Below are 56794 nucleotides of genomic sequence, written 5' to 3'. Positions count from 1 at the left end.
TGCGCCGCGATGGCACGCAGCATGCGCACGCTGTCGCCGTCGAAGGGGCTGACGGCTTCGTCCAGGGACGACTGCTTGACGATCACCACGCCGGACGGTTTGTCGATGAACAGGTATTGGCCATGGATGCCACCGGCCATGAGCGCCTGGCTGTGGTCGTTGAAGACATACCACTGGCTGCGGTAAGACGCGCCAGGGGTCCAGCTCGAAAAGTCGGCGCAGGCGGCATAGATCGCGGGGTCGGCGCCAGCGGCGATACCGGCGAGCGCCTCGGCCGAAAGCAGTTGTCGCCCCTCCTGGCAGCCATCGTTGGCCAGCAGGCGGCCGAAGCGCGCCATGTCACGCAAGGTCGCGCTGAACCCGGCACCGGCCACGCTGCGGCCCCAGGGGTCCGCCAGGAAGTAGCCGTCACGTTCGCAGCCCAACTGGCTCCACACCTCCTGCAGCAACTGATGACAGGCTTTGCCAGACGCCCGTTCCATGACCCAGGCCAGCGCCTCGGTGGTGGCCGTCACGTAATGGAAAAAACCGCCGTGATTGCCACGCTTTCTCAATGACGGCAAGTACTGGTACAGGGATTCGAACGTCGTGTATTGCGCCGGCGCCGGCTGGAAACCGCAGGCGTAGCCGTATTGGGAACTCTCTGAATCCGGGTCCTCATAGACCTCGCTGTAATCGACGGCCACGGCCATGTCGAACAGCTGGCGTACGGTCGCATCGCCGAACGCGCTGCCCGTCAGTTCCGGTACGTAATGGGCGGCCGTCAGCGTCGGGTCCAACAAGCCTTCGCAAACCAGTTGCTCGCCCAGGGCACCGATCAGCGACTTGGTCACCGAAAACATGATGTGCCGGTCCTGGGGGCTCTGGCCATTGAAGTAGCGCTCGAACAGCACGGTGTCGTCCTTAAGGACCAGGAACCCATCGGTCTGGCTGGCGATCAGGTGGTCGATCACGCTGATGCTCAAGCCACACTCGCTGTCGAAGTGCAGCTCATCCAGCGGCTGGAGCGCCTGCTTGAACGCGCTGACCGGCCCGGCGCCGGCTCGCACATCGATGGAAGGACGCAAGCGCGCCAGGTTGCGGAAACCCCATTGGCTGTACGGCGGGCTCATCCAGTTGTGCCAGGTGACGCGGCGATGGGGTTCGGCGGGAAAGCCTTGCATGAGCGAAGGCGCCAGGCGTGCGTCGGAGGGCGATTCATGAGTCTCGACGTAGAGACTGGCCAGTGAAGGCACGGTGTTCTGATTCATTGGGTTGCCCCTGCGAAATGACTCTGCGTGAAAGCAGATGCAGGAGAATAATTACTCGATGTAATTTTTTAGTCAATAAAACTTTTTACCGACATTGCTGGCCGATCTGAATCCCGTGACCAGCCGTACCCGTGGGGACAGGCCTTGCTCTTAACGTCGGCTAAGTCCTAAGCAAATAACTTAAAGTTATTTATTATCATTTTTTTAGATCATTTAGATTAAGTCTTAAGCCCAATGGCTTCCTGCGGTGATGCCATCAAGGAGCGTTGGCGCTCACCCACCTTCCGTCACGGCAATCTCATTAACGGGCCACCGTCATGCAGCTTCTAACGCTACCTCCCTCCCCCGGCCTGGCCACCTCGATTCGTGCCACGGCCCAGGTCTTCGAAGACCCCACCTCCCGCGCCTTGCTGGAACACCTGCAACAAGTAGCGCCCAGTGATGCCAGCGTATTGATCATCGGCCAGACCGGCACCGGCAAGGAACTGGTGGCGCGCCATGTGCACAACCTCAGCGCCCGTCGCCACAAGCCGTTCGTTGCGGTCAACTGTGGGGCGTTTTCCGAGACTCTGGTGGAGGCCGAGCTGTTCGGCCATGAAAAAGGCGCTTTTACCGGCGCGTTGACGGCCAAGGCCGGCTGGTTCGAGGAAGCCGATGGCGGCACCTTGTTCCTCGATGAAATCGGTGATTTGCCGCTGCCGATCCAGGTCAAGTTGCTCCGGGTATTGCAGGAGCGCGAAGTGGTTCGACTGGGCTCGCGCAAGAGCATCAAGATCGATGTGCGTGTATTGGCGGCCACCAACGTACAGCTGGAAAAAGCCATCAATGCCGGGCACTTTCGCGAAGACCTCTATTACCGCCTGAACGTGGTCAGCCTGGCGCTCAAGCCGCTGCGCGAACGTCCCGGCGACATCCTGCCGTTGATACGCCACTTCATCGCGCAGTACAGCCACAGGCTCGGTCACGGCGAGGTGACGCTGGATGCTCACGCGCAACGCAAGTTGCTCGACTATTCCTGGCCGGGGAACATCCGCGAACTGGAAAACGTCATTCATCACACGCTGCTGATCTGCCGCAACAAAGTGATTGGTGTGCAGGACCTGCACCTGTCGAACTTTCGTATCGAGCGCCAGGACTCACCGCAAGCAGCCCCTCAAAGCGCAGAGACGCTCTTGCAGAAAGCCTTCGAAAAACTGCTCGAGCAGGAGCATGGCGATGTGTATGAAAAGGTCGAGGCCGAGTTGTTACGCACCGCCTACCGATATGCCAATTGCAATCAGGTCCATACCGCCAGCCTGCTGGGTCTGAGTCGCAACGTCACCCGCACGTTGCTGATCAGGATTGGCGAACTGGTGGTCAACAAACGCCGTCCCACGCTCAGTACGCGGGACGGCCAGGTGGTCAATCTTTCAACCTGATCGCGCCCCGACGCTCACGGGCTCCTCAGCCCTCGCCCCGGCCCGCGCGCCCAGGTAGAAATCCTGGAGATCGCTGCGGGCCGCCAGTTGTTCGGCGCTGCCTTCGCTGACCACCCGACCGCTTTCCAACACGTAGCCATGGTGGGCGTAACGCAGGGCGACATTAATGTTCTGTTCGGCGATCAAGAAACTCACACCATCACGCTGATTGAGTTGCCGGACGATCTCGAAGATTTCCTCGACGATCTGCGGCGCCAACCCCATCGACGGTTCGTCCAGCAAGACCAGTTGCGGCCTGGCCATTAGCGCGCGGCCTATCGCGATCATCTGTTGCTCGCCGCCCGAGGTGTAGCCGGCCAGGCTTTTGCGCCGCAGTTTCAGCCGGGGGAAATGGCCATAGACCAGTTCCAGGTCAGCCAGCAACTGGCGTCGCGGCACCTGGCGCGCCAGGGCGCCGGCCAGAAGGTTTTCCTCCACGGTCAACTGGGCAAAGCAATGCCGACCTTCCAGCACTTGCACCAGGCCGCTCGCCGCCAAGGTGTGAGGCGCGCTGCAGGTCACGTCGCGCCCCTGGTAGACAATCCGCCCCCGCACCACCTCGCCCCGTTCGGCGCGCACCAGGTTGGAGGCCGCCTTCAGCGTGGTGCTTTTACCCGCGCCGTTGGCGCCCAGCAGCACCACGACCTGCCCTTTTTTCACCTCCAGCGACACACTGCGCACCGCCAGGATGGTCTGTTCGTAGAACACTTCAATATCGTCGATCTGCAGGATCGGCACGTTCGTCGCCATGCTGTTTCGCCTTTTCAGACAGCGACCGGACGCGTGCGCCCGGTTGCCGCGATGCCTCAGGATTCCTTGCTGCAATCACGCGGGGTAATGCCTTTTTCCCGCGCGTACTGATGCGAAGACGCTTCGATGATCGGCCGCAACAGGGCGCGGTCGGCCTGCACCCAGTCACTGATCAGCTTCCACTGGGTACCGTCCCATTGCTGGAAGCGCACCGCACCGCCGCCTTCATGGTCCGAGCACGACAATTGCAACGGCTGCACCAGGCCCAACGCCCCCAGTTCCTTGAGCCGGGCGTCGTCGAGCTTGAGGTTCTCGAAGCCCCAACGCACCTGCTCACCCGTCAGGGGTTGTTGACCGAATTTCTGCTGGGCAATGCGCAGCGCCTCTACGTTGAGGATGCCGTTGACCACGCCGAGGTTGTAGTACACGGTGCCGAACCGCTTGGGATCGGCCAGGTCGCCATGGCCGGCGTCGACCACCTGCTGCTTGATGCCCTGCAACACCGGGAAGTCGGTGCCTGAAGGGTGCGTGGTGATGGCGATGAAGCCCTTGGCCGCGGCACCGGCCGGCGCGGCGTCATCTTCGGAGTTGCTCCAGATGTTGCCGATGATGTGGTCGGCCGGGAAACCGACTTTCTGCGCGGTTTTCAGCGCCACCGGGTTCATCACCCCCCAACCGCGCAGGATCACCCAATCGGGTTTTTCCCGGCGGATATTCAGCCACTGCGACTGCTGTTCGTTGCCGGGGTGCGGCACCTCCAGCAAGGTCAGCGCAAAACCGTACTTGTCGGCCAGGGTTTGCAGGACCTCATTGGTTTCCTTGCCATAGGGCGAACCGTGATACAGGGTGACGATCTTCAAGCCCTTGAGCTTGTCCAGCCCGCCGGCGCGCTGGCCGATGTAATTGATGATCGCCGAGACCTCGGAATACGGGTTCAACTGCAATGGGAAAACGTAGGGGAACACGCTGCCATCGGTGGAATCCGTGCGCCCATGGTTGATGGTGATCAGCGGCAGTTTGTCGGCTGTCGAGCGCTCCAGCGTGGCGTAGGCGATGCCCACCGACAGCGGATTGGTGGCAGCCGCCGGCGCGCCGTTCAAGCCTTTCTTCAGGCGTTCGTAGCACTCCACGCCTTTCTCCACCACGTATTCGGTCTCGCACTCACTCCAGGTCAGCTTGACACCGTTCACGCCGCCATTGGCGTTGACGTACTTGAGGTAGTCGATGAAGCCGCCAAAAAAACCGGTGCCGCCGGCTGCATAAGGGCCGACGCGATAGCTTTGCAGCGGGAAGTATTGCTCGTTGTCCGCCTGGACGGTGAACGCCGCGGCGGTGAGGCTCAGGGCCAGTGCCAGGCTGCTGGCGAATGATCGTTTGAACATCGAATTTTCCTTGTTATGAAGCCATGGATAAGCCACCAAAATGGAACTGCAAACCCGCGTTGTGCGGTTCGCTCAGTAGCGCAACGGCCACAGTCGTGCGCGCTGGCGAAATCTCTGCCAGAGGCGCGCAAGGCCCTCTGGCTCCTTGATCAGGAACAGGATGATCAGGGCGCCGAATATCATCTTCTGCAGGTTCTCCACCTGGCCGGCGTCCACCAGCCCGCCGGGCAGCAGCGACACCAGGTTCGAAAGCAATACCGGAAACAGCACGATGAAAGCCGCGCCGAGGAAGTTGCCCAGCAGGCTGCCGAGGCCGCCGATAATGATGATGAACAGGATCTGGAACGACCGGTTCAGATCGAAGCCGTGGGGCTCCACGGTGCCCAGGTAAGCAAAGGCCCACAGGGCTCCGGCCACGCCGAGGAAAAACCCACTGATGGCGAACGCCAGCAGCTTGGTCTTCGCCAAGGGAATACCGATGATCGCAGCGGCGGTGTCCATATCGCGCACCGCCATCCAGTTGCGCCCCAACTCGCTGCGCACCAGGTTCTTGCCCAGCCAGAACAGCGCTACCACCACGCTCAGGGTCAACAGATAGCGGCCGGCCGGCGCGTCGAGGTTCACCCCGAATACCTCCAGGCGCGGCGCACTGATCACGCCCGAGGCACTGTTGTTGGAAAACCAGCTGAACCGGGTCAGCGCCCAGGTCACGAAGAACTGCGCCGCCAGGGTCGAGACCAACAGGTAGAAGCCTTTGATGCGCAGGCTCGGCAGACCGAACAGCACCGCCACCAGTGCCGCCATCAGCCCGCCCAGGGCGATGCTGACCAACAGCGGTAAGCCGGCGACCCGTATTTCAAGGTTGTAGGTGGCGAAGGCTCCCACCGCCATGAACGCCGCTGAACCGAGGGACAGTTGTCCGGCATAACCGGTGAGCAAATTGAGCCCCAACCCGGCCAAGGACAGTACCAGGAACGGAATCAGGATCGCGCTGAACCAATAGTCGTTGCCCAGCCAGGGCACCACGACGAAGGCAAACAGCAGCAACGCGACCAGGCCGTGACGGTCCTGGCGCAGGGCGAAGACCCGACGGTCCTGGGCATAGCGGGTGCTGAACTGACCTGCTTCTCGATAAAACATGAGTATTTCCCCCTAAACCCGTTCGATGGCCCGTTCGCCAAACAACCCCGCCGGACGCACCAGCAGAAACAACAGCGCCAGCACGTAGGGAAACCAGTTTTCGATGCCACTGCCGATGAAGGGCCCGAGATAAACCTCCGCCAGCTTCTCCGAAGCCCCGATGATCAGGCCACCGACAATCGCGCCGCTGATGGAGGTGAACCCACCGATGATCAATACCGGCAAGGCCTTGAGCACCACCAGCGAAAGCGAGAACTGCACGCCCAGGCGAGCGCCCCAGAGCAGGCCGGCGACCAGCCCGACAAACCCCGCCACCGCCCACACCACCACCCAGACCCGCTGCAAACGAATGCCCACGGCCAACGCCGCCAGCGGGTCATCGGCCACCGCCCGCAACGACAATCCGAGCCGGGTCTTGTTGAACAGCCAGGACAACAGCAGCACCAGGAACGCCGCGGTCACTGCGGCAAAAATGTCGAACTGCGACAACAACATCCCGCCCAATTCCAGCGGCTCATCGCTGATACCCAGTTCCAGGCCATGCACCTGGGCGCCCCAGAGTGCCTGGGCGAAACCTTCGATGACGTAGGACAGCCCAAGGGTGGCCATGAACAGCGTGATCGGCGAACGGTTGACCAAGGGCCGCAGCACCACCCGCTCCACCGCCACGGCGATCAGCATCATGGCTGCCAGGCTGATGACGAACGCCAGCCAGAACGGCACACCACGCTCCACCAGGCTGACGAAGGTCAGCGCCGAGAAAAGCACCATCGCGCCCTGGGCAAAATTGAACACCACGGAAGCCTTGTAGATCAGCACGAAACCGATGGCCACCAAGGCGTACATCACCCCCGCCAACGACCCACCAATCAATACTTCAAAGAAAAATTCCATCGCCGCTCCCATTCTGCGGACGCAACTTGCCTGCCCTCCCTGACGGGAAGGTGTCGAATGTCCGGTTCAGTGGCGAGTACCCAGGTAGGCCGAAATGACCTCGGGGTTCTGCCGTACTTCTTCAGGCGAGCCGTCGCCGACCTTGCGACCGTAATCGAGCACCACCACGTGATCGCTGATGTCCATGACCACGCCGATATCGTGCTCGATCAACACCACCGTCGTGCCCAGCTCGCGGTTGATGTCGACGATAAAGCGGCTCATCTGCTGCTTCTCGTCGGCGTTCATCCCGGCCATGGGCTCGTCCAGCAGCAACAGCCGAGGCTCCGCCGCCAGCGCGCGGGCCAGCTCCACCCGTTTCTGCAAGCCATAGGGCAGCGTGCCCACCAGGACGTCGCGCCAAGGCTGCAAATGCAGGAACGCGATGACACGCTCGGCCGCTTCGCGCTGACGGTCATCCTCGGCCCGGGCGCGACCGATGCGCAGTGCCTGTTCGATCCAAGTACTGCGGCGCTTGAGGTTGCGTCCGGTGAGCACGTTGTCGAGCACGCTCATGCCCTTGAACAGCGCGATGTTCTGGAATGTCCGGGCAATGCCGCGAACCGCCACGTCGTGGGGGCGCATCCGGCGCCGCTCTTGTCGATCAAAACGGATGTGCCCGTCCTGGGCCTGGTACACGCCGCTGATGACGTTCAGCAGCGAACTCTTGCCGGCGCCGTTGGGGCCGATCAAGGCGCAGATCTCACCGGCGGCGACGCGAAAGCTGATGTCCGTGACCGCTTTGACGCCTTTGAATGACAGCGAAATATGGTCCAGCTCCAGCAAATGCGTGATGGCCGTCTGGGTCATGGGGCGTCTCCTCTCAGGCCAGTTGCGACTGGAGACCCGTCCAGTCATCGGTGGTGTGCTGCATCAGGTTCGGCGGCGCTTGCCAGTGAGCCCCGTCGTCCCACTGGCGAACCTCGATACCCAATGCCTGGAAAAATGCCTGGGTTTCGGGCGGCAAGGCATCGCCCACCAGCAGCGGCGCGCGGGTCCGGGAAAACCCCAGCACGTCGCGCAACGGCCGGCGAACCAGCCAGTTCCCCAGATGCCGTTGCAGCAGCCCCGGCTGCGCTGCCAACGCCCAGTCCACCAGCCGGCGCGACCCACTGCCCGGCTCCGGCAAACGCTCCAGCGCATAGCGGTGCAAACGCTCGTAGGTTTCCCGCGTCCCGGCCACCAGCGTCGGGCCCAGCTCGCGACGGTCGCGATCACGGGTCGCCAGGTTCTCAGGGAAGTTCAGGCGAAAACCGGCCATCAACCAAGGCGCCAGCAGATAGCGAGCTTGCCCGCCCGAGGCGAACGCCCGTGCGGCCAGCGCCTCTTCCTGCCGGCCCAGCCCTTCGCGCACCAACAACCGCTGCCCCTCCTGCAACAGTTCGGCGTGGCTGACGCGTTGCTCCTCCATCGCCCGTCCACTTCCGCGATAAAAGACAAAGGCCGTTTGCAGTGCTTGCCCTTGCGAGGCCAGGTCAACGATTGGCCGCTCGGCAGCCAACGCGGCGTAATCCAGCGCTTGCGCAAATGGCAGCGAATCCGACAGGCCACGCTTGTCGAGGTAGACCCACACCCCCACGGCCACCTGCGCCGCACGCAGACGCAGCATCTCTTCCACGCCTTCGACCAGGACGAAACCCGGCTGCAGCGTGGCGAGCCGTTGCGCCTGTTCGGCCGCCGTCTCCAGCGGGTCGAACAGACTCGCCACGCCGCCCAGCCATTGCGCAGCCAATGCGGCAAGCAGTGCCTGCGGCCTGGGTCGACTGATGATCGTCAGGGTCGCGCCCGCCGCAAAACCGCGGGCTTGCAGAGCACTGGCGAAACGGCGCACCTCGTCGGCCACGTGCGCCCAGGTCCGCTCCTGCCAGACACCCAGATGCTTGTGGCGTAGCGCGACGTCCGTGCCATGCTCCAGCGCCTGGCGCTGCAACCACTGGGGCAAGCTGGCCGGGACCGGCTCAAGGGTGTCGGTGAACGTGCCCATGCTGCCTCCCGCGCCTAAGCGACCGCCGCCGTTTTGGCTGCCGCTTTGCGTTGCTCCAGCTCACGCACCAGCGGCAGCACCTTACGACCGAAATACTCGACTTCTTCCTGGAAGTGCAGGAAACCGGCGAGCACCAGATCCACACCCACCGCCTTGAGCGCGACGATGCGTTCGGCGATCTGCTGCGGCGTGCCGATCAGGTTGGTCTTGAAGCCATCGTTGTATTGCACCAGATCCTCGAAGCTGGACTTGGCCCAGTTGCCCTCGCCTTCCGGGCTGGACTTGCCGGCCTGCTTCGCCGCATCGCCAAAGGCATTGACGGCCTCGGGATCGGCCTGGTCAATGATCTGGGCGAGGACCGCACGCGCCTCTTCTTCGGTGTCGCGGGCAATGACGAAGGCGTTAACGCCGACCTTGACCTTGTGGTTGTTGGCCGCGGCTTTCGCCTGAAGGTCATCGATCTGCGCCTTGACGCCGTCCACGGTATTGCCGTTGGTGAAATACCAGTCCGATACCCGGGCGGCCATGTCCCGAGCCGCACGTGAGCTGCCGCCCTGGAAGATCTCCGGATGCTGCTGCAGTGGTTTTGGCTTGAGGGTGTAGTCGTGGAAGCGGTAGAAATCACCGCGCAAGGTGAAGTTGTCGGTGGTCCAGATGCCCTTGAGCGCAGTGATGAATTCTTCGGAACGGCGATAGCGCTCATCGTGCTCCAGCCACGGCTCGCCAATGGCGGTGAACTCGCCCTTGAACCAGCCCGACACGATGTTGACCGCCACACGGCCGCCGGTCAGGTGGTCGATGGTTGCGATCTGCTTGGCCAACACCGACGGCGTCCACGGCCCCGGCAGTACCGCGGCGATGACTTTCAGGCGCGTGGTGGCGGCCAGCAAGGCATGACTGAACGCGACGGACTCGTGCTGGTATTCAGCACCGTAGCCGGCGGTAAAGCGCACTTGGGACAGGGCGTAGTCGAAGCCGGCCGCTTCAGCGATCTGGGCCAGCTTGCGGTTGTAGTCGATGCCCCAGTCGGTGCGTTGTTCGATTTTGCTGACCACCAGACCGCCACTGACGTTGGGCACCCAGTAGGCAAATTTGATCGTGTCCTGGCTCATTGCATGTACTCCACGGCTCGTTTTGAAAGGAAAAATGGATCAGGCAGCACTGGCGTCATGCCGGGCGCCCGGGACCAGGCTCAGCAACGCCGACTCGACGGCTCGCTCGATACGCTCCAGCACCTGTGCACTGGAGATCCGGTATTGGCTGAAATCGGTTTCGCTGGCATAGACCCCTACTGGCAGGCTGAGGGCCTGGAAGAAGCCGAACAGGGGTCGCAATTGGTGATCGATCATCAAGGCATGGCGATCCGAGCCACCTGTCGCGGCCAACAGCACCGGTACGTTCTTGAGGGCTTCGTGATGAACGAAATCGAACAGGTGCTTGAACAGGCCGGTGTACGAGGCGCGGTACACCGGGCTGGCGGCGATCAGCAGATCGGCCGATTCAATGGCGTGCAGATCCTCCTGCACGGCAACCGGCAACGCCTCGCGACGCAACACCCCGGCGAACTGTGGACCGACCTTGGCCAATTCGATCAAGCGCACCTCAATCGGCAGTTGCTGCCCGAGCCGATCCACCAACGCCTGGAGCAGTGCCAGGGTGCGTGACGGGTGCTGCACGCTGCCTGACACCGCCACCACTTTGAATTGCTTGCTCATCGCTTACCCCATGCCTGGAGACGCCACCTCAGCGTCTGCACAAGGTGTAGAGCAGCAACCGTGCCATTTAAATATCTTCTTATTAATCAATGAATTACGTGACACTCCTAATCACCGCACTGTCGCCCGACGGACAAGCTGTTGGCCCACTGTTGCCTGGCCAACACCTGGCCTGTCGATGCCGTCGCGGCAACTGTTGCCCGGCACACAGTTGTGCAACAGATTGTCCGTGGCCAGGACAGCACTTGCGCCGATGAACGCCGTATGAGCCCCGTATTTACGGGCGTTGGGCCTTGGGCATGGACTGTGCAATGGCCTTTGGCACCGGCAGATTTTTCCCCTGCCCGCCGACTCGCCACCAACAAGGAATATCAACATGACCGCACAGCAACACCACCTGCCGCCGATCCTTTCCACGGGCACCGACTATGAGCCCCTGGCCGAACGCTTCCGGCCGATCTTTGCACGCATCCAGGCCGGCGCCCTGGAACGCGAGCAGACGCGCAGCCTGCCCTTTGAACAGGTGAAGTGGCTGAAGGAAGCAGGCTTTGGCGCCGTCCGCGTACCGGTCGAATATGGCGGTGCCGGGGCTTCGTTGCCGCAACTGCTGCAATTGCTGATCGAACTGGCTGAAGCCGACTCCAACCTGCCCCAGGCCTTGCGCGGGCACTTCGCATTCGTCGAGGACCGCCTCAACGCCCACGCCAGTAGCCCGCAGGACGCCTGGTTCAAGCGCTTTGTCGAGGGTGAGCTGGTGGGCAATGCCTGGACGGAAGTCGGCGCGGTGAAAATCGGCGAAGTCGGCACCCGGGTTTCCCGCCAGGGTGATCAGTGGGTCGTCAACGGCACCAAGTACTACAGCACCGGCAGTATCTTCGCCGACTGGATCGACGTGTATGCCCAGCGCGACGACAACGGCACCGACGTGATTGCCGCCGTCCGCGTGCACCAGCCGGGCGTCAAGCAAAACGACGACTGGGACGGCTTCGGCCAACGCACCACCGGCAGCGGAACGTCGCTGTTCGAGAATGCGTTGGTCGAGACGGAAAATCTCATCGACTTCTCTACCCGCTTCAAATACCAGACCGCGTTTTATCAACTGGTGCTGCTGGCCGTGCTGACCGGCGCCGGCCGCGCGGCGGTCCATGACATCACCGAGCAAGTGCGCAAACGCACGCGGGTCTTCAGCACCGGCAATGCCAGCGAAGTGAGCCAGGACGTGCAAGTGCAACAAGTGGTCGGCAGGGCATCGGCCCAGGTCTATGCCGCCGAAGCCACCACCCTGCGCGCCGCGAGCGCCTCCCAACGCGCTTACGAAAGTCGCTTCAGCCAGGACGCCGAGATTGAGCACACCGCCAACATCGCCGCCGAACTGGAGTCGGCCCAGGCCCAGGTAGTGATTTCCGACCTGGTGTTACGCGCCACCAGCGACCTGTTCAATGCCCTCGGAGCTTCGGCCACCAGCACCAGCAAGGCCCTCGACCGTCACTGGCGCAATGCCCGCACCGCGGCCTCGCACAATCCGCTGATCTACAAGGAGCGCATCATCGGTGATTGGGAAATCAACGGTACGGAACCGCCGTATGTCTGGCAGATTGGCGGGGGCTCGAAGCAGCTTTGAGCAGGCTTGCTCGCGATGGCGGTGGTTCAGCTACATGGATGTCGGGCTGGCTGGCCTCATCGCGAGCAAGCTCGCTCCCACAGGGGTTCTGGGTTGAACATGGGTTTCGTGTCCACTGGCGATCGAGTGTAGGAGCGAGCTGGCTCGCGATGGCGCGGTTCAGCTACATGGATGTCGGGCTGGCTGGCCTCATCGCGAGCAAGCTCGCTCCCACAGGGGGGCTGGGTTGAACATGGGTTTCGTGTCCACTGGAGATCGAGTGTGGGAGCGAGCTTGCTCGCGATAGCGGCGGTTCAGCTACATGGATGTCGGGCTGGCAGGCCTCATCGCGAGCAAGCTCGCTCCCACAGGGGGGCTGGGTTGAACATGGGTTTCGTGTCCACTGGCGATCGAGTGTGGGAGCGAGCTTGCTCGCGATAGCGGCGGTTCAGCTACATGGATGTTGGGCTGGCTGGCCTCATCGCGAGCAAGCCCGCTCCCACAGGGGTTCTGGGTTGAACATGGGTTTCGTGTCCACTGGAGATCGAGTGTGGGAGCGAGCTTGCTCGCGATGGCGGCGGCGCAGTTGCATGGATGCCTGTTCCTTACGCCACACGTTCGACGTAGTGAGATGCCAATTGCCTACCTCTCCACAAAGCCGACAGGAACTCATCCCAGACGATCAAAACACTGGCATCATGCCTTTTTCCTTGCACTCATGGAGTGACTGTGACGAATCTAAGTGCCGCCCCTGAGTTTGCACCCGCCTCCACTTTATCGCCCTACCGCTTCTTTCCCCGGCTCGGGATGTTGGTGCTGGCCACTGTGGTCGTCTTCCTGGCCGCGATACCCGAGGTCCTTTTCGTACCCGCGGACATGCAGGCCTATCTGATGTTCACGACCACCTCGGGGATCACCGCGCTCATCCTCCTCGGCCTCTTCGCCTTGCAATACCGCGCCGATTCGCGCCTGCAGTGGCGCGGTCATGCCATTGGCAAACCCCTGCGGTGGGGGGCGGTCGGCATTGTCGGGACCTACTTGCTTTTCGGGGTTGCCGTCTTTGTGCTCGGGTTGCCCCGTGAGGTGTTCATGGCCGAGCTTCTGGACGGGCTCAACCGTTGGCAGGCAGCGATCAAGATTGCCTCGCTGATCGTGCTGCCGCCCATCGCCGAAGAGCTGTTCTTCCGCCATTACATGTTCCGGCTGTTTCCCTACGAGAACAGCCGTGCCTGGACATGGATCGCGATCATCGTGACGTCGGCCGTCTTCGCCGGCATGCACATCCAATACGGAAATTGGATGACGATCATGCTGATCTTCGCCTGTGGAGGCGTGTTCGCCATCGCCAGGGTGGTCAGCGGTGGGCTGCTGGTGCCGGTGCTCCTGCATTCGCTGACCGAGATTGTCGCGCTGAGCGCTGACCAGTCTTTCTCGCTGATGGGGCTTTACGGTTGAGCCAGCAGTCCAGGCTAGCGGCCATGAACATTCACGCAGCATCCCTCGGACTGCTTGCCTTGACGCTCCCCTTCCTGTGCGAGCCCGTCCAGGCCTCGACGTGGCAGATCTGCCAGATGGAGCTGCGCATCGTCGAGGTCCTGAAACAGCCCTACCCGCAACTTCAGGCGCAGATCGTGAAGGTCAGGCCGAAATCCGCCTCGGTGGAGTGTCCCGCACAAGGCTCACTGTTGACCTTCACCCCGGAAACCCCGGACTACCAAGCCACGCTCCCCCGCCGGCAATGGCCCGGCAAAGGGCAGTCGGTACGGGTGGACTACCGCTACCTGGATGGTGTCTGTAAAGGCGACGGTAACTCGTATGCATGTCGTATCAAGCACTACCCCCTGATGGGTCAGTAGTCGGGCAACTGGAGAAGGCGGCACTTCTCGAACCCGTGAAGTCACTGATGGCCTCATCGCGAGCAAGCTCGCTCCCACCAAAGAGACTTGCGCAACTCTCTGTGGGAGCGAGCTTGCTCGCGATGACGTCGGCACATCCAACCTCGATGCAGCTCAAGCCAACAGCGCACTGATCCACCGGACCTGCCGGACAATGTCTTGCTGCTTCTCTTCGGGCACGGCTTGCCGCGCCTTGGCGAAGCTGGCGAGGGTCTTTTGTTTCTGGCGCAGCAGGCGTTGCCACTTGGCCAGGAAGGTCGGGGTTCGCGCTTGCATCTGCAGCGGGCCGAAGTACAGTTCCTCGGCGGTGTACGTCACTGGCCCGGCGCGCTCGGCGACGATGATCTCGTAGTAGAAGCGGTTTTCCCGCAGCACTTCCTCGCAAAGGATGCGGTAGCCGTTTTCCATCAGCCATTGGCGCAGCGGTTGTTCGCCACCGTTGGGTTGCAGAATCAGCCGCTCGTGCCCGCTCAGCCGTGCCTGGCCGCTGTCCAGGATATCGCGGATCGTCTCGCCGCCCATGCCGCAGAGGCTGATCGCCGTGATCCCGTCTTCCGGCTCGATTGCCGCCAGGCCATTGGCCAGGCGCACACTGATGCGCTGCGCCAGGCCATTCTCGCCCACGGTGCGTTCGGCGGCGCGCAACGGCGTCAACGCTACCTCGCCGGCCACCGCCGTCGCAATGACGCCACGGCGCAACAAGGCCACCGGCAGGTACGCGTGATCCGAGCCGATATCGGCCAGGTGTGCCCCCGCCGGCATATGCGCCGCCACGCGCTCCAGGCGCATGGACAATGTCTGTTCGTTCAACTGCAGTTCCCTGGGTTAATCGTAGAACGGCTCGACCGCCGTCCGACTGCCGACAAAGAAGCTATCCGCGACCAACCGCAGTGGCTGCAGGTCCATGTCGCTGGCCTTGTCGTTGATCAATTGCTGAAAATGTCGATACACCGCGGCGTACTCGCCCTCCTCGGAGACGGCCTGGCGCACGCCGTCGATGCTCAACAGCGCACCGCCGTTGTCCAGGCGCAGGACACCTTCAGCGCAGCGAATCTCGATGCTCCAGAGCTCGTCATGGCCATGGTCGAAATCGAATTCCGCCCGGATATCGAGGTGGCGCGCGTCGGCCATCTTGATGCTGGCGGCAATCGGCGACTGGCAGTTGTCCGGCACACGCAACTCGGCGGACTCCACGAACAACGGCAGCGCCAACAGATGAGTCGCAATCGACAACGCGTTGATGCCGGGATCGAAGACCCCCAGGCCGCCGGGTTGCCAGATCCATGCCTGGCCGGGGTGCCACTTGCGCACGTCTTCTTTCCAATCGATCTGCACGCTGTGCAAGGTGCGACTGGCCAGCCAGTCACGGGCGGCTGCGATGCCTGGGGCGTAACGGGAATGCCAGGCGAACAGGCCGCTGACACCTTGCTCGCGAACCTGCTCCACCAAGGCCATGGCTTCACCCAACGTGGCGCACGGCGGCTTTTCCACCAGAACGTGCTTACCGGCCGCCAGCGCCTGTTGCACCAGGGCGAATCGACCTTGCGGCGGTGTGCAAAACGCAATCGCATCGACGTGCGGGCCGTTTTCGAGCAGCTCGCCCAGGGATCGGAAGTTCTCCACCCCGGCGCAGGGCTGCCCTTGCGTAGCGACCGCCACCAGTTGGAACGCGGGGTTGGCGAGGATGGCTGGAACGTGTTGATCCTGGGCAATCTTGCCGTAGCCCACCAGGCCGAGACGAATTGGTTGCATCGATGACTCCTGATTTTTTGTACTTGTGATCGGGCAGCAAACTAGACGCAAATCGCCTGGCGGACAATGGGGGCCGCGCAGTATCTACTCGATTGCCCTGCCCTGCGCCGCAAAGGCATCAGCTACACCGCTGTTCACGGACGCTCGTCACGACGTTGGTCACCCGGCCGTAGAAGGGCTCCAGCCGCTCACGTGGCGCATCGTGCTCCACCACCAGGGCGGCGACCTCCTCACAAGAAACCACCTGATAATGAGCAACGCTGGACAGCTTTTCATTGGTCACCGCGGTAATCACTTGCCCACTCGCCGCCACCACTGCGCGCTTGAACTCTGCGTCCTCCAGGCCGAATGCCGTGACCCCATTGTCTGGATCGATGGCGCAGGCACCGAGAAAACACACGTCAAAACTGAAGTGGCGCAGTTGCTCCACCGCCGTCAGCCCGATCACACCACCGGCGATTGGATTCAAGCGCCCCCCCAGGAGAATGACTTCGGCACGGGGCAGTTTCATCAGTTGAACCGCAATCAACGGCGAATTGGTGGAGAGGGTCAACTGAAGGCGCGGATCGATGGCGCCAGCAATCGCCAGGTTGGTCGACCCGGCATCGATGAACACATGCTGGCCCGCGCGCAGCAAGGCCGCGGCCGCTTGGCCGAGGCTGCCCTTGCGTGCCGGGTCTTTACGCACGCGTACATCCAGCGACCCTTCGGCAGCCGGCACAAGTATTGCGCCGCCATAAACACGCTTGCATAACCCCGCCGCTGCCAATACCCCCAGGTCACGCCGGATCGAGTGTTCGGACACATTGAATTCGCTGGCCAGGTCAGCCGCGATCACCCGGCCATACCGGGCGAGACGCTGGCTGATCAATTGCTGGCGTTCGCCGGGGAACGCTTCGTGGGGAGAAGTCATGAGATACAACCTGCATAAACGAGCACTAATGATCATTAACGAGCAGATAGTGCCGGTTATGCAGCGAAGCGTCAAACCCGCTCATTCCAGCGAGCGCCTGCACGATAAACGGTCAAGCGTTCCCTGGAACATTCGTGCCCATGCCCACTGGCAGGAAGGGTCGAATTTCTTCGATCTCCTCGGCACTGAGGCGCAACTGCGCGCCGGCAATCAGCCCATCGACCTGCCCGCGACGACGGGCTCCGACGATGGCACCGGTCACCACCGGCTTGCGCAGTACCCAAGCGATGGCGACTGCCGCCGCACTGACCCCGTGCCGTTCGCCAATACCGGCCAAGACCTCGACCAGCGCCAGGTTCGCGCTCAAGCGAGGCTCCTGGAAGTCGGCGCTTCGCGCCTTGCGCCAATCGTCGTCGGGCAACTGGGCGATGCGTTCGCGCGTCATGCTGCCGGAAAGCAGCCCCGATTGGAGAGTGGAATAGGCCAAGACACCCATTCCCGCCTGCTCGCAAAATGGCAGGACGTCTTGCTCGATGTCCCGCATCAAGGCGGAATAAGGCGGCTGGAGTGAAACGATCTCGGTCACCGCCTGGGCCCGCTTGAGTTGCGCGACATCGAAATTGGAGACGCCGATGGCGCGAATTTTCCCCTGTTCGCGGGCGGTGGCCAACGCCGAAAGCGCCTTCTCGAGCCCTTCACTGCTGCCGTCGGTAGGAAAGGCCGGCCAGTGGATCTGATAAAGATCGATGGTTTCGACTTGCAGTCGGCGCAAGCTTGCCTCGACCTCGGCGAGCAACGATCGAGGCGCCAGCGAGTGTGAGATCGCCTTGGTGACCGGGTCCCAGACCAGACTGCCCTTGGTGAACACCAACGGACGCTGCGAAGCCGGCAGCCGACGCAACAGCTGCCCGACCAGTTGCTCGGCATGGCCCAGACCATAAACCGCCGCCGTATCGATCCAGTTCACCCCGCTTTCAACGGCATATTCAAGAGCACCGAGGCTGTCCTCGTCGTCCTGTGCTCCCCAGCTGTATTCCCAGCCGGTGCCAGCAATGGCCCAGGTTCCCAGGCCAATGGGTGAAATCAGCAAGTCCGATGATCCAAGACGATTCTTTTGCATAGCGAGTTCTCCACAGATGATGTGGGCAGTATCCGCGAGGGATCTCATGACGATAAGATGGGTAATCGTATTTGAACTACTGAACTGTATTCATGAGTCAGCACCTCGATCTTTCCGAACTGGATGCCTTTGCCGCCGTCGCTCGCCATCGCAGCTTTCGCAAGGCCGCCGACGAGCGTGGCGTTTCGGCCTCGGCATTGAGCCACGCCATGCGAGCCCTGGAAGCACGCCTGGGTGTCAGGCTGCTCAACCGCACCACGCGCAGCGTTACCCCGACCGAGGCCGGCCACCAGCTATTGGCAACACTGGCCCCTACCCTGCAGCAGGTTGCCGATGCCTTGGCCCAATTGACCTCGCTGCAGGATGTGCCCGCCGGCAAGCTTCGCCTCAATGTGGCGCGTCCGGCGGCGCGTGCGGTATTTGCGAAGGTGCTCGCGCCGTTCGTGGCCAGGTATCCACGCATTCAACTGGACCTGGTCAGCGATGATGGCTTGACCGATATCGTCAACGGCGGCTTTGACGCCGGCGTGCGCTTTGGCGAAAGCCTGGCCGGCGACATGATCGCCGTCCCTGTCGGCCCCCCTCAATCGTTCGTGACCGTAGCCGCGCCAACCTACCTGGCCACGAAGGGAATCGCCCAGGCTCCACGGGACTTGCTCGACCATGCCTGCATCGCCCGGCGTTTTCCCAGCGGCAAACTCTACGCTTGGGAGTATCAGGCAGAGGGACAACCGATCCGTTTGTCCGTCACCGGCCCGCTCATTCTTGAAGACGATGTGCTGATGATCCAGGCGGCGAAAGACGGCGCCGGGATTGCCTACGTCTACGAAGAACTGGCGCGCGACGACCTCCGCAATGGGCATCTCACGGAACTGCTCGCGCAATGGAAAGCGCCGCCAAGCCGGTTTTTTCTCTATTACCCCAGCCGACGCCATGTGCCACCGGCCCTGAAAGCGCTCATCGAGTTCATCCGGGCGGACGATTGGCTAACCTGAAGCCGGCAGGCAAAAAGGGCCAGTTGGGGCCAGTCCATCGTTGACATACTCAACGATGGTCAGAGCGCTTTTTGATGGGTTCGTCATGCTCCCGACTCCCGATCAAAAGGCTTGGGTTGATTGATCGCTTCGGCTAAGCGGCAGCGATCAGCGCGCCTTGTTGGCGCAGATGCGTTTGGAAACGATCGGCATAGTCTTCGACAACGGCATCCCTTACGCTGGCGCGCGCCGCAAGCGCCTCACGCCAAGCCGAAATGCGCGGAAGGCCGTCGAACATCTGGTGTGCGACAGCTGCGTCGATACTCTCGAAGTAACGGAAAAGCGGGGCATAAACCGCATCAACCATTCCAAAGGCCGAGCCATTGAAGAACGGCCCCGCGCCTATTTCTGACTCCAGTTTGCCGAGCCGTTCGCGAAATGCGGTGCGCTTGGCATCTGCGGTCGCCGAGTCACGAGCGTGGAGAAACTGCCAGGCTTCAGCTTGAGTCTGCGACGCGAACTCGATCCACGCGCGATTCCGCGCGCGAGCTAACGCATCAATGGGGTACATCGGCGCGCCACCTTGGGTTTCGTCGAGGTACTCGCAGATGACCATGCTTTCGAATAGGCTCGCGTCTTGCGCATTGTCCTGGCGCACCTTGAGCACCGGGACCTTGCCGGTTGGCGAAATTGCCAGGAACCAGTCTGGCTTGGCTGATAAATCGACATCTATCCGATCGAATTGGATGCCCTTTTCAAGAAGCACAATCGCGGCGCGCTGTACGAATGGGCATAGTGGGTGGCTTATTAGCGTAAGAGCGTTCATTGCTTTTAGTGGCTCTGGAGGGTTTATCAAGCGGAAACAGCGGCAGAGGTTTCCCGCGTACCGCTGTTTGCACAGTCTGGATTGGACTCGTTCGTCGCCAAGTGCTGAGGCGGACGTTCAGTACCTGATTAACCCAGCCCAGGCAATGTTGCATTCGCGCAATGCTTGAGCTGCGCGCTTAGCCATTCAGCAGGCGGCCGCCGTCAAGGACGATTTCAGAGCCGACCGTCCAGCGCGACTCGTCGGATGCCAGATACAGCACTGCTTTGGCCACCTCGTCGGAGGTACCGAAGCGCCCAAGCGGAATGGTTGCCGCGATCTCTTTGTTAAGCTGCTCGCGATAAGCTTCCGCAATACCGAGCTTGTCGTAAAGCGGAGTCTCGACGGGGCCAGGGCTCACTGCGTTGACACGGATGCCACGGCCCAGCAATTCGGTCGAGAGCGTCTTCGACATGTTCAGCAATGCGGCCTTCGTTGCGGCATACACGGACGAGCGATCCGCGCCTGCATGCGCGCTTACGGAAGTTGTCAACACTACGCAAGCAGGATTTGCGAAGACCGGCAACAGCGCCTGCATCAGGAAGTACGGCCCTTTGACGTTGATGTCGAAAGAACGGTCGAACATATCTTCCGTCCATTCCTCAATGGGCAGCCAGACGGATACGCCGGCATTGAGGAAGGCAACGTCGAGTTGGCCATAGTGTTCCTTGATGACTTGTGCCAGCTCCTTTTGTGCTGCAACGCTGGCCGAGTCGGCGCGCAGCACCGGCACTTCCGGGCCCAGTTCGGCCTGGGCCTTTGCAATCGAATCGGGGTTGACACCCGTTACGATCACGCGAGCACCCTCTGCCAGGAACTGCTTTGCCGTTTCCAGCCCGATGCCACTGGTGCCGCCAGTGATGAGAGTACGTTTACCTTGCAAGCGCGACATTTGAATTCTCCGGTGAATGACGACCACCGCGGTCGACGTGGAGAAATATGCGCTTATGCCCTGTAGCGGATAAGACTGCTTATTCGTATATGATTCATGCAAATCAGGCATGAATCGAGGTGGAGAAGTGGACCGATTTCTTTTGATGACGTGCTTCGCGCGTGCTGTAGAAACGGGGAGCTTTTCGGCGGCAGGACGCGATCTAGGGCTGGGGCAGCCCAATGTAAGCCGCTATGTAGCGGCTCTGGAGGATCATTTGCAGACGCGCTTGCTCCACCGGTCTACGCGCAAGCTATCCTTGACGCCGGAGGGCGAACGCTACTATGCAGACATCCGGCGCATTCTGGATGCGGTGGATGAATCCGAGTCGTCCTTCAGGAACAACGTCGAGCCATCGGGCCTCTTGCGCGTAGCCTGTCCGACAGCTCTCGCACACGCGTTTGTGCTGCCGCATGTGCCGGCCTTTTTGGAACGCTACCCTCAATTGAACTTGGATCTCCAACTCAACGATCGATACGTAGACCTGGTCAATGAAGGCACCGAACTCGCCATTCGCATAGGACATCTGGAGGACAGCACCTTGCGCGCCCGGCGTCTTGGTTGGTACGACCGGGTCTTCGTCGCCAGCAAGGACTACTTGGCTAAACGCGGAGTTCCGCAGATCCCGGATGATCTACGCGACCACGATTGCATTATCTACACCTTACTGTCGTCCGGGGCGACCTGGCGATTCCGGGACGCGGACATTCCGATTGCCGGCAGGCTCAGGGTCAACTCGCCCGACGCTGTGAGTGCGGCGGTCGTGGCAGGCCTGGGTGTGGCGCATGGACCTGCGTGGCTCTTTGAGGATGGGCTGAACAGCGGGAGATTACAGTTCATTCTCACCGACCATGCGGCTCCTCCTGTCCCCGTGCAAATGGTTTATGTCGCCAATAGACTGCTCCCCACGCGGGCTATCGTGTTCATGGATTTTATGGCTGAGGTGTTTTCAAAGATTCCAGCCTTGAACGGCAGCACCCCTGTGCCGACTCTATAAGACAAGACGACAAAACGTGCTCCCTGACGCTCTTGCCTAAGGCTGCGCTGACCGGGCCGAAATACCGGCTGGAGTCATCGTCAAACAAAAAAAAGCCCCGCGACCGAGGACGGTGCGGGGCAAGGGAATTGGTTGGTTGCGGCCAACCAAAGGAGCACGGTGAAGAATGTTTACGGGCCGGTCAGATGCATTCCTGTGCGGCGCGTTCGAAACTCGAAGGCAGAAGGTTGGAGGCCAACAAGTGCCGCTCGTAGATGAATACCTTGCCGCCGTCGCCAACCTTGTAGGCTTCCAGCACGTTGTCCGCCGACACTTTGCTCGGCACCACGATGCGGTAGCTGCGCTGGGTCTGCGAGACCACCGGGTTCAAGGCATTGCCCTGCAGCTTCGGTACGACGCATTCGGCGTATTGGGCCGGCGTCTTGCTGGTCTGCAAGGTCAGGGTCGGATCGTTCGGTGCCGAGGCACAACCGGCCAGCAACCATGGGGAAAACGCCAGGGGAAGAAAAAATAAACGGCGCATGGGTTGGGGTCCTGAAAATAAAATACGGGCTGCGTGTTCGATGGCGCTGATTTTCCAACGATTGCCGGCAAAGCAGAACTTGCATTTCGTAATGGTCACTATTACTGCTAGCAATAGTTGCAAGCCGAGAAAGATTGATGAGGCCTATCCATGAGAACGTTTGATCTGATTCGCGACGCGGTATTGCCCGACTTCCGTGAGCGGGTGGCTGACTACCTGATCCAGTACGAAAGCGTGCTGTTGAGCAACACAGAACCCGACCCGGAGCTCAAGCGGGCCACGGCCCATCAACTGCGCGGTTATCTGCGCGGGTTGAACACCACTCGGGTATTGGGCATGGCGGATTGGGAGGAGCTGGATCGGCGGGTGGTGGACACCTGGCTTCAGTGACCGGCCGGACGTGCGGGAATGTGTTCGATTCAGGGTGTCGAGGGCGATTGCTCCCGCCGGGCTGGGCTGCGATCTCTCGCCGGCTGCGGCCCGACACTGGCTTGCGCCCTGTCCACCAGCCGTTGCACCCAGGCGGCGTCCTGGTCATTGACCACTCCATAGCGGTTCGGCGGTAAAAACTTCCAGTGATGGGCGGCCTCCTCCAGACGCTTGAGTTCATCGGCAGACATCCAGTACGGCGTATCCACCAATGGCATCGGCGTACCGTCGAAACGCCGGCCCAACTGCAGGTTCGTGCCGGGGGCGAAAGCAATCGCCAGTTGCTGCTGGGGTTGCAGCAGCTTGTCCGATGCAGGCATTTGCCCTACCCGTGCGTAGCTGAAGTTGCCCGGATATTGCTCCTTGAGCACCAGCCAATGCCCCGCTGCGGTCCGGGCCAGGATCCATTGCGACACGCCGCTGTCTTGCACGCATTTCAGCTTGCCGTCGGTCCATTGCATGAGGGTGTTGCAGTCCGGATCATAGTCGTTGGACCACAGGCTGATGCCGCGGATGAGGGTGTGGTGTTCGAGTTCGACCAGCCCTTGATCGGGCATCGATTGCCAATAACGCTTGGTCGGGTCGCGCTTATCGCGCAAGTAGTTATGCAGGACCCAGGCAGCCATGAATAGCAAGGTGACGAGCACAAGCCAGCCAAGGGAATCCCCCACGATCCGGTCAAGGTCGACGCCTGGGGCGGATAATCCCTGATAGACCAACAGCCCCAGTAAAAACGCGATGCCCGGCAACACCGGGCCCAGGCACAACGGCGGCACCAGCACCATGATCCAGCTGAAGCGATGCATGGTCGCACGCTCACGCGCCCAGGCCTGCTCCTGCGCCAGCATCGGCGCCCGCTCCCGTGGGCCGATGTCAGGATCGGGCGTCTGGAAACGCATGTACAGGGTGTAGGTGTCATCGTTCATGGATCGTCTCTGGTTGGGGCGCGCGGTAGGAGCTGTCGAGCGGAGCGAGGCTGCGATCTTTTCCCAGCCACTTGAGTCTCAAGCGAAAGATCAAAAGATCGCAGGCTTCGCCAGCGCCTACAGAGCCCAGCGGGAGCAAGCTCACTCGCTTCGGTGGTGGGTCAGTGAGTTCCAGCATTGGCCCCCTGCTGATACTCCCGAGGCGTGCAGCCGAATTCGCGGCGAAACACCGTGTGCAGGTATTGCGCCGATTTGAAGCCGCAATTCTGGGCGATATCGGCAATCGGTGCGTCGGTGTTTTCCAGCCCGTTGGCGGCGGCGGTCAGTTTGAAGCGCAGGATTTCATCGTGAACGCTGCAGCCCCGTTCCTTGCGAAAATGCGCTTCCAGCGATGAGCGCGAAATCCCTACATAAGCCGCCACCTGGGCCGTCTTGATGCCCTGGCAGGCGTATTGGCGGATGAAGAGCAGTGCCTGCATGACATAAGGGTTGCCCAACGGTTGATGCAGGCTCGACACCTGCACATTGATGGCATCCGGTGGGATCAGAATCTGCGTGCCCGTGGACGGCATGCCGTGCAGCATTTGGTGGAGCAAGCGTGCGGCGGTCCGGCCCATGGTCTCGGTGCCCTGGATCACCGAGCTCAACGGCACCCGCGTCAGGCTGCGGGTCAGCGGGTCGTTGTCGATGCCGATCAACGCCACTTGCTCCGGCACGGCGATCCCGGCGGTCAGGCAGGCTTGCAGCAGTTGTCGGGCGCGGGCGTCGCTGACGGCGATGATGCCGATGGGCTTGGGCAGGCTTTGCAGCCAGGCGATCTGCTGTTCGACGGCGCTGTCCCAGAGCGGTGCGCTGGTGCCCATACCGCGATAGACCTCAGCCTGCAGGCCGTCGCGCTGCACCAGCCGGCGAAAGGCTTTCTCCCGCTCCTGGGCCCAGCGATTGGCTTGTGCTTCAGGCAGGCTGAAACAGGCGAAGCGGGTCAGCCCGGCCTCGATCAGGTGCTCGTAGGCCAACCTCATCAACGCGTCATTGTCGGTGGCGACATAGGGAATGCCCTTCGGGTAGGCGCGTTCATCCTGATAGGAACCGCCCACCGCCACCACCGGCAGCTTGATCCCGGCCAGCGCCTCGCCGATCAGCGGGTCATCAAAGTCGGCAATGATCCCGTCGCCCTGCCAACGCTCGATGCCTTTCAGGCGGCAGAGAAAATCCTCCTCGAGAAACAAGTCCCAGGACGCACGCGTGCTGCTCAAGTAGTTGCCGATACCGCTGATGATGCCGCGGTCGTAGATCTTGCTGCCATTGAACAACAGCGCGATGCGGTGAACGGGCGGGACGGTTTTCATTGGTTTAACCCTGTGCCGGTGGACACAGACTAGGCGCGCGGCCGACGAATCTCAATACTCAAAATCGAACTGCCCGTTGGTGATTTTCATAATCAGCAGCCACGGGGCCGGCGTTAGTATCGAGACACCGCCAAGAATAAAAAGGAAACTCGCACATGCCGTACTTCCCCGGTGTCGACAAGATTCGCTACGAGGGCCCCGCCAGCGATTCGCCGCTTGCCTTCCGTCACTACGACGCCAACAAACTGGTGCTCGGCAAACCCATGCGCGAACACCTGCGCATGGCGGTCTGCTATTGGCATACCTTCGTCTGGCCGGGGTCGGATGTGTTCGGCTCCGGCACGTTCAAGCGCCCGTGGCAGCACGCCGGGGATCCGATGGAAGTGGCCATCGGCAAGGCCGAAGCGGCCTTCGAGTTCTTTTCCAAGCTGGGCATCGACTATTACTGTTTCCACGACACCGATGTCGCCCCGGAAGGTAGCTCGCTCAAGGAGTACCGCAACCACTTCGCCCAGATGATCGACCACCTGGAACGCCATCAGGAGCAGACCGGGATCAAGTTGCTGTGGGGCACCGCCAACTGCTTCAGCAACCCGCGCTTTGCCGCAGGCGCCGCCAGCAACCCCGATCCGGAAGTGTTCGCCTGCGCCGCCGCCCAAGTGTTCAGCGCCATGAACGCCACCCAACGCCTCAAAGGCTCCAACTACGTATTGTGGGGCGGTCGCGAAGGCTACGAAACCCTGCTCAATACCGATTTGAAACACGAGCGCGAGCAACTGGGCCGGTTCATGCGCATGGTGGTGGAGCACAAGCACAAGATCGGCTTCAAAGGCGACCTGCTGATCGAACCCAAGCCCCAGGAGCCGACCAAGCACCAGTACGATTACGACAGCGCCACGGTGTTCGGCTTCCTGCAGCAGTTCGGCCTTGAAAACGAGATCAAGGTCAACATCGAAGCCAACCACGCCACCCTCGCCGGGCACAGCTTCCACCACGAGATCGCCACAGCCGTCTCCCTGGGGATCTTCGGCAGCATCGACGCCAACCGCGGCGATCCGCAAAACGGCTGGGACACCGACCAGTTCCCCAACAGCGTCGAAGAAATGACCCTGGCCACCTACGAAATCCTCAAGGCTGGCGGGTTCGGCAATGGTGGGTTCAACTTCGATTCCAAGGTCCGGCGCCAGAGCTTGGACGAGATCGACCTGTTCCACGGCCATGTCGCCGCCATGGACGTCCTCGCCCTCGCCCTGGAGCGCGCGGCAGCCATGGTACAGAACGATCAGCTGCAACAGTTCAAGGACCAGCGCTACGCAGGCTGGCAGCAACCGTTTGGCAAGGCGGTGCTGGCCGGCGACTTCAGCCTGGAATCGCTGGCCGAGCACGCCTTTACCAACGAGCTCAATCCCCAGGCGGTCAGCGGTCGCCAGGAAATGCTCGAGAACGTGGTCAACCGGTTTATCTACCCCTGACAAATGTGGCGAGGGGATTTATCCCCGCTGGGCTGCGAAGCAGCCCTCCGGAAGAACGAACTGATTTGTCTGCCCCACCAAAGAGGCCGTTACATTCTCGCGACAAATCTGTGCCCACGGCGCCTCGCAACGCTCTACAGTTCTACCCGGTATCACGCTCATCGTCAGGCAGTGTCTTTCAAACAACAATAAAAGGACGCACTACATGAAAACATTCAAACGTACCCTGCTCGCCGGCGCCCTCGCCCTGCTCTCGCTTCCGGTCATGGCCGATGCGGCCCATCCGAAAATCGGTTTCTCCATCGATGACCTGCGCCTGGAACGCTGGTCGCGGGACCGTGACTATTTCGTCGCGGCGGCGGAAAAACTCGACGCCAAGGTCTTCGTCCAGTCCGCCGATGCCAACGAGCAGAAGCAGATCTCCCAGATCGAAAACCTGATCTCCCGTGGCGTCGATGTAATCGTCATCGTGCCGTTCAACGCCACCGTGCTGACCAACGCCGTCGCCGAAGCCAAGAAGGCCGGGATCAAGGTCGTGTCCTACGATCGACTGATCCTCAATGCCGATATCGACGCCTACATTTCCTTCGATAACGAAAAGGTCGGCGAGATGCAGGCCAGTGGCGTGCTGAAAGCCGCGCCCAAGGGTAATTATTTCCTGCTCGGTGGCGCGCCCACGGACAACAACGCCAAGGTCTTGCGCGAAGGCCAGATGAAGGTGCTGCAACCGGCCATCGACAAGGGTGATATCAAGATTGTCGGCCAGCAGTGGGTGAAGGAATGGAACCCCACCGAAGCCTTGAGCATCGTGGAAAACGCCCTGACCCGGAACAACAACAAGATCGATGGCATCGTCGCCTCCAACGACGCCACCGCCGGCGGCGCCATCCAGGCCCTGGCCGCACAGAAACTGGCCGGCAAGGTGCCGATCTCGGGCCAGGACGCCGACCTCGCGGCGGTCAAGCGGGTGATCGATGGCACCCAGACCATGACCGTCTACAAGCCGCTGAAGCTGATCGCCTCGGAAGCCGCCAAGCTTTCGGTGCAACTGGCGCGTAACGAGAAACCGGCCTTCAGCTCGCAATATGACAATGGCAGCAAGAAAGTCGACACCATCCTGCTCACCCCTACGCCGTTGACCAAGGACAACATCGACCTGCTGGAAAAGGACGGGTTCTATACCAAGGCGCAGATCGCCGGGCAGTGATCTGGGCGCACGTCCTGGGTTAAGCAAAGTCCCTGTGGGAGCGAGCTTGCTCGCGATGGCGGCAGCCCATCCAATATGGATGCAAGCTGAAACACCGCTATCGCGAGCAAGCTCGCTCCCACAGGGGGCTGATCGACTTCAGGGTTCCTGCGTATGTGTGAGCCCATTCTCATGAGTCATGCCATGTCCGATTACCTGCTGCAAATGAACGGCATCGTCAAAACCTTTGGCGGTGTCAAAGCCCTGAACGGCATCGACATCAAGGTCAGGCCCGGGGAGTGCGTCGGCCTGTGCGGTGAAAACGGCGCGGGCAAATCCACGTTGATGAAAGTGTTGTCGGCGGTCTACCCCTACGGCACCTGGGAAGGCGAGATCATTTGGGCCGGCCAGCCGCTCAAGGCGCAGTCCATCAGCGAAACCGAAGCCGCCGGGATCGTCATCATTCACCAGGAACTGACCCTCGTCCCCGACCTGTCAGTGGCGGAAAACATCTTCATGGGCCACGAGCTGACACTGCCCGGCGGACGCATGAACTACCCGGCGATGATCCACCGTGCCGAAGCCCTGATGCGTGAACTCAAGGTCCCGGACATGAACGTGTCGCTGCCGGTTTCCCAGTACGGCGGCGGCTACCAGCAATTGGTGGAGATCGCCAAGGCACTGAACAAGCAAGCACGGCTGCTGATCCTCGACGAGCCCTCCTCCGCCCTGACCCGCTCGGAAATCGAAGTGCTGCTGGACATCATCCGCGACCTCAAGGCCAAGGGCGTTGCCTGCGTGTACATCTCCCACAAGCTCGATGAAGTGGCCGCCGTGTGCGACACCATTTCGGTGATCCGCGACGGCAAACACATCGCCACCACCGCCATGACCGACATGGACATCCCGAAGATCATCACCCAGATGGTCGGACGGGAAATGAGCAACCTCTACCCCACCGAACCCCATGACATCGGCGAGGTGATTTTCGAAGCGCGCCACGTCACCTGCTACGACGTCGACAACCCCAAGCGCAAACGGGTCGACGATATTTCCTTCGTCCTCAAGCGCGGGGAAATCCTTGGCATCGCCGGGCTGGTCGGCGCCGGTCGTACGGAACTGGTCTCGGCGCTGTTCGGCGCCTACCCCGGTCGCTACGAGGGCGAAGTCTGGCTGGAAGGCAAGCAGATCGACACGCGCACGCCCCTCAAGTCGATCCGCGCCGGCCTGTGCATGGTCCCCGAAGACCGCAAGCGCCAAGGCATCATCCCGGACCTGGGCGTAGGCCAGAACATCACCCTGGCGGTGCTGGACAACTATTCGAAAATGACCCGCATCGACGCCGAAGCCGAACTGGGCAGCATCGACAAGGAAATCGCGCGCATGCACCTCAAGACCGCGAGCCCGTTCCTGCCGATCACCAGCCTCTCCGGCGGCAACCAGCAAAAAGCCGTGCTGGCGAAGATGCTGCTGACCAAACCCCGCGTGCTGATCCTCGACGAACCGACCCGCGGCGTGGATGTCGGTGCCAAGTATGAGATCTACAAATTGATGGGCGCGCTGGCGGCCGAGGGCGTGTCGATCATCATGGTTTCGTCGGAGCTGGCCGAAGTGCTGGGAGTCTCTGACCGCGTCCTGGTAATCGGCGACGGCCAGTTGCGCGGCGACTTCATCAACCACGAACTCACCCAGGAACAAGTGCTCGCCGCCGCACTCAGCCATCCCGACGGCCATAACAATAATGATCGGAAGTCCGCGTAGATGAATCAGGTCAAACAGCTGTTTTCCCGCTACAAAATGCTCGCCCTGGTGATCGCCGTGGCGATCATCTGGCTGTTCTTCAGTTGGCAGACCGACGGCGGGTTCGTGACCCCGCGCAACCTCTCCAACCTGCTGCGGCAGATGTCCATCACCGGGATTCTTGCCTGCGGCATGGTGCTGGTGATCATCAGCGGTGAGATCGACCTGTCGGTGGGCTCGCTACTTGGACTGCTGGGGGGCCTGGCGGCGATCCTCGATGTGGTTTATCACATCCCGCTGCTGGCGAACTTGAGCCTGGTGGCCCTGTGCGGTTTGGTGATTGGCTTGGGCAACGGCTACATGACCGCCTACCTGCGCATTCCGTCGTTCATTGTCGGACTGGGTGGCATGCTCGCGTTTCGCGGCATCCTGCTGGGAGTGACCGGCGGCACCACCATCGCCCCGGTGTCACCGGAACTGGTCTACGTCGGCCAAGGTTATTTGCCGCACACGGTCGGGACCGGGCTTGGCATCCTGCTGTTCGCCCTGACCCTGTTCCTGACCTGGAAACAGCGGCGCAACCGCGCCCTCCATGGCCTGGCGGCCCACTCATTGGTGCGTGACGTATTGCGCGTGGTGGTGATCGGCGCGGTGCTGGCCGGGTTCGTCTATACCCTCAACAGCTACGACGGCATCCCGGTACCGGTGCTGCTCCTGCTGATCCTACTGGGGGTGTTCAGCTACGTCACCAGCCAGACCGTGTTTGGCCGACGCGTCTACTCGGTGGGCAGCAACATGGAAGCCACGCGCCTGTCCGGCATCAACGTGCAGGCAGTGAAACTGTGGATCTTCGGCATCATGGGCGTGATGTGCGCCCTCGCCGGCGTGGTCAACACCGCACGCCTGGCCGCCGGCTCACCCTCGGCCGGCAACATGGGCGAACTCGACGCCATCGCCGCCTGCTTCATTGGCGGCACCTCCATGCGCGGCGGTTCCGGCACCGTCTACGGCGCCCTCCTCGGCGCGCTGGTGATCACCAGCCTGGACAACGGCATGTCGATGCTCGATGTCGACAGTTATTGGCAGATGATCGTCAAAGGCAGCATTCTGGTGCTGGCGGTGTGGGTGGATGTGAGTACGCGGACGGGGCGGCGTTGAGGGGGCCTTCATTTTCTGGCAAACGCCATTTAATGCGCCGCAGTCTCAACCGCTTTCGGATCAGCGACCTCAATCCAGCCCTTGCGCAAGTAATCCTGCGCGACAATCTTGCGGATCATGAAACAGTAAACGAAATGCAGCAGCGCCGTAGCCCCAGCCATCCATTGCGGTCCCGCCACAAGCCCGATCGCCACGATGCCGAGCCAGATCGACAAGTGTCGCCAGAGCCCTGCGAAAAACAGATAGATCACGCCCAAGAACAGAATCGCCAACACCTGGAACGCGTCCACCTCTTCAACTTGATCACTGTCCGGGCTCTTGAAATAGCGTGCCATGTACCACTCCTTCGTTAGAAACTTCCGTTTTCAAGTTGCTGTACCCACCCAGCGTCAAGCACGGCCAGCGGGCTACACTAGCTGCGCGCGGGCCATGCCGACAACTAAAAGCAATACAGGGATCACCAGTGATTAAATCAGCGCAAGAACTGACGGTACGGCAACTTTCAGAGCTTCCGCCAGGAATCCTGCAGCTGGAAGCAGAGTCAGTTACAGAAGGTTTTAGGTTTCTTACTCGCTTGATCAGCGATTGGAAAAACGGGGCCAATCGATTCGATCAACCAGGGGAGTGCTTTCTAGGCGTCTTCCGCCACGGGCATCTGATTGCCGTTGGCGGACTTTCATATGATCCCTATGCAGGTCCGGGTGTCGGAAGATTACGCAGGGTATATGTCAGGCGGGCCTCAAGGCGCCTGGAGGTGGGTAGATTCCTGGTGGAACATCTCTTGAAACATGCAGCGCCACGATTCCGAGCCGTGCGCCTCTCTACAGACACCCTGGAGGGCGCAACATTTTACCTTCGCTGTGGATTCGAACCGATACAGGATGACTTCGCCACTCATGTGAAGTTATTTGAACGGACGATGAAGCCAGCGCCTTACCTCTGATGATCGGCCTCATCCACGATGTTTAACGTCATGATAAAAATCGAGAGTCTAGCGAGGTCGGACGAAACATGCTCATCGAACCTTTCGTTATCAACATCCCGGAACACGCCCTGGAAGACCTGCGGCACCGTCTGAAGTACACCCGGTTACCAGAACCGCTGGCCGGGCAAGGTTGGCGCGAAGGCATGGACACGGAGGTGCTGCGGGAACTGCTCGCCTATTGGTCGGACACGTTCGATTGGCGCGCCCAGGAAACAGCGCTGAACCGCCTGCCGCAATTTGTCGCCGACATCGGTGGGCAAAGGGTGCACTTCATTCATCAACGGGGCGTCGGGCCGAGTCCGAGACCGTTGATCCTTACCCATGGCTGGCCCGGCTCGTTCATCGAAATGCAGCGCATCATCCCGCTGCTGACGGACCCGGCCAGCCATGGGGGTGATCCTGCGGACGCCTTCGATGTGGTGGTGCCGTCGCTGCCCGGCTACACCTTTTCCGCACCGTTCCGGCAATCCGGCATGGGGCCCTATGAAGTGGCGGGCTTGTGGAGTGAATTGATGAGCGGGCTGGGTTATGAACGATTCGGCGTCCAGGGCGGGGACATCGGCGCGGGTGTGTCGACGTGGTTGGGCGTGCGTTTTCCCGAGCGGGTCACGGGCATTCACCTCAACTATATTCCGGGTTCCTATCGCCCTCCCCTTGGCGAAAACGAGCCAGCGCCGACCGAGGCAGAAACGGTCTTCCTGCAACGCGCGGCGGCATTTGCCGATGCCGAAGGCGCCTATGGGCACATTCAGCGAACCAAACCGCAGAGCCTGGCGGTGGGCCTGAATGACTCCCCGGCTGGGCTATTGGCGTGGATGGGGGAAAAGATCCTGTCCTGGTGTGATGACAGCCCCGCTATTGACCGAGAATGGTTGCTGACCAATGTGACGCTGTACTGGCTGACGCACTGTATCGGCTCGTCGTTTCGCCAATACGTGGAGGGCAGCAAGCGGCCGTTGCAGTTCAACAGCGGGGAGCGTTTGAAGCCGCCAGTTGGGGTGGCGCTGTTTCCTAGGGAACTGCCCATGCCACCCAGGAGCTGGGTGGAACGCTGCTGCGTGGTGAAACGCTGGACCGAGATGCCTCAGGGTGGTCACTTTGCCGCGTTGGAACAGCCGGAGTTGTTAGCGGAGGATATCAGGGCGTTTTTTCGGGATTACCGCTGAATCTCGCCATAGAGATCAGGTGCAGGATGTGTCTAGCATGATATGGCGCTGAGCCAATGTGGGAGGCCAATGTGGGAGCGAGCTTGCTCGCGATGGCGGCGGCACAGTCAATATCCTTGCAGGCTGAAATACCGCTTCGCGAGCAAGCTCGCTCCCACAGGAGACTTGAGTCAGCAGGGAAGCGGGTTATAGGGGCGTTTTGTAGCGTGGCCAATAGCGATCCGAAAATCTCGTAGGAATTTACACCCTGTGGCGAGGGAGCTTGCTCCCGCTGGGCTGCGAAACGGCCCCAAACCGGCCGCCGCGTTTCGCCAGACAGACCGCCGGCACTGGTTTTACGGCGGCTGCGCCACCGAGCGGGAGCAAGCTCCCTCGCCACGGAGGACGGGGGCGTCCTACAGGCCGGTTGTGGGTACCGGGATCGACTTCTATAGTTGGGTTCGTCGCTGGCTTTGGTCAGTGGCTGGGTTTCGCAGCCCGACAGATACGGTAGCAACCAAGCATCATAAAAGTGACAATGAGCGCCTTTGGCGTTCGACGTCATTTTATGGTGGCTGTGTGTGGGAGATCTTCGGGTCTGCCGGGTTCCTTCGTATCCTCGGTCTGCGAACCCACGCGCAGCTACCACCCATTCGTTTCGCAGCGGATCGAAGTAGCTTTTTCTTGATACGAAGAATGAGTAACTATTGCCATGAATCAACGCGATCAACGCTTCACACCTCTTACCCAAACCGCCACCACCCACCCCGTCCTACTGATCGACACCCACGCCCCACTGCCCGAACTCCATGCCTGTGCCGGCGAACGCCTGCACGCCACGCTCGACTACCTCACCTTGGTGGCCTGCGGCAGCCTGCGTGACTCGGCAGCGAGCGACATCAACACCCTCACCAATGTCGCCCGGATCCTGGTGCAGGATGTCGCGGATGTGTTCGGCGTGATCGAGCGCCGCGGGCTCGAAGGCTGAACCATTGTGGGAGCGGGCTTGCTCGCGAAAGCGGAGTGCCAGTCAACTTAACTGCTGAATGTTAAACCGTCTTCGCGAGCAAGCTCGCTCCCACAGGGGAATGGCGTTAGCCCGAGAATTTCTCAGGCGTTTACCTTCCGTGGCGAGGGAGCTTGCTCCCGCTGGGTTGCGTAGCGACCCCAAGCTGACTGAATGGGATCGATCTGATGCACCGAGGTGCCGGGTTTTAGGGCTGCTGCTCAGCCCAGCGGGAGCAAGCTCCCTCGCCACAGCTGTTAACCGCCCTCACCCAAACAGAGCTCATCTAGCCCAGTTGTCGGCGCACGGCCAGTTCCACGCCGCGGATTTCCGCCAGGCCCTTGAGGCGGCCGATCAGTGAGTAGCCGGGATTGCTCTTGCGGTGCTGATCGTCCAGCAGTTGATGCCCATGGTCTGGACGCAGCGGCAAGCGCGGGCCGCCTTCGCGTTCACGTCGGCGCTCTTCAGCCACCAAGGCGCCGATGACCCCGACCATGTCGACGTCGCCGTCCAGGTGATGGGCTTCATGGAAGCTGCGTGGGTCGGTTTCCCGGCGGGTTGAACGCAGGTGAGTGAAGTAGATGAACGGCGCAAAGTGCTTGGCCATCGCCACCAGGTCGTTGTCTTCGCGCACACCATAGGAACCCGTGCAGAACGTCAGGCCATTGGCCGGGCTTGGCGCGGCATCCAGCAGCCATCGGGCGTCTTCGGCGGTGGACAGGATGCGTGGCAAGCCGAGCAGTGCCCGGGGCGGGTCGTCCGGGTGGATTGCCATGCGCACACCCACCGCCTCGGCAACCGGGATCACCGCACGTAGAAAATACCCCAGGTGTTCGCGCAACTTGGCCTCGTCGATGTCGGCGTAGGTGCGCAGCAAGTCACGGAAGTTGTCCAGGCTGTAGTGTTCCTCCGCACCGGGCAAGCCCGCAATCAGGGTATTGACCAGGGTTTCGCGCCGGGCCGGCGTCAGTTGTTCGAAGTAGGCCTTGGCCTGCTGGATGTCCTCGACGCTGTATTCAGCCTGCGCGCCCGGGCGCTGAAGGATGAACAGGTCGAAGGCGGCGAACGCGGTTTGATCGAAACGCAAGGCCCAGCCGCCATCCGCCAGTTCGAAAGACAAATCGGTTCGGGTCCAGTCCAGCACCGGCATGAAGTTGTAGCAGACGATATCGATACCGCAGCTCGCCAGGTTGCGCACACTTTGCTGGTAGTTGGCGATGTACTCGTCACGCCGCCCGCAACCGCGCTTGATGTCTTCATGCACCGGAATGCTTTCCACCACCGACCAGCTCAGGCCGGCCGCTTCGATCATCTGCTTGCGCGCCGCGATGGCATCTACCGGCCATACTTCACCATTGGGAATTTCGTGCAACGCGGTAACGATACCGGTCGCACCGGTCTGGCGGATGTCCGCCAGGGAGATCGGGTCTTTGGGGCCGAACCAACGCCATGTCTGTTCCATGTTCTTCTCCTTGTGATCAGTTGGGTGCGGCAAAAGTGGGTAAAAGGCTGCCGATACCGTCGCGGACCAAGGCGTCATAGGCGCCTTGCACTGCATCGCGAAACGCCGCGCGAGTCGACAACTCAGCGGGGAAGACTTCATCCATATCCAGAAAAGCCTTCACCAGCGACGAGCCTTCGAATCGTCCCGCAAGATCGGCGAAGGTGGCGCTCAACGGGTCATCGATCAACTGCGCCGAATCGGCGGACAACGGCTGCGTGCAGTAGCGAATCCAGGCGGCGATGCCCAATGCGATGCAGGCGATGCCACGTCCCTGGTCAAGCAGTTGCTGCGCACCCAGCAACCAGCGTTGCGGCAGTTTCTGCGAACCGTCCATGGCGATCTGGCGCAGGCGATGTTGCAGGCTGTCATTGGCAAACCGTGCCTTTAGATCGTGGGCATAGACCGCAAGGTCGATACCCGCAGGCATGTCCAGCGTGGGCGCTGCCTCGTCGGCCATGTAACGCCCGATCAGGTGCAGCAGGTTCACGTCACTGACGGCCTCGAACACCGTTTCGTGACCGACCAGCAGTCCCACATAGGCCAGCAACGAATGGCTGCCATTGAGCATGCGCAACTTCATTGTTTCGAACGGGCGCACGTCGTCGACCATCTGCACCCCTTCCACTTCCCAGTCCGGACGGCCAAGGGGGAAGTGATCCTCGATCACCCACTGGCTGAAGCTTTCACAGACCACTGCCGCCGGGTCGTGACAGTCCAGTTGCTCCAGCCGGCGGAAGGACTCACCGTCCATCGCAGGCACAATGCGGTCGACCATGCAGCTGGGGAATGCCACCTGTTGCTCGACCCACTGTGCCAGTGCCTTATCCTGCAACGCCGCCAATGCGCTGACCGCCTGGCGGGTGCGCTGGCCGTTGTCGGGCATGTTGTCACAGCACAACACAGTGAAGGCCGGAATACCCGCAGCGCGGCGCCGGCGCAGGGCTTCAAGGACGATGCCGGGGGCCGAGCGCGGCGCTTGCGGATGAGCGAGGTCATGGGCAATCGCCGGGTCTTCGCTGCGCAGTTGCCCCGAAGACGGACTCAGGCAATAACCCTTTTCAGTGACCGTGAGCGTGACGATCCGCGTTTGCGGCGCGGCCATGCAGTGCAACAGTTGCTCCAGGTCGGAACCGCCCTCGCCCACATACAAGGCCTGGCGCAGCACCCCGATCTCGCGCAGCGTCACTTGCTCGCGGTCGCGGTATTCGGCCACATGGTAGCGACCGTCCTGCTCGCGCAATTGCTCGACCAAGGTGCGATTGGAGCGCAGGTTGGCGCTGCACACGCCCCAGTCGCTTTCACCCTGGCGATTGAGATGGCGTTGCAGGTAGACCGCCTGGTGCGCGCGATGAAACGCGCCCAGGCCCAGGTGCACGATACCGATCTGCGCTGCAGTGCCGGTGCAAGGTACACGTTTCACAACAGGCATCGACTCACTCCTTCTGTTCAGGAACGGCCCAGGGCCGAAACAGGCTGCGGGCTTTGTGCCGCCGCGTTACCGGTATCCGCCACCGACAGCGGTTTAACGTAGCGCGCGACACACACGGCACCGATCACGGTCAGCAGCCCCGCCAGCAGGAACGCACTGGTGAACGAACCAGTGAACTGCACCAAAAAGCCCGTCAGGGTCGGGCCGACAATGCCCGAGGTGTTCGCCAGAAAGTGCATGAAACCACTGACGCCACCCACCCGCGCCGCCGGAACGGTGTCCTGGATGATCGCCCAATAGATGGCGCCGGTGAGGTAAAGGAAGAACACCGCCAAGGCGACGAGAATCACCGCTGGATACAAGGTAGTCACCATCCCGGCACAGGCGATGCAGGCAGCGCAGGCCAGCAGGCACGTCACCAGCACCACTTTGCGTGAGAACATTATCCGCCCGGTTTTCTTGAACACGAAGTCAGAGATGAAGCCGCCCAGGGCCAGGCCGAGGAAACCCAGGACCCAGGGAATGACCGTGGCGATGCTCATGTCCTTGACGTTCAAGCCGTGGGCCATGGTCAGGTAGCTGGGGAACCAGGTCAGGAAGAAGAACAAGGTGTAGTTATAGGAAAAGAACGCCAGGGAGGTGAACAGCACCGTCGGCTGCTTGAGGTAGAACCGCAAAGGGAACACCGGCTGTGCCGCCAGTTCGCTCTGCCCCTCGGCTCGGAGAATATCCTCGGCGCCCTCGCCTTCGGGCCGTTCCTTGACGAACTTGAACCACACCGCCGCCCAGATCAGGCCGATCAGCATGATGATAATGAACGAGATTTTCCAACCGTAGGTGACGGCGATAAAGCCCACCACCGGACCGGAAATCGCCCCGCCCAGCGGCGTGCCGGACATCGACGTACCCAGCGCCCGCGCCCTGTGCTTGGGGGCGTACCAGTTGTTCACCATTTTACTGGTGGTCACACTCAGTGGTCCTTCGCCCATGCCGAACAGGATCCGGATGAGCACCAGCGAAGCGAAGCCCACCGTCAGTACGGTGAGGCCGCTGAACAACGACCACAAGACCATGGCCAGCAGCAAGGTGGTCTTGGCGCCGTAACGGTCGGCGGCCCAGCCACCGATGAAGTTGAAGGCCGCATAGCCGACGAAAAAACTGCTGAAGATCATGCCCATCTCACCCGTACTCAGACCGTAGTCTTTCTGGATGAAAGGTGCCGCCACAGACAATGCCGACCGGTCGAGGTAATTGATGACCCCAGCCAGGAACAGCATGATGATGATTAAGCTACGTCCTTGACCAAACATGGTGGAGCCTCCCGCTTGTTGTGTTTATTCGGTGAGGGTGCCCATGACAGGCACGGTGAAACCGGTGGTAGCGACGGCTCAGTGATGGGCGTTCGTCAACTCCACCAGCACTTTTCGGGTTTGCTCGGGGTGCTTTTCGATCAGGTCGATGGCGCCGGGCATTTCGTCGAAGGTGACGCGATGACTGATCAGGTCCTGGACTTGCAACTTGCCGCTGGCGATCAATTCGATCACCTGGGGGAACTTGCGGTTGTTGAGCCGCGATCCCACCAGGGTCAGTTCCTTCTTGATCATTTCCAGCTGCACCAGATCACTGGGCGTGGCATTGAAGCCCAGCAAGCCGATACGCCCGGCCGGCGAGGCCAGGCGCACCATCTGCGGCATCAGTGCCGGAATGCAGGCGGCATCGACAATCAACGGCACGCCCTCACCTTGAGTCAGCTCACGCATGACGGCTTCGACATCGACTTGCTGGCCGTTGAGGGTCCGGCTGGCGCCCAGCGCCCGTGCCGTCTCCAGGCGGCTGTCGATGACATCGGTGACGGTAATGTCGGTCAAGCCCAACGCCCGGGCCATTTGCACCAGGGTCAGGCCGATCACCCCGGCGCCGTAGATCAACACGCTGTCGCCTGGGTGCGGTTGCATGCGATCGAGCACGTTCAGGGCAATGGAATAAGGCTCGACCAGGGCGCCGTGGCTGAGGGACATCGCATCGGGCAGGCGGTGGGCGTTTTCGGCCGGTACGCAGACCTGCTCGCTGAAGCCACCGTCGCGGTGCACGCCGATCACTTGCAGCCGCGTGCAGACATTGGGCCGGCCAATGCGGCAGGGATAACAGGTGCCGCAACTGATCACCGGATCGATGCACACCCGGTCGCCCACCTGCAGGTGCTCGACGCCTTCACCGACTTGCCGGATCACCCCCGAGAACTCATGGCCGGTAACACGGGGGAACCGCACGAATGCGTTCTGCCCATGAATGATGTGCATGTCCGAACCACAGATGCCGGCATACGCCACATCGACCTGGACCTCGCCGTGGGCAACCTGGGGTTGATCGACCTGGGCCAGCCCGAACTCGAAGGGTGCTCTTACCTGGAACGCTTTCATCAGTCACTCCTGACGGGGCATGCGCCCCGTTTGCTCAAAGGGTTGAAACCGCTTCACCAATGCCAGAGCGTGCCGTCTTCGAGACGGTTGACCGGCAGGCTGGCGCGCTTGTAGGGGTATTGGCGGGCAAGGTCTTCATCGATGTCGACGCCATGCCCCGGTGTTTCGCCCGGCGTGAAGTGGCCGTCCTCGAAGCGATAGGCATGGGGGAAGACTTCATCGGTGCGATCTTCGTGAGGCATGTGTTCCTGGATGCCGAAGTTGGGCACCCACGTATCGAAATGCAGGGCCGCGCCCATGCACACCGGCGACAGGTCGGTGGCGCCGTGAAAGCCCGTACGCACCTGGAACAGCGCGGCGAAATCGGCAATGCGCCGCACATGAGTAATGCCGCCGGCATGCACCAGCGTCGTACGGATGTAGTCGATCAACTGTTCCTGGATCAACTCGCGGCAGTCATGGATGGAATTGAACACCTCGCCCACCGCCAACGGCGTGGTGGTGTGCTGTCGAATCAGGCGGAAGCTCTGCTGGTTTTCCGCCGGTGTGCAGTCTTCCAGCCAGAACAGGTTGTACGGTTCCACGGCCTTGCCCAGGCGCCCGGCTTCGATGGGCGTCAGGCGATGGTGCACGTCGTGGAGGATATGCAGGTCATCACCAAAACGTTCGCGCACGGCGGCGAACAGCTTGGGGACGTAGTTGAGGTATTTGGCGGTGTCCCAGACGTGTTCGGCGGGCAGGTCGCTGTCGGCCGGTTCATAGCGCTCACCGCTGCGCTTGGCGACACCGTAGGTGGTGGCAATGCCGGGCACGCCGCATTGCACACGCACGGCTTTATAGCCCAGCTCGACGTGCCGGGCGACTTCGTCCAGGCACCCTTCGATGTCCTTGCCGGTGGCATGCCCATAGACCATCACCCGCTCGCGGCTCTTGCCGCCGAGCAATTGGTACAAGGGCATGTTCGCGGCCTTGGCCTTGATGTCCCACAGCGCCACGTCGACGGCGGCGATGGCCGTCATGGTCACCGGTCCCCGGCGCCAGTACGCGCCGCGATACAGGTACTGCCAGATGTCCTCGATGCGGTGGGCATCGCGGCCGATCAGCGCGGGCAGGACGTGCTCCTCCAGGTAGGCGACGACCGCCAGTTCGCGGCCATTCAAGGTTGCATCGCCAATGCCGTAGAGGCCGTCATCGGTGACGATTTTCAACGTGACCAGGTTGCGACCCGGACAGGTGACGATGACGCGCGCTTCAACGATTTTCATAAAGTCAGACCTGTGCAACAGAAGGAAGTGAGGATGCGGCCATGTCCGGCATGGCCGCCTGGGGAATCAGCGCGCCCCGATATCGGACGACCTGGGCCGCCAGGCGATGCCCCCAGCGGGCGGCCTGCTCTGGAGCGCCGCCGCGCAGGCGACAGGCCAGGTAGGCGGCGCTGAACGAATCACCGGCAGCGGTGGTGTCGACGACATCGGAAACGGTTTGCGCGGGCACCTCGAAACGCCCTGTCGGGCACTGGATCAAGCAACTGGCGGCGCCACGCTTGAGGGCGACTTCGCGTACGCCCGCCTGGGCGTAGGCGCTGAACAAGGCGTCCGGGTCACGATAGCCGAACAGGGTCGCGTCATCTTCCCAGGTGATCAGGGCCAGGTCGGTCAGGTGCAACAGGGCGCGGTAGGCCTGCCGGGCCGATTCAGGATCGAGCCAGAGATGGGGGCGGTAGTTGTTGTCGAAGACGATGCGCGCGCCCGCTCGACGAGCCCTGGGCAGAGCCTGGATCAAGCGTTGGCGGCCTTCTGGCGTGAGGATCGCCAGGCTGATGCCGCTCAGGTAGACGTAGTCGTAATCGGCCAATGCAGCGAGCATGGCGTCGGCCTCGGGGCCCTCGAACATGCGCCGCGCCGCTGCTTCCCCGCGCCAGTAGAGGAAACGTCGCTCGCCGTGTGGATCGGTCTGGATGAAATACAGCCCCGGCAGCGCGCCTTCGATCACGCGGACATGAGCATCACCGATCCCCTCGTCCAGCCAGGACCGGCGCATGGCGACGCTGAACGCATCGCTGCCCACGGCCGTCACGTAGTCCACGGCCACTGCGCCATGGGGATTCAATCGGGCCAGATAGACTGCGGTGTTGAGCGTATCGCCACCGAAAGTCTGCGTGATCGCGGCACCCGGCTCACCGCGCATCTCGATCATGCACTCCCCCACCAACGCCACTTTCAGCGGGCGGGCGAAGCGGGTCTGCGGGCCATGGTCAAGCGTTAAGTCCATAATCAACGCGCCTTTCTTGTTTTTAAAACGGCGTTTCATTTTTATCTCAAGGCCCGAGTCTAGTCAGATTTCCGGCCTCGTCAAGCAAAAATGAAACAGCGTTTTGTTCTGCTTGCGTATATCCTTGGGTTTTACTTTCACGTTGGAGCCTTCATGGACAACAGCGTCATTCCCAACAACGATCTGGTGTCGGCGGTGGGCCGGACCATGGCCGTGCTCGAGGCACTGGCCGAGCATCCGGAAGAAAGCGGCGTGTCGGAAATCGCCACCAAACTGGACATGTCCAAGGCCACGGTTTATCGCTTCCTGCAGTCGCTCAAGGCCCGTGGGTATGTGGTGCAGGACGCCGAGGATCGCTATCGCCTCAGCGTCCGACTGTTCGAACTGGGCGCCCAGGCCCTGCCCCACCTGGACATCGTCCGGGAAGCGGAGCCCGGGATGCGCCGGATCAACGAGCTGACCGGCGAGACCGTCCACCTGGGGATTCTCGACGAAGGCAGCATCGTCTACGTGCACAAGATCGACTCCAAGTACAACCTGCGCATGTACTCGCGGATCGGTCGACGGGCGCCGTTGTACTGCACCGGCATCGGCAAGGTATTGATGGCCTGGCTCGAAGAAGATGAGCTGCTCGTCCACCTGGCACAGGAAAGCTTCGAGCGCCGCACGGCCAATACCCTGACCAGCGTCGAGTCGTATCTGCAGGAACTGGAGACCGTTCGCCAGCAAGGCTATGCCGAGGACCATGAAGAGTTCGAAGACAACATGCGTTGCCTGGCGGCCCCGATCCGCGACCGTTTTGGCCATGTGATCGGCGGGATGAGTGTTTCATTCCCGTGCTTTCGCTTCAGGGAAGAGTTGAAGCAGGACTACGTCAAGCAACTGATGCAAGCCACCCAACAGATCTCAAGCCAGTTGGGCTGGCATACACGTTAATCGCAAAAGCCGTGGGCAAAACTGTGGAAGCGAGCCTGCTCGCGAAGGCGTCATCACATCCAACATCGCTGCAAACTGACTCTCCGCTATCGCGAGCAAGCTCGCTCCCACAGAGGATGAGTGGTGACTGCGAAGTCTGTGAACGACTCGGCAAAAACTGTGGGAGCGAGCTTGCTCGCGATGACGTCAACACATCCAACATCACTGCAAACTGATCCTCCGCTATCGCGAGCAAGCTCGCTCCCACAGAGGATGAGTGGTGACTGCGAAGTCTGTGAACGACTCGGTAAAAACTGTGGGAGCGAGCTTGCTCGCGAAGGCGTCATCACATCCAACATCACTGCAAACTGATCCTCCGCTATCGCGAGCAAGCTCGCTCCCACAGAGGATGAGTGGTGACTGCGAAGTCTGTGAACGCCCCGGAAAAAACTGTGGGAGCGAGCCTGCTCGCGAAGGCGTCATCACATCCAACATCGCTGCAAACTGATCCTCCGCTATCGCGAGCAAGCCCGCTCCCACAGAGGATGGGTGGTGACTGCGAAGTCTGTGAACGACTCGGCAAAAACTGTGGGAGCGAGCTTGCTCGCGATGACATCAACACATCCAACATCACTGCAAACTGATCCTCCGCTATCGCGAGCAAGCTCGCTCCCACAGAGGATGGGTGGTGACTGCGAAGTCTGTGAACGACTCGGCAAAAACTGTGGGAGCGAGCTTGCTCGCGATGACGGCGGCACATCCAACACCTGTCCAGGCTGATCCACCGCTATCGCGAGCAAGCTCGCTCCCACAGGTCTCGACTGGCGGGTATCAGAACCAGGTTTCCATCTGGAGGCCGTACTGCCAGGTGCCGCCGGCGTTGAAGTCCGTCTTGCCGAAGGCGTCTGTGGCGCTGTACCTGTCCAGGTCCGACGACCAATTCATGACGCTGGCGAACAGACGCAGTTCAGGGCGCGTAAGCAGATCGCCCAAGTCGGGCTTGAAAGTCGGGGCAACCGTGAACTTCCAGAAGTTACCGTCAACCGCATTGCGTTGCAGGTAGCCCTTGGGGTCGAGCTGCATGGTTTGCCAACTCATCTCGTAGGCCATCTCGAAATTGCTGTTGATTTCGTTGGCCAAGCGCACGTTCAGAGTCATCCAACGGTAGTCGTCACCCTTGACATAACGGTCCTTGCTTTGCTCCGCCAGCAGGCTCGGGCCGATGCGCCAGTCGGACGTCAGGGGCGTTTCGCCGTACAGCGCCACACGCAGAGCACGGGCATCGTCGATCAATTCGCCATCGGCGCCGACGTTCTTGACCTCAGCCCCCAACCCCTGCCCATAGAGCAGCGCGGTCTTGAAGAAGCCTTCGCGACCGAAAAAGGTTTTCTGGTGATTGGCGACCATGGTGTGCAAACCGGAATCGGCCGGCGCCAGTCCCGCTTCATTGGTACGAGTGCCGAAGTCGTTTTTCTTCGAGCCTATGGCGTTGAACATCCACTGCCACTGCCCCCCGTCGAAAAACTGGTTGGACGTCAGGATGTAGCTTTCCACATCGGCATTGACCCCGCCCTCACTGAAATCCCCGTAGTTACGCCCGATCAACGAGTAGTTCGAGCGCCAGTCCTTGGTCATCTGCACGTCGTAGATGCCACCCCCGGTGCCGGCCAGATAGACCACGTCAGAGTCCAGCCAGTGGATGTCGAAATTGTCCCTGTCAAAGCGCTTGCCGGCCCACAAGGTGGAATGCTCGAACATCGAGTTGCCCTTGAATGCCGCGAGGTGATCGAGTTCCGTGAACACTTGGCGCACGTTCAGATTGCTTTCCTCGGCAGTCCAGTCGTTGGAGCTCTCTACGCCATCGGCAATGGACACCGTGAATTTGGAGCGGGTGCCGTTCTGCGCGTACAGCTCTTTCGACAGGTCGATGCGCATGTAAGTGTCATCCTCGTTACCGAGTCGCCCCACGGCGCCGCCGACAGAACCGGCCGGGGTGGTGTACGGACCGCCACGCCCGCCACCCAACCCATCGTTGATCAGCAACCCGGAGCGGGCGTAGCCCTTGAAACTGAAGCCGTCAGTGAGGTGCGCGCTACCGCCCTGCTTTTCCGTGCTTTGCTGGCGGGCTTCGAGTTTTGCCAGGCGGGCATCGAGCGTGGGTGTCGCAACGGCGGACACGGTCGGTTGCGCGGCGGGTGTGGCGAGTTTGATTTGCTGCAGTTCCCTGGCGAGTGCCTGGGTTTGTTGTTCGGCGGCGGCTGCACGCTTTTCCGCTGCGCTGGCACGGGCTTCGAACGCCGCCATACGCTCTTCCAGAGTCGCGGCCTGAGAGTTGGCCGCCGAGGCGCCGAGCACGCTTGCGAGTAGCCAGCTTGATGCTTTCTGCATGTGGATTTTCCCTGTTTTGTTTTTATTGTTCTGTTGCCGCGACCGGCCTTTTCCACCCAGGTTCTGAATTGTCAAAACAGAGGAAAAAAAGGATGCCTCATCGCAAATACGCTGCTACATTTGGCGATGTTAACGTTAACTTTTCTAAAAACAAAAATAAAGAGGGCTTTATGAAACAGCTCAAATCGCTCCTTCCAGCGGCGCTGCTCGGCCTTTGCGTCGGGTTTCCAGCCCTGTCGACTGCCGCCAACCTGACGATTTCCTGTGGTGCCGTGGGTGCCGAATTGCAACTGTGCAAAGAGGCCGTCGAAGCGTGGTCGAAGCAGACCGGCAACAGTGTCGAAGTGGTTTCCACACCTAACTCGGCGACCGAGCGGTTGTCGTTCTACCAGCAGATCCTCAGTGCGCAATCCAGCGACATCGACATCATCCAGATCGACATGGTGTGGCCGGGAATGTTGGCCAAACACTTGCTGGACTTGCGCGAGGTGCTTGCGGCCGACGCCACCCAGGGGTATTTCCAGGCCCAGGTGGACAACGCCACGGTGAACGGGCGCCTGGTGACCATGCCGTGGTTCACCGATTCGGGGTTGCTGTATTACCGCAAGGACTTGCTCGAGAAATACAACAAGCCCGTGCCCCAGACCTGGGAAGAAATGACATCCACCGCCAGGACTGTCCAGCAGGCGGAGCGCGCTGCCGGGAACGCCAATGCCTGGGGTTATGTATTCCAAGGGCGCGCCTACGAAGGCCTGACGTGCAATGCCCTGGAGTGGATCAGCAGCCAACCGCAAGGCGGGCTGGTCAACGCCCAAGGCGACATCGTGGTCAACAGCCAGGCTTCACGGGCGGCGTTGACCCTGGCCAAAAGCTGGGTCGGAGACATCGCTCCCCGTGGCGTGCTCAATTACACCGAGGAAGAAGGACGCGGCGTCTTCCAGTCGGGCAATGCGCTGTTCATGCGTAACTGGCCTTATGTCTGGGCCCTGGTGCAAAGCCAGGACAGCGCCGTCAAAGACAAGGTCGGCGTCGCGCCCCTGCCCCGTGGCGGCGCGACGGGTACTCACGCGTCCACCCTCGGCGGCTGGGGCCTGGCGGTGTCGCGCTACAGCGCCAACCCCAAGCTTGCCGCGGAACTGGTGAGCTACTTGAGCAGCGCCCAACAACAGAAACATCGGGCCCTGGTCGGCGCCTACAACCCGGTGATCGAATCGCTCTACCAGGATCCCGAGTTGCTCGCGGCCATGCCTTACTACAGCCAACTGCACAGCATTCTCAACGATGGGGTCATGCGCCCCGCCTCGATCACTGCCGACCGCTATCCACGGGTCTCCAATGCCTTCTTCGATCAAGTGCACGGCGTGCTGGCGGGCGAGCGACCGGTGGATCAGGCCCTGGCCGAGCTGGAAAGCGAACTCACGCGGATCAAACGCCGGAACTGGTAAGCCACAAGGAAGGAAATCACCATGTCTGTCTCCACCACACTCGCCCCCGACGACGAGTACCTGCCCGCCCGGGAAACGCCGGTACAACGCCGTCGCGTTCGCGCCGCCTGGCTGTTCCTGACCCCGATGCTGCTGTGCCTGGCGCTGGTGGCGGCCTGGCCGCTGCTGCGTACCTTCTGGTTCAGCCTGACCGACGCCAGCCTCGCCGATACGGGGGATGCAACCTTTGTCGGCTTGAGCAATTATCTGTTCCACAGCAGTGCCGGCTGGTCAGGCCTGCTCGTCGATCCACAGTGGTGGAATGCGGTGCGCAACACCTTGCATTTCACCGTGGTGTCGGTGGGGCTGGAAATCGTCCTGGGGCTGCTGGTGGCGTTGCTGCTCAACGTCCGGTTCAGCGGACGCGCCCTGGCGCGGGCGTTGATCCTGATCCCCTGGGCGATCCCGACCATCGTCTCGGCGAAAATCTGGTCATGGATGCTCAACGACCAGTTCGGCATCATCAATCATCTGATGCTCGGCCTGGGCCTGATCGACGCGCCGCTGGCCTGGACCGCCGACGCGGACCTGTCGATGTGGGCGGTGATCATCGTCGACGTCTGGAAGACCGTGCCTTTCGTCACCCTGCTGATGCTGGCGGCCTTGCAGATGCTGCCCAGCGACTGTTACGAAGCTGCCAGGGTCGACGGCATCCACCCGGTGAACGTGTTCTGGCGGGTCACCCTGCCGCTGCTGATGCCGGCCTTGCTGGTGGCGGCGATCTTCCGGATCCTCGATTCCCTGCGGGTCTTCGACGTGATCTATGTGTTGACCTCGAACTCGTCGAGCACCATGAGCATGTCGGTCTATGCCCGCCAGCACTTGGTGGAATTCCAGGACGTCGGTTATGGCAGCGCCGCCTCGACCTTGCTGTTCCTGGTCGTCGCGGCGATCGCCATGGTTTATCTGTACCTCGGACGCCGCCAGCTGGAGGTCCGCTCATGAGCCCGCGCCTGCTGAAAAAAGCCCTGTTGCGCCTCGGGTTCTGGTGCCTGATCGCGATCTTGCTGGTGTATGCGGTCTTCCCTTTCTACTACGCCATCGTAACGTCGCTGAAACCGTCCAGCGCCTTGTTCCAGGTGAGCTACTGGATCGACCACCCCGATTTCTCCAACTATGCCGCCGTGCTCAACCAGGCCTCGTTCCTGCGGGCTATCGGCAACTCGCTGGTGGTTGCGCTGTGCGTGGTCGCGCTGGCGCTGTTCCTCAGCCTGACCGCCGCCTATGCCTTGGGCCGGGTAAAATTTCGCGGGCGCGGTCCGGTGTTGATGATGGTCCTGGGCGTCTCGATGTTTCCCCAAGTCGCGGTGCTGTCGGGACTGTTCGAGGTAATCCGTGTCCTGGGCCTGTACAACACCTCCTGGGCGTTGATCCTGAGCTACACGATTTTCACCCTGCCCTTCACCGTCTGGGTGCTGACCACCTTCATGGGGCAACTGCCTCATGAGCTGGAAGAGGCCGCCATCATGGACGGTGCGTCACCTTGGGTCACGCTGACCCGCGTGCTGTTGCCGCTGCTCTGGCCGGCACTGGTCACCACCGGCCTTCTGGCCTTTATCGCCGCATGGAACGAGTTCCTCTTTGCCCTGACCTTCACCCTGACCGACTCGCAACGCACGGTCCCAGTCGCCATCGCGCTGATTTCCGGCGGCAGCCCCCATGAGCTGCCTTGGGGCCTGTTGATGGCGGCGTCGGTGCTGGTCACGGTGCCCTTGGTGATTCTGGTGCTGATCTTCCAGCGCCGCATTGTTTCCGGCCTCACTGCCGGTGCGTTAAAGGGTTGAGGCCCAACACAGACAAAAATAGGAACAGCATCGTGATCAAGTTGAAGCTGGACAACGTGAACAAACAATTGGGCGGCGCACGCATTCTTCGCGACGTCAGCCTGGAAATCTCGGCAGGCGAATTCGTGGTCTTCGTCGGCCCTTCGGGCTGTGGAAAGTCGACCCTGCTGCGGCTGATCGCCGGGCTGGATTCGATCTGTGCCGGCGACCTGCTGATCGACGGACGCCGGGTCAACGACCTGGAGCCGCGCGAGCGTGGCGTCGGCATGGTGTTCCAGTCCTATGCGCTGTACCCGCACATGAGCGTCTACGACAACATCAGCTTTGGCCTCAAGCTGGCCAAGACCGAAAAGACCAGTCTGCGCGAGCGGGTCCTGAAAACCGCGCAGATCCTGCAGTTGGACAAACTGCTGCAACGCAAGCCACGGGAACTGTCGGGCGGCCAGCGCCAGCGCGTGGCCATGGGCCGGGCCATGGCACGGGAGCCGGACATCCTGTTGTTCGACGAGCCGCTGTCCAATCTCGACGCGTCCCTGCGCGTGCAGATGCGCAACGAAATCGCCCGGCTGCATGGGCGACTGGGCTCGACCATGATCTACGTGACCCACGATCAGGTTGAAGCAATGACCCTGGCCGACAAGATTGTCGTGCTCAATGGCGGCCGCATCGAGCAGGTCGGCTCGCCACGGGAACTCTATGAGCGTCCGGCCAGCCGCTTTGTCGCCGGTTTCCTGGGCTCACCCAGGATGAATTTCCTTGCCGCGGTCCTGCATGCGCCAGGCGAAACCAGCCAGGTTGAAAGCCTGGTGTTGGGCATGACGTCCCTGCCCTTCGACAGCTCGGGCCTGGCCGCGAATACGCAACTGAGTCTGGGGATTCGTCCGGAACATATCGCCCTCAAGGCGGCCCAGGGAACGGGCGGCATCTTGGTGAGCGGGGTCGAATACCTGGGAAGTGAAACCTATGTGCACCTCGACACCGGCCAGGACGACCCCATGGTCTGTCGTTGTGAGGTCAACGCCGGATGGCGAGTGGGCGATCGAGTCGAACTGCAACTGGATATCGACAATCTGCATGTGTTCGACACACACGGCACGGCGTTGAAACGCCACGCCATCGACCGCCTGCCCGATGACGTCGCCCTGCGCCCGGCCCATGCGGGCGCCCTATGACTTTATCCTTGAATAGCCTGAGCAATCCGATGCCCGCCTCTCTCGAACATGCGCAGCAGGCCCTGCGTGATGGCCTGTCTCGCCTGATCCACGACTATCGACCCGACTATCATCTGGCCCCGCCAACGGGCTGGATGAACGACCCTAACGGGGTGGTGTTTTTTCAGGGCGAGTACCACGTGTTCTACCAACACCACCCCTTCGACGCCAAATGGGGCCCGATGTACTGGGGCCACGCCAAGAGCGCCGATCTGGTTCATTGGCAACATCTGCCCATTGCCCTGGCGCCGGGTGACGACTTCGACCGCGACGGCTGTTTTTCCGGTAGCGCGGTGGTGTGTGGCGACACCCTGGCGCTGATCTACACCGGGCACACCTGGCTGGGAGAGGTGGGTGACGAACGCCTGATCCGCCAGGTCCAGTGCCTGGCCACCAGTGTCGACGGCGTTCGCTTCGTCAAGCATGGCGCCGTTATCGAGGACGCGCCGCAAGCGGCGATCATGCACTTTCGCGACCCCAAGGTCTGGCAGGAGGATGGTTATTGGTACCTGATTGCCGGGGCGCGCCTGGGCGACACGCCGCTGCTGCCGCTATACCGCTCCACGGACCTGCGCGCCTGGGAATTTCTCGATTACGTGTCCAGTGGCACTGACGGCGACGGCTACATGTGGGAATGCCCGGACCTGTTTCGCCTCGACGGGCGCGACGTACTGCTGTACTCCCCCCAAGGCATGCCAGCGGCGGGTTACGAACGGCTCAACAAGTATCAGACCGGTTATCGCATTGGCCACCTCGACAGCCAATGGCACTTCAGCGGCGGGCCGTTCATCGAGCTGGATAACGGCCACGATTTCTATGCCGCGCAAACCTTGGTGGCCGCTGATGGTCGGCGCCTGGTGTGGGCCTGGCTGGACATGTGGGAAAGCCCGATGCCGAGCCAGGCCCATCACTGGTGCGGCATGCTCGGTTTGCCACGGGAACTGGAACTGCAGGGCGATCGCCTCGGCGTGTTTCCGGCACGGGAACTGGTTGCGCTGCGTCACGCGCCGTTGCCGAGCATTGCGCCGTGGGGCGAGTCGGGCAGCCGCTGGGTGCCGCAAGTGAGTGGCGACCGACTGGAGATCCATGTGCATCTGGACCTGCTCGATTGCACCGAAGGTCAGTTGGGCATTGCCTTGCGCTGCAGTGCCGATGAGCAGGAACAGACCCTGCTGTATTACGACGCGTCACTGCGACGCCTGGTGCTCGATCGCAGCCGCTCGGGTGCGCAAGTGAGCGGCCAGCGCAGCGTGCCGATAGAACAGGCGCAAACGCAACTGCATCTGCGGGTGTTTCTCGATCGTTCATCCATCGAGGTGTTTGAGCAAAGCGGCCGCTTCAGCCTCAGTAGTCGTCTCTATCCGCGGCCCGACAGCCTCGGGGTGAAGCTGTTGGCGAGCGGGACTGGCGGGCGCGTCACCATTTCCAACGCCTGGCCCCTGGCCTCGGGTTGGCTGTGAGTCGCGTCATTCGAGTCGCGAGAAGCCCGGGCGCTGTGTCATGATTCTGCGTCAACCTGACTGGCCGCACTTCGCATGACTTCCGTGAAAGACGTTGCACAGCTGGCCGGCGTATCCCTGATGACGGTTTCGCGCGCGCTCAACACGCCGGAAAAACTGAGCCCCGAGACCCTTCAGCGGGTACGCCGCGCCATCGATGAACTGCAATTCGTACCGAGCCTGTCGGCGCGCAGGATGCGCGGCGACAACTTGCAGGCGCGCACCATCGGTGTGTTCGCACTGGACACCGCGACCACGCCATTCGCCGTCGAGTTGCTGCTGTCCATTGAACAGACCGCGCAGCAGGCCGGCTGGAACGTCTTCATCCTCAACCTGCTGAGCAACCCGCCCACCGACCAGAACATCGACCTGATGCTCTCGCATCGCCCCGACGGGTTGATCTTCAGTGCCATGGGGTTGCGCCAGGTGAGCATTCCCGAGCGACTCAAGAGCAAGCCGCTGGTACTCGCCAATTGCCTGGCCGATGACAGCCAACTGGTCAGCTACGTGCCGGATGATGAAGCCGGGCAGCACCGCGCCGTGCATCATGCCTTGAGCCAAGGCTATCGGCGCCCGCTGTGTATCAACTTGCCCAGGAAGAGTGTTGCCTGGAATCTGCGCCAACAAGGGCTGCAACGCGCCTGCCAGGCATTCGGGCTGGCGCCTGAAGCACTCCTGCAATACGACCTTTCCGATCACGATGCCTACGGTGAAACCGCCGCCATTCTCGACCGGCATATCGTCGACGGCCGTCCGCAATTCGACATCCTGGTCTGCGGCAACGACCGCATCGCCTTCTGCGCCTATCAACTGCTGTTGGGCCGCGGCTTGAAAATCCCTGATGATGTCGCTGTGCTGGGCTATGACAACATGATCGGCATCGCCGAACTGTTCATGCCGCCGCTGACCACGGTCCAACTACCGTACTACGAGATCGGTCGTCAGGCCGCCCGGCACCTGATCGAGACCCTCGAACTGACGGGCGCCCAGCCGGTGGATTGCCCACTGGTGGTCAGGGCGTCGCTGTAAGGCCAAGCGGTATCCGTCAAGGCTGCTGCGCGGGCGACGACGGCAGTGATGCGATGATCCGGGTGCGGCAGACCTCAAGGATTTCATCAGCCAGCGCGGAATCGTCCGGGCAGGCCCGCGACAACATGATCGCGCCGACGACATGGGCCAACATGTCGAGCATTTTCGCCCTGACCTCTGCCTGCGGCGCGTCTTGCCTGGTCTCGTACCGGCTCTCGAGCGCCGCCAGCATATCTTCGATGCCGCTGGAAAAAGTCGCCTTCAGCTCGGGCGATTGACGGGCAGCGTCCCCGCACAGTGCCGCCATGGTGCAACCGCCACCCGGGGCGTCACGGTGATTGCGGGACACGTAAAGGTTGACGAACCCAGGCACATCGAGACCCGCGTTGTTGGTCAGCGATTGCGCAAGGCTGCGCGCCGCCGCTTCGGCCATCAGGTCGGCCTTGGAGCCGAAATGTTTGTAGAAACCGCCATGGGTGAACCCGGCAGCCGCCATCAGATCCGCAACACCCACGCCGTCAAAGCCTCGCTCGCGAAACAAGACAGACGCCGTCTCGACGATGTGCTCCCGATTTGCCTGGGCCTGGGCTTTGGTTACCCGCATTTTCCACTCCTCGTGCTGCTCGAAAATCACTCTCACATCATACATAGATGTCGAGCATAATCAAATTCGTTGACAGTTTAGATTTCGATCATCATCCTAATGGAAAGCCGCGCTCATCAGGCGACGGTTCATACCCTTGAAGAAGAGAAACTCCATGGACACTCGCACAACCGTTCTCATCACTGGCGCTTCCACAGGTATCGGCGCAGCCTACGCCCAGCGCTTTGCGCAACGCGGCCACAATCTCGTCCTGGTGGCCCGCGACAACGCGCGCCTGCAGGACCTGGCCGCCAAGCTGCGCAGCGAACACAATGTTGCCATCGACATTCTCCAGGCCGACCTGACCCAGATCAGCGACCTGACGAGCGTCGAAGCCCGACTGCGGGACGACGCCAGCATCGGTATCCTGGTCAACAACGCCGGCGCCGCCCAGTCCGGCACTTTCATCGAGCAGTCGACCGACAGCGTCGCGAACCTCGTGTCGCTCAACACCACCGCGCTGGTCCGATTGGCCAGCGCCATCGCCCCACGCCTGGTCAAAGCGGGTGACGGCGCGATCATCAACATCGGCTCCGTGGTCGGCCTGGCACCGGAATTCGGCATGTCGGTCTACGGCGCGACCAAGGCGTTCGTGTTGTTCCTCTCCCAGGGACTCAGCCTGGAACTGTCGCCTAAAGGCGTCTACGTGCAAGCCGTCCTGCCGGCCGCGACCCGTACCGAGATCTGGGAGCGCGCGGGCATCGACATCAACACCTTGAATGAAGTCATGGAAGTCGGTGACTTGGTTGACGCCGCGCTGGTCGGTTTTGATCGTCGCGAACCTGTGACCATCCCGCCGCTGCAGGAAGAAGCACGCTGGGATGCCTTGCAGGCGGCGCGCCAAGGCCTGCTCGGGCAAATCAAGCAGTCCCTCGTTGCCGAGCGCTATCAAGACCTGGCGTAACCATCGTTCAGCGGGCACCAGCGCGAAGGACAGCGCTGGCATTTCTGGATGCCTGGCCGGGTGATCCGTCGACTGCATCCCTTATAAGGGCAAAGCACCATGAAGGCATTTTTAATCGACCGCTACGCCAAGCACAGTGGCCGTATTGGCGACATACTCGCCCCAGAAGTGGCTGACCACGACGTTCTGGTCCGCGTGCATGCCGCCGGCGTCAACGTCCTGGACTCAAAGATCCGCAAAGGCGAATTCAAGCTGATCCTGCCCTACTCGTTTCCCTTGATATTGGGGCATGACGTGGCCGGGGTCGTGATGCGGGTGGGATCCCGTGTCCAGCATTTCAAACCGGGGGATGAAGTCTATGCCCGCGCCCCGGATGGGCACATCGGCACCTTCGCCGAGCAGATTGCAGTGAACGAAAATGCCCTGGCCCTGAAACCCACAAACGTCAGCCTGGAAGAAGCCGCCGCCCTGCCCTTGGTCGCCCTGACGGTCTGGCAGGTACTGGTTGAAACCGCCCAGTTGAAGAAAGGGCAAAAGGTGTTCATCCAGGCCGGCTCAGGTGGCGTCGGCACCCTCGCCATCCAGCTGGCCAAACACCTTGGCGCCTTCGTTGCGACCACCACCAGCACCGCCAATGTGTCCTGGGTCAAAGCGCTGGGGGCGGACGTTGTCATCGATTACAAACAGCAGGATTTCTCAAGCGTGCTGCAGGACTATGATGTCGTGTTGAACAGCTTGGGCGCCGATGAACTGGAGAAGTCGCTGAAGATCCTCAAACCCGGTGGCCAACTCATTTCCATCTCGGGACCACCCACCCCACAGTTCGCCCAGGCCCAGGGATTTTCCTGGCCGCTGCGGCTGATCATGGGCCTGCTGAGCAGTGGCATACGCCGCAAGGCGCGCCGAAAGGGTGTGAGCTACGCCTTCGTGTTCATACGCGCCAGTGGTCCTCAACTGCGTGAGATCACCACCCTCGTCGAGTCCGGCAGCATCAAGCCGGTGGTTGACCGATCCTTCGCCTTCGACGCGACGGCCGAAGCCCTGGGTTATGTCGAGCAAGGACGGTCCAAGGGCAAGGTCGTCATCAAGATCCACTCAGGGGTGGCCGATGAGTGAAACCCGTTTGCCTGCGCTCATCACCACACAGCAATATGCGAATCCGCCCGGGGCTCGGTCCCGCCGCACAGCACACCACTGACCGGGTCGCGCAGGATGATCTGGCCACGCCCATAGTCGGTCAGGTCGCTGGCGATCTGCACCTCATGCCCCCGTCGCGCCAGGGCATTGGCCAGGTCCCGTGAAGCCCCGTGTTCGATCCCGACCTTCATGTCTCCCAGCCATTGCCAACGCGGTGCGTCCAAGGCCGCTTGCGGGTTGAGGCCGAAATCCACCAGGTTCATGACCATCTGCACATGCCCCTGGGGCTGCATGTAGCCGCCCATCACGCCGAAGGGGCCGAGGGCCTCGCCATTACGGGTAAGGAACCCGGGAATGATGGTGTGGAAGGTTTTCTTGCCCGGGGCCAGGCAGTTGGCGTGGCTCGGATCGAGGCTGAACTCCTGCCCGCGATTCTGCAGGGCGATTCCGCTGTCGGGCAGCACCACGCCGGAGCCGAACCCATGGTAGTTGCTCTGGATGAACGAGACCATGTTGCCCTCCTCATCCGCGGTGGCCAGGTACACCGTGCCGCTGGCGTGGGGGTCGCCGGGCGCGGGCGGTTGGGCCTGTTCGCCGATCTGCCCGCGCCGACGGGCGCTGTAGTCATCGCTGAGCAGGTCAGCCACCGCCACGCGCATGTGCAAGGGGTCGGTGATGTAGTGCAGGCCGTCGCTGTAGGCCAACTTCATCGCTTCCAGTTGACGATGCCAGGTCTGTTGGCTGTCACGGTGATCGAAGTCGAAACCTTCCAGAATCTTCAGCGCCATCAAGGCCACCAGGCCCTGCCCGCTCGGCGGGATTTCCCAGACATCCACACCTCGGTAATTGACGTGGATGGGGTCGACCCACTGGGCGCGATAATCCCTGAGGTCCGAGGCGCGCAGGTAGCCGCCGCTGGCCCGGGAGTGGGCGTCCAGGCGCTCGGCCAATGCCCCGCGATAGAGGCTTTCACAGCCGGTGTCGGCCAATTCCTGGAGCGTGCGCGCCTGGGCCGGGTTGCGAAAAATCTCCCCGGCCCGTGGCGCGCGGCCCTCGATCAGGAAAGTCTCGAACCAGGCTTCCAGGACGGCATCGCGATGGGGCGTTAACTCGTTCAGCGCGATCTGCCATTGATGGGCAACCACCGGCGACAGCGCAAAGCCGTCCCGGGCCAGGCTGATGGCCGGTTGCAGCAGCTCGACAAAGGGCAGCTTGCCAAAGCGCTGCGACAACTGCGCCCAAGCCGATGGGCAGCCCGGGACGGTCACCGGTGTCCAGCCATGGATCGGCATCTGCCCATGACCGGCGGCCTTGACCGCCTCGATGCTCAAGGCCGCCGGCGCATGCCCGTTGCCGTTGAGGCCGTGTAGCTGGCCCTTGCACCAGACCAGGGCGAAGGCATCACCGCCGATGCCGCAGCCAGTGGGCTCCACCACCGTCAGCGCCGCTGCCGTGGCGATGGCGGCGTCGATGGCATTGCCGCCTTTTTGCATGATCTCGATGCCCGCCTGGGCCGCCAGGGGCTGGGACGCGGCGACCATGCCCCGACGGGCGAAAACGCTCTGGCGTTGGGATGGATAAGGGTATTCGTGGGCAGAAAATGTCAGCATGGCGAAAGCTCTTCAATACAGGAATTGATTGACCGGACTCAGGGGGTAGACAACCTTGCAGGGGTCATAGCACCCGGCTGAGGAAAGCCCGGGTCCGCGGGTGAATGGGGTGACAGAAGATCTGCTCCGGCGGCCCTTGCTCGATAAGCTCGCCCTGGTCCAGGACCACCACACGGTCGGCCACTTCCCGGGCGAAGCCCATCTCGTGGGTCACCACGACCATGGTCATGCCCTCCTCGGCCAACTCCTTCATCACTTGCAGCACCTCGCCGACGGTCTCCGGGTCGAGGGCGCTGGTGGGCTCGTCGAACAGCATGGCCTGGGGTTTCATGGCCAGGGCCCGGGCAATCGCCACCCGCTGTTGCTGGCCGCCGGAGAGCATCGATGGGTAGTGATCGGCCTTGTCCGCCAGGCCGACCCGCTCCAGCAACCCGCGGGCCTGTTCCAACGCAGCGGCACGCGACACCCCGAGCACCTGGATGGGCGCCTCGATGATGTTCTCCAGGGCGGTCATGTGGGGGAACAGGTTGAAGCGTTGGAACACCATGCCGATGTCCCGCCGCTGCCGGGCGATGTTGCGCTCCGACTCACGCACCAGGCTGCCGTCGGCCCGCTCGCGATACCCCATGGCCCGGCCATTGACGCGGATGCGCCCGCCCTGGATGTCTTCCAACAGATTGATGCAACGAATGAAGGTGGTCTTGCCGGAGCCCGACGCACCGATCAGCACCACCACTTCGCCACGCCGCACTTGCAGGGAGATGCCCTTGAGAATCTGCAGCTCGCCGAAGGACTTGTGAACGTCCAGCGCCTCGATGATCAGCTCTTCGCTTTTATGCGCCATGGTTAACGTGCCCTCAGCAGGTTCAAGGTGCTGCGACCGAACATCCGCGTCGACGCCGGCGGTGGCGACGAAGGTCGATCCGATTGGCCGAAACGGGTCTCCAGCCAGCGCTGGAAAAAGCCCCACAACGTGGTCAGCAACAGGA

At 61.6% G+C, this 56794-nt stretch carries 53 protein-coding genes (2 of these 53 running past the window's edge); 23 read left to right on the top strand and 30 right to left on the bottom strand.

Going from position 1 to position 56794, the window contains the following annotated elements; genetic code table 11:
- Positions 1-1250, bottom strand: partial view of a serine hydrolase domain-containing protein gene (locus AB7M32_RS16970; RefSeq protein ID WP_454250650.1) — the 5' portion only. 13 nt of this gene lie to the left of the window's left edge; the window shows 1250 of its 1263 coding nt (coding positions 1-1250); the start codon lies at positions 1248-1250; its stop codon lies beyond the left edge, outside the window.
- A 317-nt stretch (positions 1251-1567) separates the two neighbouring features.
- On the opposite strand from AB7M32_RS16970, the gene AB7M32_RS16965 reads away from it, so the two are divergent.
- Entirely contained in the window at positions 1568-2668 is a 1101-nt protein-coding gene (locus tag AB7M32_RS16965; protein WP_454250649.1) for a sigma-54 interaction domain-containing protein, read from the top strand.
- On the opposite strand, the gene AB7M32_RS16960 is transcribed toward AB7M32_RS16965, so the two are convergent.
- The 8 genes from AB7M32_RS16960 to msuE form a co-directional block, all read right to left on the bottom strand.
- Positions 2660-3457 (bottom strand): ABC transporter ATP-binding protein, encoded by a 798-nt coding sequence (locus AB7M32_RS16960; RefSeq protein ID WP_454250648.1) that lies wholly within the window; start codon positions 3455-3457, stop codon positions 2660-2662. The genes AB7M32_RS16965 and AB7M32_RS16960 overlap by 9 nt on opposite strands.
- 56 nt (positions 3458-3513) lie before the next feature.
- A complete protein-coding gene (locus AB7M32_RS16955) occupies positions 3514-4839 on the bottom strand; it encodes an ABC transporter substrate-binding protein (RefSeq protein WP_158457571.1) in 1326 nt (441 codons plus the stop codon).
- Positions 4840-4911: 72 nt separating this feature from the next.
- Positions 4912-5979: a branched-chain amino acid ABC transporter permease gene (locus AB7M32_RS16950; protein ID WP_454250647.1), complete on the bottom strand. Its 1068-nt coding sequence runs from the start codon at positions 5977-5979 to the stop codon at positions 4912-4914.
- Positions 5980-5991: 12 nt separating this feature from the next.
- The gene (locus AB7M32_RS16945; RefSeq protein ID WP_454250646.1) at positions 5992-6873 is read right to left on the bottom strand and encodes a branched-chain amino acid ABC transporter permease; all 882 of its coding nucleotides are present in this window, start codon (positions 6871-6873) and stop codon (positions 5992-5994) included.
- Between the two features lie 66 nt (positions 6874-6939).
- On the bottom strand, positions 6940-7722 hold the full coding sequence (locus AB7M32_RS16940; protein ID WP_454250645.1) for an ABC transporter ATP-binding protein: 783 nt from the start codon (positions 7720-7722) through the stop codon (positions 6940-6942).
- Positions 7723-7735: 13 nt separating this feature from the next.
- The gene (locus AB7M32_RS16935) at positions 7736-8896 is read right to left on the bottom strand and encodes an AMP-binding protein (protein ID WP_454250644.1); all 1161 of its coding nucleotides are present in this window, start codon (positions 8894-8896) and stop codon (positions 7736-7738) included.
- A 14-nt stretch (positions 8897-8910) separates the two neighbouring features.
- Positions 8911-10008 carry a dimethylsulfone monooxygenase SfnG gene (gene sfnG, locus AB7M32_RS16930; RefSeq protein ID WP_454250643.1) on the bottom strand — a complete coding sequence of 366 codons (1098 nt, stop codon included), beginning with the start codon at positions 10006-10008 and terminating at the stop codon, positions 8911-8913.
- Positions 10009-10047: 39 nt separating this feature from the next.
- Complete coding sequence (msuE, locus tag AB7M32_RS16925) at positions 10048-10611, bottom strand: FMN reductase (protein ID WP_454250642.1); 564 nt, start codon at positions 10609-10611, stop codon at positions 10048-10050.
- Positions 10612-10987: 376 nt separating this feature from the next.
- Here msuE and AB7M32_RS16920 point away from each other — a divergent pair, with 376 nt between their 5' ends.
- The 3 genes from AB7M32_RS16920 (at position 10988) to AB7M32_RS16910 (ending at position 14067) form a co-directional block, all read left to right on the top strand.
- A complete protein-coding gene (locus AB7M32_RS16920) occupies positions 10988-12232 on the top strand; it encodes an acyl-CoA dehydrogenase family protein (protein ID WP_454250641.1) in 1245 nt (414 codons plus the stop codon).
- A gap of 708 nt (positions 12233-12940) precedes the next feature.
- Positions 12941-13666 (top strand): CPBP family intramembrane glutamic endopeptidase, encoded by a 726-nt coding sequence (locus AB7M32_RS16915; protein WP_454250640.1) that lies wholly within the window; start codon positions 12941-12943, stop codon positions 13664-13666.
- A gap of 23 nt (positions 13667-13689) precedes the next feature.
- Positions 13690-14067, top strand: a complete 378-nt coding sequence (locus AB7M32_RS16910; protein ID WP_454250639.1) for a hypothetical protein — start codon at positions 13690-13692, stop codon at positions 14065-14067.
- 153 nt (positions 14068-14220) lie between these two features.
- Here AB7M32_RS16910 and AB7M32_RS16905 read toward each other — a convergent pair whose 3' ends face one another.
- From AB7M32_RS16905 to AB7M32_RS16890, 4 genes are all read right to left on the bottom strand, one after another.
- Positions 14221-14916: a tRNA (adenine(22)-N(1))-methyltransferase gene (locus AB7M32_RS16905; protein ID WP_454250638.1), complete on the bottom strand. Its 696-nt coding sequence runs from the start codon at positions 14914-14916 to the stop codon at positions 14221-14223.
- A gap of 15 nt (positions 14917-14931) precedes the next feature.
- Positions 14932-15858 (bottom strand): Gfo/Idh/MocA family protein, encoded by a 927-nt coding sequence (locus tag AB7M32_RS16900; RefSeq protein WP_454250637.1) that lies wholly within the window; start codon positions 15856-15858, stop codon positions 14932-14934.
- Positions 15859-15976: 118 nt separating this feature from the next.
- Complete coding sequence (locus AB7M32_RS16895) at positions 15977-16771, bottom strand: DeoR/GlpR family DNA-binding transcription regulator (protein WP_454250636.1); 795 nt, start codon at positions 16769-16771, stop codon at positions 15977-15979.
- 112 nt (positions 16772-16883) lie between these two features.
- Positions 16884-17891: an aldo/keto reductase gene (locus AB7M32_RS16890; RefSeq protein ID WP_454250635.1), complete on the bottom strand. Its 1008-nt coding sequence runs from the start codon at positions 17889-17891 to the stop codon at positions 16884-16886.
- A gap of 92 nt (positions 17892-17983) precedes the next feature.
- On the opposite strand from AB7M32_RS16890, the gene AB7M32_RS16885 reads away from it, so the two are divergent.
- A complete protein-coding gene (locus tag AB7M32_RS16885; protein WP_454250634.1) occupies positions 17984-18886 on the top strand; it encodes a LysR family transcriptional regulator in 903 nt (300 codons plus the stop codon).
- Between the two features lie 133 nt (positions 18887-19019).
- Here AB7M32_RS16885 and AB7M32_RS16880 read toward each other — a convergent pair whose 3' ends face one another.
- Positions 19020-19691, bottom strand: coding sequence for a glutathione S-transferase family protein (locus AB7M32_RS16880; RefSeq protein WP_454250633.1), 672 nt, complete (start codon positions 19689-19691; stop codon positions 19020-19022).
- Positions 19692-19869: 178 nt separating this feature from the next.
- Positions 19870-20622 carry an SDR family oxidoreductase gene (locus AB7M32_RS16875; RefSeq protein ID WP_454250632.1) on the bottom strand — a complete coding sequence of 251 codons (753 nt, stop codon included), beginning with the start codon at positions 20620-20622 and terminating at the stop codon, positions 19870-19872.
- 127 nt (positions 20623-20749) lie between these two features.
- Between AB7M32_RS16875 and AB7M32_RS16870 the strand changes: the two genes are divergently transcribed.
- Entirely contained in the window at positions 20750-21658 is a 909-nt protein-coding gene (locus AB7M32_RS16870; protein WP_454250631.1) for a LysR family transcriptional regulator, read from the top strand.
- A 181-nt stretch (positions 21659-21839) separates the two neighbouring features.
- Here the strand turns inward: AB7M32_RS16870 and AB7M32_RS16865 are convergent, their stop codons facing one another.
- Entirely contained in the window at positions 21840-22181 is a 342-nt protein-coding gene (locus AB7M32_RS16865) for a hypothetical protein (RefSeq protein ID WP_454250630.1), read from the bottom strand.
- 150 nt (positions 22182-22331) lie between these two features.
- Between AB7M32_RS16865 and AB7M32_RS16860 the strand changes: the two genes are divergently transcribed.
- Positions 22332-22571 (top strand): hypothetical protein, encoded by a 240-nt coding sequence (locus AB7M32_RS16860; RefSeq protein WP_454250629.1) that lies wholly within the window; start codon positions 22332-22334, stop codon positions 22569-22571.
- Positions 22572-22600: 29 nt separating this feature from the next.
- Here the strand turns inward: AB7M32_RS16860 and AB7M32_RS16855 are convergent, their stop codons facing one another.
- Both AB7M32_RS16855 and AB7M32_RS16850 read right to left on the bottom strand, forming a co-directional pair.
- A complete protein-coding gene (locus AB7M32_RS16855) occupies positions 22601-23536 on the bottom strand; it encodes a hypothetical protein (protein ID WP_454250628.1) in 936 nt (311 codons plus the stop codon).
- 161 nt (positions 23537-23697) lie between these two features.
- Positions 23698-24885: a XylR family transcriptional regulator gene (locus AB7M32_RS16850; RefSeq protein WP_072410080.1), complete on the bottom strand. Its 1188-nt coding sequence runs from the start codon at positions 24883-24885 to the stop codon at positions 23698-23700.
- Positions 24886-25040: 155 nt separating this feature from the next.
- Between AB7M32_RS16850 and xylA the strand changes: the two genes are divergently transcribed.
- The 4 genes from xylA to AB7M32_RS16830 all read left to right on the top strand — a co-directional run bounded on the left by xylA (position 25041) and on the right by AB7M32_RS16830 (position 30441).
- A complete protein-coding gene (xylA, locus tag AB7M32_RS16845; RefSeq protein ID WP_454250627.1) occupies positions 25041-26357 on the top strand; it encodes a xylose isomerase in 1317 nt (438 codons plus the stop codon).
- Positions 26358-26562: 205 nt separating this feature from the next.
- On the top strand, positions 26563-27564 hold the full coding sequence (gene xylF, locus AB7M32_RS16840) for a D-xylose ABC transporter substrate-binding protein (RefSeq protein ID WP_072410076.1): 1002 nt from the start codon (positions 26563-26565) through the stop codon (positions 27562-27564).
- Between the two features lie 183 nt (positions 27565-27747).
- Positions 27748-29304 carry a D-xylose ABC transporter ATP-binding protein gene (gene xylG, locus AB7M32_RS16835; RefSeq protein ID WP_454250626.1) on the top strand — a complete coding sequence of 519 codons (1557 nt, stop codon included), beginning with the start codon at positions 27748-27750 and terminating at the stop codon, positions 29302-29304.
- Positions 29305-30441: a sugar ABC transporter permease gene (locus tag AB7M32_RS16830; RefSeq protein WP_092165544.1), complete on the top strand. Its 1137-nt coding sequence runs from the start codon at positions 29305-29307 to the stop codon at positions 30439-30441.
- A gap of 29 nt (positions 30442-30470) precedes the next feature.
- Here AB7M32_RS16830 and AB7M32_RS16825 read toward each other — a convergent pair whose 3' ends face one another.
- Positions 30471-30776 (bottom strand): hypothetical protein, encoded by a 306-nt coding sequence (locus tag AB7M32_RS16825; RefSeq protein ID WP_454250625.1) that lies wholly within the window; start codon positions 30774-30776, stop codon positions 30471-30473.
- 128 nt (positions 30777-30904) lie between these two features.
- Here AB7M32_RS16825 and AB7M32_RS16820 point away from each other — a divergent pair, with 128 nt between their 5' ends.
- From AB7M32_RS16820 to AB7M32_RS16810, 3 genes are all read left to right on the top strand, one after another.
- Positions 30905-31384 carry a GNAT family N-acetyltransferase gene (locus tag AB7M32_RS16820; RefSeq protein ID WP_454250624.1) on the top strand — a complete coding sequence of 160 codons (480 nt, stop codon included), beginning with the start codon at positions 30905-30907 and terminating at the stop codon, positions 31382-31384.
- Positions 31385-31452: 68 nt separating this feature from the next.
- A complete protein-coding gene (locus tag AB7M32_RS16815; RefSeq protein ID WP_454250623.1) occupies positions 31453-32592 on the top strand; it encodes an epoxide hydrolase family protein in 1140 nt (379 codons plus the stop codon).
- 691 nt (positions 32593-33283) lie between these two features.
- Entirely contained in the window at positions 33284-33559 is a 276-nt protein-coding gene (locus tag AB7M32_RS16810) for a fructose-bisphosphate aldolase (protein WP_454250622.1), read from the top strand.
- Positions 33560-33863: 304 nt separating this feature from the next.
- On the opposite strand, the gene uxuA is transcribed toward AB7M32_RS16810, so the two are convergent.
- The 6 genes from uxuA to AB7M32_RS16780 all read right to left on the bottom strand — a co-directional run bounded on the left by uxuA (position 33864) and on the right by AB7M32_RS16780 (position 41201).
- Positions 33864-35039: a mannonate dehydratase gene (uxuA, locus tag AB7M32_RS16805; RefSeq protein ID WP_454250621.1), complete on the bottom strand. Its 1176-nt coding sequence runs from the start codon at positions 35037-35039 to the stop codon at positions 33864-33866.
- Between the two features lie 16 nt (positions 35040-35055).
- Positions 35056-36510: a mannitol dehydrogenase family protein gene (locus AB7M32_RS16800; RefSeq protein WP_454250620.1), complete on the bottom strand. Its 1455-nt coding sequence runs from the start codon at positions 36508-36510 to the stop codon at positions 35056-35058.
- Between the two features lie 17 nt (positions 36511-36527).
- Positions 36528-37820 (bottom strand): MFS transporter, encoded by a 1293-nt coding sequence (locus AB7M32_RS16795; RefSeq protein WP_072410059.1) that lies wholly within the window; start codon positions 37818-37820, stop codon positions 36528-36530.
- A gap of 78 nt (positions 37821-37898) precedes the next feature.
- Positions 37899-38930, bottom strand: coding sequence for a Zn-dependent oxidoreductase (locus AB7M32_RS16790; RefSeq protein WP_192260767.1), 1032 nt, complete (start codon positions 38928-38930; stop codon positions 37899-37901).
- A gap of 53 nt (positions 38931-38983) precedes the next feature.
- Positions 38984-40195, bottom strand: a complete 1212-nt coding sequence (gene manD, locus AB7M32_RS16785) for a D-mannonate dehydratase ManD (RefSeq protein ID WP_454250619.1) — start codon at positions 40193-40195, stop codon at positions 38984-38986.
- A gap of 4 nt (positions 40196-40199) precedes the next feature.
- Positions 40200-41201, bottom strand: a complete 1002-nt coding sequence (locus AB7M32_RS16780) for a sugar kinase (RefSeq protein ID WP_454250618.1) — start codon at positions 41199-41201, stop codon at positions 40200-40202.
- A 153-nt stretch (positions 41202-41354) separates the two neighbouring features.
- Between AB7M32_RS16780 and kdgR the strand changes: the two genes are divergently transcribed.
- A complete protein-coding gene (kdgR, locus tag AB7M32_RS16775) occupies positions 41355-42137 on the top strand; it encodes a DNA-binding transcriptional regulator KdgR (protein WP_454250617.1) in 783 nt (260 codons plus the stop codon).
- An 810-nt stretch (positions 42138-42947) separates the two neighbouring features.
- On the opposite strand, the gene AB7M32_RS16770 is transcribed toward kdgR, so the two are convergent.
- On the bottom strand, positions 42948-44504 hold the full coding sequence (locus AB7M32_RS16770) for a carbohydrate porin (protein WP_454250616.1): 1557 nt from the start codon (positions 44502-44504) through the stop codon (positions 42948-42950).
- 170 nt (positions 44505-44674) lie between these two features.
- Between AB7M32_RS16770 and AB7M32_RS16765 the strand changes: the two genes are divergently transcribed.
- The 6 genes from AB7M32_RS16765 to AB7M32_RS16740 all read left to right on the top strand — a co-directional run bounded on the left by AB7M32_RS16765 (position 44675) and on the right by AB7M32_RS16740 (position 51511).
- Entirely contained in the window at positions 44675-45949 is a 1275-nt protein-coding gene (locus tag AB7M32_RS16765) for an ABC transporter substrate-binding protein (protein ID WP_454250615.1), read from the top strand.
- A 21-nt stretch (positions 45950-45970) separates the two neighbouring features.
- Complete coding sequence (locus AB7M32_RS16760; RefSeq protein WP_454250614.1) at positions 45971-46933, top strand: carbohydrate ABC transporter permease; 963 nt, start codon at positions 45971-45973, stop codon at positions 46931-46933.
- Positions 46930-47772, top strand: a complete 843-nt coding sequence (locus AB7M32_RS16755) for a carbohydrate ABC transporter permease (protein ID WP_454250613.1) — start codon at positions 46930-46932, stop codon at positions 47770-47772. The genes AB7M32_RS16760 and AB7M32_RS16755 overlap by 4 nt, the downstream gene beginning before the upstream one ends.
- Before the next feature lie 32 nt (positions 47773-47804).
- Entirely contained in the window at positions 47805-48944 is a 1140-nt protein-coding gene (locus AB7M32_RS16750) for an ABC transporter ATP-binding protein (protein ID WP_454250612.1), read from the top strand.
- The gene (locus AB7M32_RS16745; RefSeq protein WP_454250611.1) at positions 48941-50443 is read left to right on the top strand and encodes a glycoside hydrolase family 32 protein; all 1503 of its coding nucleotides are present in this window, start codon (positions 48941-48943) and stop codon (positions 50441-50443) included. The genes AB7M32_RS16750 and AB7M32_RS16745 overlap by 4 nt, the downstream gene beginning before the upstream one ends.
- 75 nt (positions 50444-50518) lie before the next feature.
- Positions 50519-51511: a LacI family DNA-binding transcriptional regulator gene (locus AB7M32_RS16740; RefSeq protein WP_158457481.1), complete on the top strand. Its 993-nt coding sequence runs from the start codon at positions 50519-50521 to the stop codon at positions 51509-51511.
- A gap of 16 nt (positions 51512-51527) precedes the next feature.
- Here AB7M32_RS16740 and AB7M32_RS16735 read toward each other — a convergent pair whose 3' ends face one another.
- Positions 51528-52115 carry a TetR/AcrR family transcriptional regulator gene (locus tag AB7M32_RS16735; RefSeq protein WP_454250610.1) on the bottom strand — a complete coding sequence of 196 codons (588 nt, stop codon included), beginning with the start codon at positions 52113-52115 and terminating at the stop codon, positions 51528-51530.
- A 154-nt stretch (positions 52116-52269) separates the two neighbouring features.
- On the opposite strand from AB7M32_RS16735, the gene AB7M32_RS16730 reads away from it, so the two are divergent.
- Positions 52270-53058 (top strand): SDR family NAD(P)-dependent oxidoreductase, encoded by a 789-nt coding sequence (locus tag AB7M32_RS16730; RefSeq protein WP_454250609.1) that lies wholly within the window; start codon positions 52270-52272, stop codon positions 53056-53058.
- 99 nt (positions 53059-53157) lie between these two features.
- Positions 53158-54174 (top strand): NADP-dependent oxidoreductase, encoded by a 1017-nt coding sequence (locus AB7M32_RS16725; protein ID WP_454250608.1) that lies wholly within the window; start codon positions 53158-53160, stop codon positions 54172-54174.
- A 20-nt stretch (positions 54175-54194) separates the two neighbouring features.
- Here the strand turns inward: AB7M32_RS16725 and AB7M32_RS16720 are convergent, their stop codons facing one another.
- The 3 genes from AB7M32_RS16720 to AB7M32_RS16710 all read right to left on the bottom strand — a co-directional run.
- Entirely contained in the window at positions 54195-55805 is a 1611-nt protein-coding gene (locus AB7M32_RS16720) for a gamma-glutamyltransferase family protein (RefSeq protein WP_454250607.1), read from the bottom strand.
- A gap of 64 nt (positions 55806-55869) precedes the next feature.
- Complete coding sequence (locus AB7M32_RS16715; protein ID WP_192260755.1) at positions 55870-56649, bottom strand: amino acid ABC transporter ATP-binding protein; 780 nt, start codon at positions 56647-56649, stop codon at positions 55870-55872.
- 2 nt (positions 56650-56651) lie between these two features.
- Positions 56652-56794, bottom strand: the end of a protein-coding gene (locus tag AB7M32_RS16710) for an amino acid ABC transporter permease (RefSeq protein ID WP_060742708.1). 634 nt of this gene lie beyond the right edge of the window; only the last 143 of its 777 coding nucleotides appear in the window; the start codon falls outside the window, past its right edge — the gene reads right to left on this strand; the stop codon is at positions 56652-56654.

The organism is Pseudomonas sp. R151218B TE3479 (assembly GCF_053629195.1).
This window is presented reverse-complemented; position numbering and strand designations above follow the sequence as displayed.

Bases quoted from the DNA above. Each gene is read 5' to 3' on its own strand.
- AB7M32_RS16745 (WP_454250611.1), top strand. From the start codon at position 48,941: ATGACTTTATCCTTGAATAGCCTGAGCAATCCGATGCCCGCCTCTCTC.
- AB7M32_RS16825 (WP_454250625.1), bottom strand. From the start codon at position 30,776: ATGGCACGCTATTTCAAGAGCCCGGACAGTGATCAAGTTGAAGAGGTG.
- AB7M32_RS16860 (WP_454250629.1), top strand. From the start codon at position 22,332: ATGAGAACGTTTGATCTGATTCGCGACGCGGTATTGCCCGACTTCCGT.
- AB7M32_RS16780 (WP_454250618.1), bottom strand. From the start codon at position 41,201: ATGGACTTAACGCTTGACCATGGCCCGCAGACCCGCTTCGCCCGCCCG.
- AB7M32_RS16730 (WP_454250609.1), top strand. From the start codon at position 52,270: ATGGACACTCGCACAACCGTTCTCATCACTGGCGCTTCCACAGGTATC.
- AB7M32_RS16715 (WP_192260755.1), bottom strand. From the start codon at position 56,649: ATGGCGCATAAAAGCGAAGAGCTGATCATCGAGGCGCTGGACGTTCAC.
- AB7M32_RS16740 (WP_158457481.1), top strand. From the start codon at position 50,519: ATGACTTCCGTGAAAGACGTTGCACAGCTGGCCGGCGTATCCCTGATG.
- AB7M32_RS16855 (WP_454250628.1), bottom strand. From the start codon at position 23,536: ATGAACGATGACACCTACACCCTGTACATGCGTTTCCAGACGCCCGAT.
- AB7M32_RS16795 (WP_072410059.1), bottom strand. From the start codon at position 37,820: ATGTTTGGTCAAGGACGTAGCTTAATCATCATCATGCTGTTCCTGGCT.
- AB7M32_RS16965 (WP_454250649.1), top strand. From the start codon at position 1,568: ATGCAGCTTCTAACGCTACCTCCCTCCCCCGGCCTGGCCACCTCGATT.
- AB7M32_RS16810 (WP_454250622.1), top strand. From the start codon at position 33,284: ATGAATCAACGCGATCAACGCTTCACACCTCTTACCCAAACCGCCACC.
- AB7M32_RS16880 (WP_454250633.1), bottom strand. From the start codon at position 19,691: ATGAACGCTCTTACGCTAATAAGCCACCCACTATGCCCATTCGTACAG.
- xylA (WP_454250627.1), top strand. From the start codon at position 25,041: ATGCCGTACTTCCCCGGTGTCGACAAGATTCGCTACGAGGGCCCCGCC.
- AB7M32_RS16865 (WP_454250630.1), bottom strand. From the start codon at position 22,181: ATGCGCCGTTTATTTTTTCTTCCCCTGGCGTTTTCCCCATGGTTGCTG.
- AB7M32_RS16790 (WP_192260767.1), bottom strand. From the start codon at position 38,930: ATGAAAGCGTTCCAGGTAAGAGCACCCTTCGAGTTCGGGCTGGCCCAG.
- AB7M32_RS16940 (WP_454250645.1), bottom strand. From the start codon at position 7,722: ATGACCCAGACGGCCATCACGCATTTGCTGGAGCTGGACCATATTTCG.
- AB7M32_RS16910 (WP_454250639.1), top strand. From the start codon at position 13,690: ATGAACATTCACGCAGCATCCCTCGGACTGCTTGCCTTGACGCTCCCC.
- AB7M32_RS16755 (WP_454250613.1), top strand. From the start codon at position 46,930: ATGAGCCCGCGCCTGCTGAAAAAAGCCCTGTTGCGCCTCGGGTTCTGG.
- AB7M32_RS16830 (WP_092165544.1), top strand. From the start codon at position 29,305: ATGAATCAGGTCAAACAGCTGTTTTCCCGCTACAAAATGCTCGCCCTG.
- AB7M32_RS16890 (WP_454250635.1), bottom strand. From the start codon at position 17,891: ATGCAAAAGAATCGTCTTGGATCATCGGACTTGCTGATTTCACCCATT.
- AB7M32_RS16885 (WP_454250634.1), top strand. From the start codon at position 17,984: ATGAGTCAGCACCTCGATCTTTCCGAACTGGATGCCTTTGCCGCCGTC.
- AB7M32_RS16815 (WP_454250623.1), top strand. From the start codon at position 31,453: ATGCTCATCGAACCTTTCGTTATCAACATCCCGGAACACGCCCTGGAA.
- AB7M32_RS16720 (WP_454250607.1), bottom strand. From the start codon at position 55,805: ATGCTGACATTTTCTGCCCACGAATACCCTTATCCATCCCAACGCCAG.
- xylG (WP_454250626.1), top strand. From the start codon at position 27,748: ATGTCCGATTACCTGCTGCAAATGAACGGCATCGTCAAAACCTTTGGC.
- AB7M32_RS16850 (WP_072410080.1), bottom strand. From the start codon at position 24,885: ATGAAAACCGTCCCGCCCGTTCACCGCATCGCGCTGTTGTTCAATGGC.
- AB7M32_RS16875 (WP_454250632.1), bottom strand. From the start codon at position 20,622: ATGTCGCGCTTGCAAGGTAAACGTACTCTCATCACTGGCGGCACCAGT.
- AB7M32_RS16960 (WP_454250648.1), bottom strand. From the start codon at position 3,457: ATGGCGACGAACGTGCCGATCCTGCAGATCGACGATATTGAAGTGTTC.
- sfnG (WP_454250643.1), bottom strand. From the start codon at position 10,008: ATGAGCCAGGACACGATCAAATTTGCCTACTGGGTGCCCAACGTCAGT.
- AB7M32_RS16760 (WP_454250614.1), top strand. From the start codon at position 45,971: ATGTCTGTCTCCACCACACTCGCCCCCGACGACGAGTACCTGCCCGCC.
- kdgR (WP_454250617.1), top strand. From the start codon at position 41,355: ATGGACAACAGCGTCATTCCCAACAACGATCTGGTGTCGGCGGTGGGC.
- manD (WP_454250619.1), bottom strand. From the start codon at position 40,195: ATGAAAATCGTTGAAGCGCGCGTCATCGTCACCTGTCCGGGTCGCAAC.
- AB7M32_RS16725 (WP_454250608.1), top strand. From the start codon at position 53,158: ATGAAGGCATTTTTAATCGACCGCTACGCCAAGCACAGTGGCCGTATT.
- AB7M32_RS16945 (WP_454250646.1), bottom strand. From the start codon at position 6,873: ATGGAATTTTTCTTTGAAGTATTGATTGGTGGGTCGTTGGCGGGGGTG.
- AB7M32_RS16955 (WP_158457571.1), bottom strand. From the start codon at position 4,839: ATGTTCAAACGATCATTCGCCAGCAGCCTGGCACTGGCCCTGAGCCTC.
- AB7M32_RS16765 (WP_454250615.1), top strand. From the start codon at position 44,675: ATGAAACAGCTCAAATCGCTCCTTCCAGCGGCGCTGCTCGGCCTTTGC.
- AB7M32_RS16920 (WP_454250641.1), top strand. From the start codon at position 10,988: ATGACCGCACAGCAACACCACCTGCCGCCGATCCTTTCCACGGGCACC.
- xylF (WP_072410076.1), top strand. From the start codon at position 26,563: ATGAAAACATTCAAACGTACCCTGCTCGCCGGCGCCCTCGCCCTGCTC.
- AB7M32_RS16935 (WP_454250644.1), bottom strand. From the start codon at position 8,896: ATGGGCACGTTCACCGACACCCTTGAGCCGGTCCCGGCCAGCTTGCCC.
- AB7M32_RS16895 (WP_454250636.1), bottom strand. From the start codon at position 16,771: ATGACTTCTCCCCACGAAGCGTTCCCCGGCGAACGCCAGCAATTGATC.
- uxuA (WP_454250621.1), bottom strand. From the start codon at position 35,039: ATGGAACAGACATGGCGTTGGTTCGGCCCCAAAGACCCGATCTCCCTG.
- msuE (WP_454250642.1), bottom strand. From the start codon at position 10,611: ATGAGCAAGCAATTCAAAGTGGTGGCGGTGTCAGGCAGCGTGCAGCAC.
- AB7M32_RS16735 (WP_454250610.1), bottom strand. From the start codon at position 52,115: ATGCGGGTAACCAAAGCCCAGGCCCAGGCAAATCGGGAGCACATCGTC.
- AB7M32_RS16950 (WP_454250647.1), bottom strand. From the start codon at position 5,979: ATGTTTTATCGAGAAGCAGGTCAGTTCAGCACCCGCTATGCCCAGGAC.
- AB7M32_RS16800 (WP_454250620.1), bottom strand. From the start codon at position 36,510: ATGCCTGTTGTGAAACGTGTACCTTGCACCGGCACTGCAGCGCAGATC.
- AB7M32_RS16770 (WP_454250616.1), bottom strand. From the start codon at position 44,504: ATGCAGAAAGCATCAAGCTGGCTACTCGCAAGCGTGCTCGGCGCCTCG.
- AB7M32_RS16900 (WP_454250637.1), bottom strand. From the start codon at position 15,858: ATGCAACCAATTCGTCTCGGCCTGGTGGGCTACGGCAAGATTGCCCAG.